The organism is Amphibacillus sp. MSJ-3 (assembly GCF_018919165.1).
In the GTDB taxonomy this organism is placed as follows: Bacteria; Bacillota; Bacilli; order Bacillales; family Amphibacillaceae; genus Amphibacillus.
The window spans coordinates 1-57,671 of record NZ_JAHLQM010000015.1 but is presented as its reverse complement, the minus strand read 5'-3'; the positions used below and the strand labels follow the sequence as shown (position 1 = coordinate 57,671).

Sequence of the window (57,671 nt, the reverse complement as noted above, 5' to 3'; positions counted from 1 at the left end):
TGTAATATATAAATACGCAAAGAAATGTAGTACATTCAGTTGTATCATTTTACCTGAATTGTGTAATTATGATTCCCTTGTATGGGCTCTGTTCCTCTTTTTTTAATGCTATCTTAATTTTTGCTCATCCTTTCCTGATCTGTGACCACACAGTAAATTCGCCCTATATTTAGCCATTCCACCATCTAATAAGCTCGAAGCATGTAACAAAGAAGTATATCCGTATTTACTTCTTATGTGTTCAATTGTTTTGTCTAATTCTTCAGTCTTGATTATTTCTTTCATTGGTTCAAAGAAACTTAATTGTAACGACTGTTTTGGTTGAAGTTTGCCAAAGGTAACATTTACTACTCTCACCGGTAAATGTTCATAATAATTGTTAAATATAAATAGCATGTAGTTTTTGAGTTTCTTTGAAGAGTCCGTCCCTTCGATTGTCATTTGATGATTAAATCCACTTTGCGCAACATCTTTTGAATAACCAATCGATAGCTTTATCAGACTTGTTATTAGTCAGTTTTTTCTTAATCTCGCTACATTTTCATTGCAATATCAAACGTACTACCAAAAAGCTTGTGCGATTTACTAACATTTAAATGTTACATCCCAAATAACTTAGTTCACATGTATATAAAGAAAATGTAGCTAAAATCAAAAGGAGGTCTACCCTATGAATAAAGTAAATAAACCAAATATTACTGCTGAAAAACTTATAACTGATTTTGATTCTTTTTTTGAACAAAGCGACCCTTATATAACAGACCTTGTCATTGAAAATTGTGTGATAGTAGCTAAAGATATTGAAGGTATTGAGTTTATCAATGTTGTTTTTCGTCAAGTTGTCTTTGAAGAGGTTGTCTTTGAAAAAATGTATTTACGAGATGTTCAGTTTGAACGTTGTAATCTATCCAATGCTCAGTTTGATGAAGTAACGATGCAAGGCGTAGAATTTAACCGATGTCAGCTAACAGGTATCATGATGGGGGATGGAAGATTTCAACATGTAAGCTTTAATCATTGTAATCTCCAATTGGCAGGAATGGGGTATTGTACACAGAAATTCGTCCACTACCGTGAATGTTTATTAAGACAAGTAGACTTCTACCATAACAAGTGGAATAAGGTCTACTTTGATATTTGTGAATTATCAGGTGCTAACTTTTCCAATACAGCTCTAAAAGATATTGATTTTAGCTCTTCGACATTTGATCAAATTACTGTTAGAATGCAAGATCTTAAGGGATGTATTGTGAATCAAACTCAAGCTCAACAGTTATCAACATTACTAGGTTTGATTGTTAAATAACTCCTAAGTGCCAAACTGTTTCAATTTAATTGTATTTGCAGGGGCGAAAATGATTCATCTGATTTTACTTTATCGCAGTGCAACTATTAGTAAGCCTCCCACTTCAAGCATTTGAAGGAAAGTAAGGATTGTAAGTAGGAGATCAACTGACAGTAACGTACCGATTGGTTCAAGGGTCTTTGGGTCATCCCCTTGTGGAAGTAACAAAATGTATTTGGTGGGACGAGTAACCGCAAATCTCTTCGGTGGAACGAGTAACCGCAGTCCCAGTCCCAGTCCCGATCAATGCGGGAAAGGGGAAGGCAGACTAAACTCATCAGATTCTGTAGTCCCAAGCCCCCACGGATTGAAGTTTCACTTTATGACTATCATTGAAGGTGCGACCCTCTATCAAGGGTAATCGTGATGGATTAACATCAAGTGATTATAAATAAACCATTGAATTAACAGAAATGTAAGCGCTAAATTTTTTAAATAAAACTTAGTTAATCTGATAGACTAACTAAGTTGTTCGTGATAAAATACAGGTATTAGGTTAATAAAAAAATTTTTTGGAGGCTTTTAAAGATGGCATATTTTGATGGAATTACGAAAGTAAAATATGAAGGACGTCATTCAGATAATCCATATGCATTTAAGTTTTATAACCCGGAGGAGAAAATCGGTGGCAAGACAATGGAAGAAATCCTTCGTTTTGGTATTGCATATTGGCATACCTTTGTTGCTGATGGAAGTGATCCGTTTGGTGCAGGGACGGCAATTCGCCCTTGGGATCATTTGAAAGGAATGGATTTAGCGAAGGCTCGTGTAGATGCAGCATTTGAATTCTTTGAAAAAATTGATGCACCCTTCTTCTGTTTTCATGATGTAGATATAGCACCTGAAGGCGCTACATTGCGGGAGTCAAATAAAAATGTTGATGAAATCGTTGCAATGATGAAAGACTACATGAAGGATAGTAAAACAAAGCTACTGTGGAACACGGCAAATATGTTTACTAACCCACGCTGGACACATGGAGCGGGAACAACATCACATGCAGATGTGTATGCCTATGCTGCCGCCAAGATTAAAAAGGGCTTAGAAGTGGGTAAAGAGTTAGGGGCTGAAAATTATGTCTTCTGGGGTGGCCGTGAAGGATATGAATCACTCCTAAACACAAACTTGAAACTAGAACAAGAAAATCTAGCGAAATTATTCCATATGTCAATAGACTATGCTAAAGAAATAGGCTTTGATGCACAATTCCTAATTGAGCCAAAACCGAAAGAGCCAACTACACATCAATATGATTATGATGTAGCAACTGCAACCGCCTTCTTATATCAGTATGATCTACAAGATCATTTTAAATTTAACATTGAAGCCAATCATGCAACACTAGCTGGTCATACTTTTGAGCATGAATTACGCGTCGCACGTGAAAGTGGGATGTTAGGTTCTGTCGATGCAAACCAAGGGGATCCATTACTTGGTTGGGATACAGACGAATTCCCAACAGATCTATATGCAACAACACTAGCTATGTATGAGATTCTTAAAAATGGTGGCCTAGGTCGTGGTGGTTTGAACTTTGATGCTAAAGTACGTCGTGGTTCATTTGAAACAGAAGATCTATTCCATGCCCATATTGCTGGAATGGACGCTTTTGCAATTGGCTTACGAGTTGCCCAAAAAATGATTGATGACCGCTTCTTTGAAAATATCGTTGATGAGCGCTATAAAACATTTAACTCGGAAATTGGTAAGAAGATTACCTCAGGTCAAACAAATCTAAAAGAGCTTGAAGCTCATGCAATTGATATAGAAAATATTGAGATTCGCTCTGGTCAAGTTGAGAAAATTAAAGCAAGAATTAATCAATATCTATTAAATATCTAATAAAGTGAATCATGCGAATTGTGCTCGGCACTATTCGCATGATTTATATTGAAGGAGGTTCATAAATGAATTATGTTGTGGGGGTTGACCTTGGAACAAGTGCAGTAAAAGTATTACTCGTATCAAAAACAGGTCAAGTTGTAGATGAGGTATCAAAGGATTATCCACTTTATCACGATAAACCAGGTTATAGTGAACAGGATCCAGAAGATTGGGTTAAACAGACAAAGTGTGCATTAAAAGAATTAACTGACCGAATGGATGATCCATCATTAATTGAAGGATTGAGTTTATCTGGGCAAATGCATGGTCTAGTTTTATTAGATGAAAATGATCAACCACTTAGACGGGCGATTTTGTGGAATGATACCCGAACAACTGCTGAGTGCCGTGAGATTGAACAAAATGTTGGGCTAGAGCGCTTATATGAATTAACAAAAAACCCTGCATTAGAAGGCTTTACTTTACCAAAGTTACTTTGGGTGAAAAAACATGAACCGGAGATTTTTAAAAAAGCAAAGGTTTTTTTATTACCCAAAGATTATGTACGCTATGCTTTAGCTGGTGATATTAGTATGGATTTTTCGGATGCGGCAGGCACTCTACTTCTGAATGTTGCTGAAAAGACATGGAGTGAAGAGATGTGTGAGAAAAATGGTATTCCCCGTTCACTGTGCCCAACATTAGTTGGTTCGGATCAACAAACAGGAACGATTCTAGCAGATGTAGCAAATGAAACAGGCTTATCTACTTCTTGCAAAGTCTTTGCGGGTGGTGCTGATAATGCTTGTGGCGCAATTGGGGCAGGTATTTTAGAGGATGGCTTAACATTGAGTAGTACAGGAACTTCTGGTGTTGTTTTATCTTATGAAGCAACTGGCGATAAGGATTTCCAGGGACAGGTTCATTACTTTAATCATGGTGACCCATCTGCTTTTTATACGATGGGGGTAACATTAGCAGCAGGCTATAGCTTAAGTTGGTTTAAAGATACGTTTGCTAAAGATATTTCATTTGAGGAATTGATTACTGAAGCAAAAGCATCAACAGTAGGTGCAAAAGGATTGCTTTTTTCGCCTTATATTGTGGGCGAAAGGACACCGTATCCAGATAGTGCAATTCGTGCTAGTTTTATTGGTATGCAGGCAAATCATACGCGAGGGGACTTTGCTCGTGCGGTTATTGAAGGAATTACGTTTAGTTTAAATGAATCGGTTGAAATTTTCCGTCGTAAAGGTAAGCATATTTCAAAAGTTGTTGCAATTGGTGGTGGAGCGAAAAGTGATCTATGGTTACAAATGCAAGCTGACATCTTTAATGCAGATGTAGTGACATTAGCAAATGAACAAGGACCAGGTATGGGAGCAGCTATTATAGCAGCAGTAGGATCAGGTTGGTACCCGACATTGGCAGATTGTGCAAAAGATTTTGTTGCCTATACCAAAACCTATCATCCTATCCAGGAAAATGTGGAGAAATATCAAAGGATTTTTGAACTTTACCAACAAATCTATCCATCAACAAAACAACTTAATCATGATTTAGCGGCATTTCGCTAACAAGGTAAAAAACGGTCAAAATTAATAGATTAAAGCATCATTTGGGCTCGGGTTTTCAACTGAAATAGTTGTGAATACCTTATGATAGAAACTTGAAGCTAAGGTTACATCTGTAATTGATAGAGATCTTCAATATGTTGATAATCCCTTTCTGATTTCAAACAAATAATCCGAACCTTTTGATAAAGTGAAACTGCAATCAGTGGGGTTTAGTCTGCCTTCACCTATTCCCCACTGTGATTGCTCATCCCAAAGAAAACATGTGTTACTACCACAAGGGTATGACCTAAAAGCCCTTGGACCAATCGGGATGCTACTGATAGTTACACTGCGATAAATGAGTTCTGATTATTCTGTTTTTAATTATGATTTATCTATGATAAGCACCGTGATTGACGGATCCAACAAAATCATTTAATTTTAAACCATCTTTAATGGCAGCATGAACGAAGTCTTTAGCTACAATTACCGCTTCCTTAACTGATTTTCCTTGTGCAAGATTTGCAGTAATAGCGGCTGCAAATGTACAACCCGCCCCATGGTTATATGGAACTGCAATTTTCTCCTTTTCTAGGATTGAAAACTCTGAACCATCGTAGAAAAGATCGATAGCTTGTTCGTGGTCAAGTGCATTTCCACCTTTTATGACAACATTTTTTGCACCGAGGTCTATAATTTTTACTGCCGCTTCTTTCATACCATCTATATCATGGATTGGGCCTGTTTTTGCAAGCTGGCCAGCTTCAAATAGGTTAGGTGTTGTAATGGTTGCAAGTGGTAAAAGGAGTTCACGCATGGCATCAGTATTCTCAGGTTGCAGAACCTCATCTTCTCCTTTACATACCATTACGGGATCAATCACGACATTATTCAGCTGGTTTGTTTTTATTTTGTTAGCACCTAATTCAATGATCTCAACAGAACCAAGCATGCCTGTTTTCATTGCGTCAATTCCGATTGATAGAATCGTTTCAAGCTGTTTCTCTACAACATTGACATCAATTGGTGTCACATTATGATTCCAAGTCGCTGGCTCCATTGAAACAATCGATGTTAGAGCTGTCATTCCGTATACCCCAAGTTCTTGAAATGTTTTTAGGTCCGCTTGAATACCAGCGCCACCACTTGAATCAGATCCTGCTAATGTTAACGTTTTCTTCATGAGTTTGTCCCCCTCAAAATTATCATGCTATTTATTATAACACTATTTTCCTTGTGCGAAAATACACTAAATCTTTTTTAAAATAGGTTGTTCTGTGGAATATTGCTTTATCGCAGTGCAATTGTCAGTAAGACTCCCACTTCAGGAATTCGAAGGATGGTAACCATTGTAGGCAGGAGGTCAACTGACAGTAGCGGCCCGATTGGTTCAAGGAATCTTAGGTCATCCCTTTGTGGTAGTAACAAATGTTTCCGGTGGAACGAGTAACCGCAAATGTCCTCGATGGCCAGTCCCAGTCCCATTAAGCGGGAATGGGGGAAGGCAGACTAGATCTACCAGGTTCTGTGGCAAGACCTGTATGACCTAGGTCCTGTAGGTCTGTCCCCACTGAATGAAGTTTCACTTTATTCAGGCACGCTCCTCTGTTTTGTATTAAAACGAATGTATAAAGAAGAGATTCCCCTTCTGTATCTTGCTCATAACCTAGAGTACTGTCACTTTACATAATGCCAGGGTGAATATATTTTGCCCACAAACATCATACTCTGCCAATGCCGCGATTATATTTAGAAAATAAGTCATTCTTTTCCTATTAAATCCGGTTGATTATCCATTTACATTGATAAAGGTACTTAAGTAAAATATAATAGAGAGAAATAGTTATGAATACTAGTATGGTTATAATTATAAAAAAGAATAACAGCTAGCCAATCGGCTTAATTTAAAGAGAGGTTTAACTTATATGGTTAAAGCAACAAGAAAAAGCGCAGTTGGAGAAGCGCATAGTAAATTAATATTGATGGGAGAGCATGCGGTTGTTTATGATCACCCAGCTATTGCAATTCCTTTTGATACGTTGACAGTTGAGACGAGAGTCAGGCCAACGATTGGGAAGGTTCGATTTGCCAGTAACTTTTACACCGGTGAACTTGAGGATATGCCTGAAAAAATGTATGGTTTAGCAAAGTGTATTTATGCGGTATGTGCCAAACTTAATCAGCCACTTGAGCATTTTTATATTGAGTTGAATTCATTGATTCCAATTGGGCGAGGACTTGGATCAAGCGCCGCAATTGCGGTTTCTTTGGTACGTGGTTTGTATAATTTCTTTGGTGCGGACCTTAATCATGAAGTGTTGATGGAGTTAGTTGACTTGGCAGAAAAGTATGCCCATGGGACACCAAGTGGGATTGATCGGGAAGCGACAAGCCAAGATTACCCGATTTTTTTTCGGAGAAATGAATTAACAGAACAGGTCAAGATTGCACGCCCATTGCATATAGTTGTTGCGGATACCGGGAGAATCGGTGATACACATGCTTCCGTATCGAGTGTTAAGGATCGGTACGAAACAAACTATAGCGAAACGAAGGCGCGGCTTGCTCGAATTGGTTCATTGACTGTTCAGGCTCGTCAAGCTATGGAAACAGGTGAGCTTATTGAGTTGGGGGAACAACTCGATCAAGCTCATGTTGAACTAAAAGCACTAGGAGTCAGTGATCCAGGGCTTGATCATTATGTAGAAGCGAGTAAGGCAGCTGGTGCTCTAGGGGCAAAACTAACGGGCGGTGGACGAGGTGGCTGTATGTTCGCTTTGTCTGATTCATTTGAGCAAGCACGTCTAATTGAAAACGCCCTTAAAGATGCTGGTGCATCACAAACCTGGTACTGTCAAATTGTTGACGAGGTGATGAGTTATGAAGGCTAAAGCACGTGCGTATACAAATATTGCTTTAATTAAATATTGGGGTAAACGTGATGAACTCCTCTTCTTACCAACAAATAATAGTTTGTCGATAACATTAGACAAGTTTTACACGGACACGTCTGTTGAATTTGATGCTTCACTTAAGCAAGATCAGTTTATCCTAGACGGGCAGCATGTTGACTCAAAGGAGTTAAAAAAAATCAGTGCATTTTTAGATAAAGTACGGACATCTACTGGAGAAGTTCGATTTGCGCGAGTGGATTCGGTTAATCACGTACCGATTGCGGCTGGATTCGCCTCATCAGCTTCTGGTTATGCTGCTCTTGCAGCAGCGGCTATGAAGGCAACAGGTAGTAACATTAGCAAACGTGAATTATCTCAGATGGCTCGTCAAGGCTCCGGATCGGCGAGTCGTTCTATTTATGGTGGTTTTGTTGAATGGCAGATGGGTGTACAACCTGATGGTTCAGATTGTTATGCTGTTCCCCTTTTGCCCCAAGATGCTTGGGATCTGCGTGTTTTATCAATAGAAGTCACCCATGAAGTGAAAAAGGTACTAAGTCGAGAAGGGATGAAAAGAACGGTCGAGACCTCACCTTTTTTTACGGGGTGGTTAGAGGCTGTGGCTGCTGATTTAATTGAAGCTAAGCAGGCCATTTCTACTCGGGACTTTACTTTATTAGGGGAAACGCTAGAGAGAAACGCCTTAAGGATGCATGCAACAACCTTAGGAGCAGAGCCACCATTTATGTATTGGCAGAGTTCTACAGTAAAAGTAATGGAATCTGTCCAAGCCTTACGACAAGAAGGTTTAGAAGCTTACTTTACGATTGATGCTGGTCCAAATGTTAAAGTTGTTTGTCAACCACATGATGAACAAGGCTTGCTAAATGAGTTGAGTAAATTGGATGTTGTTAAACATATTTATCCTTGCCGAATAGGACCAGGTATTACATATTTAGATCTATGATTGGAGAGAGTAATATGAATGATGCGCGCTATACAGTACATGCACCAGGAAAGTTATTTATTGCAGGAGAATATGCTGTAACGGAGCCGAATCATGATAGTTTAATTGTTGCAGTCGATCGATATTTATCTGTTGATATTCAATCAAATCGAACCAATCGACTAGATTTACCTCAATTAAAATTAACGGATGTCAGTTGGGAGCTAAAAGAAGGCAAGGTGTTTTTTTCTAAGAAAGATCACCGGCTAAATTTTATTAAACATATTATCGAAACGTTTATTGCTTATGCGGGAGAACACCCACCTGTTCATATTTTTGTAACAAGTGAGCTTGATGAACAATCTGGGAAGAAGTACGGACTTGGTTCAAGTGCGGCTCTTTCTGTTGCTTTCATGACGGCTTTATTGAAGTTTTCCAAAAAGGATCAAACACTTAATAATCCCTTAAGCATCTTTAAACTTGCCTCGATTGCTCATTTTAGAGCACAAGGTAATGGTTCTTGCGCAGATATTGCTGCTTCTACCTTTGGTGGATGGCTAAATTATCGCTCTTTTGATGGTGAATGGTTGATGGATCAATTAAATCAAGGACAATCAGTCGAAGCATTGGTACAATCAAATTGGCCAGCATTGAAAATAGAATCTCTTCAGAAACCAGATGAACTTTATTTCTTGGTCGGTTGGACTCAGGAGTCTGCTCAGACTGGTCCCATGGTCACGAAAGTTCGGGAATTGCGAGATGGTCAATCAGACTGTTATCAATCTTTTTTGCAAAAGAGTCAACAAGCAGTTGCAAAAGTAATTACAGGATTTGAACAAGCGAATGTTAAAGATATCTTTTCTGGGATAAAAGCAAATCGAGAGGTACTCCGACTTATTGGTATCGAGGCAGATGTTCCCATTGAAACACCAACTTTAACAAAGCTAATTGAAATAGCCTCCCCCCATGGTGCTGCTAAAACATCAGGAGCGGGTGGCGGTGATTGTGGCATTGCTTTTGTTAATAAAACAGCAGAAATTGAACAAATTTACCAATCATGGATAGAATCTGGAATTGAACCTTTAACTTTGGATGTATCCGTAACTGGTGTCGTGATTGATTAAGCTAGTGGGCGTATATGGATGATCATATACGCTTATTTTATTGTTTCTGGCTTGTCTTAATCATTTTTATTTAGCTTCTTGGTGGGCTTGAGGCACAAGCTTCCTGTTAGAAGATTAACTATCTAATCACTAAATTTCTAACAAAATTTGAAGTGGGAATTCTCCGTCAGAGATCGGGGAAATTTACAATCTACCCTTTTTCTTCCCAATGTTATGACTAATCTATAATTATTACTTTCATTATAACAGGTGTGGAAGGTATGACCTATTGTGGAGATGGTATGTCGGTAAGCCCTTGGATCAAAGTATTGAGTCTAGTTTGCCAGTCATAACAAATAACTCTATTATGGTATGATAAGCATATAGCCTGATTAAAAAGGAAGTGATTATCCGTGGTATTTCGTTCGAAGATAGATGCGTTTTATGTAAAGTTCGTTATTATTTCTTTGTTAATTGTTAATGCGGTTATGCTAATGCCATTATTTTTAGTAACAGATATTAATCAAACGCTTATTGTTAGGATGCTGCTCCTTACATTCTTTATTTCCTTATTTTTGATTTGGTCGTGCTTTTCGATTAAATATGTTTTTCATCAAAATTATTTGTTAGTAAAGGGAGGATTACTTCGAAGTAAGATTCCCTACCATACAATGACAAAGATTGCGCCAACTAACGAGATTTTTTCCGGTTATAAATTGTTATCGGCTAAGGATGCGATCGAACTTTTCTATCAACAAGCTGTTTTTGGTAGTGTGAAAGTTTCCCCACGTGAAAAGACCCGTTTTATCACTGAACTTAAGAAACGCTGTCCCCATATAATCGATTTAACCGAATGACCTCAATTTTGAGGTCCTTTGGTTGTACAATATTTGATGTTGGTGATAAAAAATCCCTTCTCTGATTTAGGTACTAATCAATTAACGATTCGAAAAAATAATTAACTCATGCGTATTAGCCATAAGACTTAACAAACAAAATTTATTTTTATGCTAAAATAATAGTAAATGAGGATTAAAGGGTTGTGCCTTATGCTAATATTTTGGTTTCATTTACTTTATTTATTAACGGTTTGGACTATAGCAGCATATACAAAGAGCGATATGACAGATCTTGATCCGATGACGATTATCTTAAGTGCAATCTTTTTTACGTGCTATTTTTGTTTAACATTAACAAAAAAGCATCCAAGACTATTCCAAATCTTATTATTATTACTAGCCATGCTTGTTTTTTTCACCTTCAGCTCACAAACCTTTAATGGTTTAGTTCTCTTAATCCTTTTGGTGATTGCTATACAAGCAATTGATCATTTACAAGGTTGGCGTTTGTATATACAGCTTTTTGTTCAATATATTATTGTCATCTTTCCTTATTTACGCACTTTCGATCTATTTATGATCAGTTATCTTAGTTTACTGCTTCTATTTATCGGCTTCTTGCTCTATATTTGGCGACGGACGAACCAAACTTACGTAGAGTTAAATGATACATACATACAACTTGAAACAGAATATCGCCAGTTAAAACGACATACATTGATCCATGAAAAAATGGTTCGCCAAGAAGAACGTAACCAAGTTGCTCGTGATATTCATGATTCAGTCGGTCATCGATTAACGGCATTACTGATGCAACTTGAAGTAGCCCGAATTCAAGCATCAGATATCACTTTCCAAGAAAAATTTGATCAATTAAAGGTGCTCGCACAAACAAGTTTAGATGAGACGAGAGAAGCTGTTAAAGCATTGAGAAGTGAAGAGACAACAGGATTAACAGCTGTCATTCAGCTGATTCGTAAATTAGAAGCAGAAAGTCATTTGCGTGTGTCGTTTCATGTGCAATCTGGTGCGCTATCAATACCACTGTCAAATGACCAGTCAGTTGCTCTTTACCGATCTGTTCAAGAAGGGTTAACAAATATGATGCGTCATAGTGACGAAAGGCAGGCAAGCATTGAATTCAATTTTATTGGGGGACGATTTTTCCGTTTCCAAATTAGTCATCCCTTAAAAAAGAAGGTGGAGGTTGAAGAGGGCTTTGGCCTTCAATCAATGAGAGAGCGGTTAGAACAATTAAACGGCTCGTTAAAAATTAATCAAGTTGAAGGTGAATTCCGGCTAATCGGGACATTTCCAATCGATAAAGGAGAATAAAAGTGGTATCAATTTTATTAGCAGAAGATCAAGCGCTCGTTCGGCAAGGCTTAAAAATGATGATTGAAACGGCCCCAGAACTAAAGGTGAAGGGAGAAGCGAATAATGGCAAAGAGGCAGTTGAACTTTGCCAGAAAGTCCAATTTGATCTAGCTATTTTGGATATTCGTATGCCTGAAATGACAGGACTTGAAGCGATGCGTGAAATAAGGAGAAATTGGCCAAAGATTAAAATTTTAATTTTAACTACTTTTAATGATGAAGCATATGCCTTAGAAGCACTTAAAAATGGAGCTAATGGGTATATGTTAAAAAATGCGGATGTGGAAGAGTTAATCCGTTCGATCCGGAGTTGTTTACAAGGTGGGTTATCGATCGAGGATCAGGTAGCAGCAAAAGTTGTTCCGGCTATAATGGAAAATGAGCACAAAAAAGTGATCGATCCGAAGTTAACAAAACGCGAACTTGATATCATCATTGGTGTCGGTCAAGGATTAAGTAACAAAGAAATATCAGAGCAACTCTTTTTATCGGTTGGAACGGTAAAAAACCATATCTCTGTTATTCTAGATAAATTGGAGCTGCGCGATCGAACTCAACTGGCGATTTATGCTATTCGTCATCATATTGTTTAAAGAATGACTGGGGTCATGGTCAACTAAATAACTAATGACTGGAGGTAGTGGTGACACTATCTTTTTTTATGTAGACTAAATTTAAAGAAAAAGGAAAGTGGGTGCCTTCATGCTACAAGTCAATGATTTACACAAAAAGTTTAAAGGAACAACTGCAGTTAATGGTGTAAATTTATACCTTGGTCAGGGAGAGTCAATCGGTTTGCTTGGTCCTAATGGTGCTGGTAAATCAACAACGATTTCAATGATTTCGACTTTATTAACACCAACGAGTGGAGATATTCGTTTTAAAGGAACGGATGTTTTTAAGCAACCTGATGTGATTCGACCTGTTTTGGGTGTCGTTCCTCAGGAAATTGCATTATATGAGGAATTAACCGCCTATGAAAATATGAAGTTTTTTGGACAGACATATGGTTTATCAGGTAAAAAGTTAACAATAAAGATTGATGAAATATTAGAGTTAGTGGGGTTAACAGATCGTAAAAAAGAACGGATTAAGAATTACTCAGGTGGGATGAAGCGGAGAATTAATATGGCTGTTTCACTCATGCATGAGCCAGAGTTATTGATTATGGATGAGCCAACAGTTGGTATTGATCCACAATCAAGAAGTCATATTTTAGAGGTGGTACGCGAATTAAATCGTAGAAAAGGCATGAGCATTTTGTACACAAGTCATTACATGGAGGAAGTTGAGAAACTTTGTGATCGCGTTTATATTATGGATCACGGCCAAATCATTGCTTCCGGAACTAAAGAGGAACTAAAAAGTATTCTATCAAGTGAGGATACAATTTTAATCGAGGCCCATCAAAAGTCCGATCAGTTTATTGACCAATTAAATGAAAACGGAAGAATTCAACAAGTTGTTAAGGTTGATCAAGGCTATAAAGTGATTGTTTCAAAAGGTGAAGATTTATTTGCTGATATATTTGAACTTGCGAATGTATGTCAAGTGAAGGTTAAGGGCGTTCATGTTCAGACACCGACATTAGAGGATGTATTCCTCCATTTGACTGGAAGAAAATTAAGAGATTAGGAGGCTGGGCGGATGTGGAATTTAATTAAAAAAGACTTTTTAACGATTTCTCGTGACCGTTCGGAATTTCTAATTTTGCTTGTCATGCCAATGGTTTTAATTACAATCTTGGGTTTTGCTTTAGGGAGTATTATGTTTGGTACTGTAGACATGGACCCCATTCCTGTAGCACTTATCATTGAAAATGATCTTGAACAGGATCTCGAGCAATTTCGAAAGGATCTAACTGCTGAAGGAATACCTGAACAAGCGATTGAGCAAATGATTATCAATGCTGAAGAGATTGATCCAGTAGCTAGCTTAGAAACTGTTCTTCGTTCTCCGGAACTGAGTGACATGATCGATTTAAAAGAAAACTATGATCAGGAGCAGGCGGAAGAAGCTTTAACTACGGATGAAGTTTTAGCGGTGATTACGATTCCAGAACAATTTTCTTATCACACATTATTCGCTTTTTATTTTGAGGAAGAAACAGAGGCAGATATTGGACTCTTTGTTCAGGATCATGAACAAATTCAAGCAACAATTGTTGAAGGGATTTTAACTAGTTTTTCAGATCAATATAATTTAGAGTTGTCGATCGCCTTTGCAACAGAGGGAGAGACAGTAGAGACAACGATCTCAGAAGAAAACTTTGGTACGATCACTCATTTTTCAACAGGAAAACCTGTTTCCGCCTTTCAATACTATACGATTGGGATGGCTGTAATGTTTGCTCTCTATGTAGCATCAACAGTATCAAGTAATGCGTTTAAGGAAAAAAAGAATCATATGTTTGCTAGATTAATGATGACAGGCGAGCGTCCGTTGAACTACTTATTAAGTAAAGTTATTTCAGCAGTTATTTTAACACTAGTCCAATTAACAATTCTATTCATTGCATCAACACTGTTATTCCAGACTTTCACAGGAACGAGTGTGGAGTTTTGGGTAAGCTTAGCAATCATTTCATTTGTTTTCTCGCTTGTTATCGGTGGCTTAGCGGCATTTATGACTGCAATTGCGATTCAATTTAATAACGATGCGATTTCAGGGTTTTTCTCAGGCGGTGCCGTTGTCATCTTTGCTTTTCTTGGAGGAAGTTTATCACCTATTGAACAATTCTCACCGTTAATGCGGGAACTTGGAAATTTGACACCTAATGGCGCGATGATGACTGCCTATCTTCAATTAATACAGGGGTTTAATATAAATGACTTTTTACCGATGATTTATCGCGTTCTTCTGATGGCCGTTCTGTTTATTAGTTTAGCGGTAGCAATCTTTCCGAAGAGGAGGTTAATCTAATGTGGTCTGTCTTTAATTTACAATGGTTACGATTAAAAAGAGAACCAATCCTTGTCTTATCTTTTATTACGATGACCATTTTATTCGTCTTTTTTATCGGTGGAACACAGGGTGAGCAAACGATCACAGTCCAAACGTTTAGTGATCAATTAACCGAATCTGAGCTAGATGAGTGGATCGATGATCTAAATGATGGAAATCACTTTGAGTTTGAAGCAAGTGATCGAGCAACAATTGAGAACCAACTGCAAATGAGTCAGATTACTTATGCACTTGAATTAAATCACGATCATTATCAGTATTTAGTTGGTCAGGACTCCTTTTTCATCAATGCTGTTAACCAACATGTTGAACAGGTTTATCGGACGAAGTTAAGAATAAGAGAAATGGCTCAACAGTTCCCTGATCGATCAATCGAACTGAAAAACTATTTAACGATTGAATCAGAAAGTTTAGCAAATTCTGTTTCAAATAGTAATGAAGAAGGAGCGCATATCGTTTCCGGTATGACATTATATTTTGCTCTTTATACTGTTTTATTCGGCATGATGAATATCGCGGTAGAAAAAAGAACAGGAACCTGGGATCGATTAATCATTACACCACTAAAGAAAAGCAGTATTTATGTTGGTCAACTACTGCATTATTTTTCGCTAGGTGTACTTCAAATAGGCATTTGCTTTGTTATTTTTGATCAGCTACTTAACTATCATTTTGGCGATCAATACCTATCTATTTTAGTAACAGTGATGGCATTTATCTTTGCTTCAGTCGCTCTAGGTATGTTGATTATTGCATTAATAAATTCCCCGCAGCAATTACAGGCTGTGATTCCGATTGTATCAACAGCGTTTGCAATGCTCGGAGGTGCATTTTGGCCACTTGAATTGGTGACGAACAATTTCCTAATCGCATTGGCAAAAATAACACCAATTTATTATGGAATAAAAGCATTAAAAGATGCGATGTTATATAACGCAAGAGTAATTGATATTCTTCAGCCGATTTCAATGTTATTATTAATGGGTGTTCTATTTATGGGAATTGGTCTTAATTTAATGGAGCGGACAAAATAAAAAATTACAGAAAGGTTCACTTGCTTAGCTAGGCAAGTGAACCTTTTATCTGATTTTTCTTGGCTAATCCCTTGTTGGTGTTATAGCTTAAGCACCTTCAAGCATGTCTCGGTTCTTATAGCCAAAATAACCGAACACCATCATGCCGATACTCAGAGCAGTGATTACAATAAATGTCATCAGTTCAAATGATTCAACCGGCATTTGTGGAATCCAACTTTGTATCGCTGTTTTTAAAAACCAATTTGGTAAATCTAAAATACCAGAAAAGTAAGTTAAGATAAAAGAATAACCAAGATAGGCGTATATAAATTTCCCTAATTTAGGTGCCCAACCAAGAGCTAAGGCAGCTAGAGCAGTAAAAAATAAGACAACTGGAAAGAAGTTAAAACCTGCTACAAGGAAATCAGTCAGGCTCATCGTTGTCTGATTTCCCATAACGGCAAGTGCGGTACCACCAAGACCGCCTACAGCTAATAAAATTCCTACGATACCTGTGACAATTGCTAAACCAATATTGGTCCAATATAATTGGCCACGAGTCACTTTTGTCGCATGAAGTTGACTTAAATAGAGTCGATGTTCTACTGAGAACAGTTTGTTGATGATCGCAATGGGTAAAATAACAACTAATCCTATCATCACCATCATAATCGTAGCTGTAAACGATGCTTCAATTGAGAAACCAGATTGAGTAAACATCTGCTGTAATAATGCATTACTTTCAAGGAATGATTGCATATCACCATAAATCGAACCATAGGCAGCTCCTAAAATAAGAAATGAGATGAGCCAACTTATGATGACACCTTTATTTATTTTGATAAATAGACCGTGAACAGAAAGCAAGGATTTCTTTGCTGATACACGTCCTTCTTTTTCAGGAAGATAACCAGCTCCCATGTCACGTCGCCCTTCTAAGGCAAAGGCAATGATCACCATTATAATAGAAAAACCCAAGGCTAGAAAGATTGGTAACCAATTGTTTTTAGTAAAGGGGTAGGTTAAATATAACCAGCCTAGCGGGTTATACATAGAGAGAGTAATATTCGAAATATCTGTTGTTGCACGTGTAATATAAAGAAGTCCGATAATTCCGAGCGTTGAACCTATGGCACCAGCTGAATTTGGCATAATTTGTGCCATTACAAGTGCAATTGCCGCCCCAATTAGCCCAGCGATTGCTACAGATATTCCAAATAAAAATGAACCTTGAACAGAAATTGTATCCGTACCAAAGCTTGCTAACATCCCACCAATTAAAAAAGCGAGTAAGGTATTAATTAAAAGAACTTCTATAATCGTTGCAAATGAATTTGCTTGCCGTCCAATTTGAAATGAGCGAATAAGCTCTGTTAAACCAAGATCCTCTTCCTTTCGGGTGTGCTCAACCACATGTAGTGCGGCGATAATCATCGCAAACAATCCACAAAACAGTAACATTTCATGTGCATACATCGCACCAATTGTATAATCAGAAGCTGTTTCAATTGGAGTCGGTCCAACAATTGAGACCATGGCCGGATTTTGCAATGTTTCAAACATACCGATTAACCCTTGCCCTTTTGCGATTTCTTCAAAGACAGGAACAAAGCCTGCTGAAAATAGGCCAACACCTAAAATCCAAATGATTATTTTTTTCCAATCCCGTTTTATATGTTGTAAAAATAGCGTATACCAACGTGCAAATTTCTCTTGCATTATATCTCCACCTCCGTATCAATACTTATCCTTCATAATGGCGCATGAACAGATCTTCTAAAGTTGGCGGAACAGCTTCAAACTTTTGAATACCTAATGTCGTTGCTTGCTTGAGAATGTCATTAATGTAACGATTGTCTGCAGAGAATGTCGCTTGATTATCCTTTTGAATAAAGTCGTGGACACCGATAAGAGAGGCCATTTGTGAAATATCATCTTTTGTAGTTAAGGTTACTGTTGAACGAGTTAAGTGGCGTAATTCGTCAAGAGTACCTGTTTCAACAATTTTCCCTTGTCTAATGATGACAACTTTATCTGCTAACCGCTCCACTTCACTTAAAATATGTGAAGAAAGCAAGATTGCCTTCCCTTTCTGTTTAATTTTTTCTACTTCATCTTGAAACACAGATTCCATTAAAGGATCAAGCCCTGAAGTTGGCTCATCAAAAATATAAAAATCAGAATCAACAGATAATGCAGCGATCAAACCAACCTTTTGACGATTACCTTTCGAGTATCCCTTAGCTTTTTTCTTAGGATCTAACTCAAAGCGTTTGATTAGCTCATCTCGTTTTTGTTTGTCACCACCACCGTGTAATTTAAGGAATAAATCGATAATCTCGCCACCTGTTAAATTTCCCCAAAGAGAAACATCACCAGGAACATATGAAACTCGTTTATGAATTTCGAGACTATCCCGCCAAACGTCTTTTCCAAAAATCTTTGCTTCACCTGCATCCCGTTTAATAATACCTAATAAAATCCGAATCGTAGTTGATTTACCTGCTCCATTCGGACCAATAAAACCAACAACTTCACCAGGGTTTACGGTAAAGGTTACATCACTTAAAGCTTGAAATTTCCCGAAGTTCTTCTGTAAACCTTTTAAAATAGCAATTTCAGACATCATCTTGACACTCCCTCATTTTAAGTTTTAATTTTATCTAATTGTGAATTCACTTATTCAACAAGTTTTATACTATATTACAACTATTAGTTCAATACTATCATTACTATTCAATGTAATCAACAATATAAATACTTTTTTATATTTGATAGTTCATATCTAACTGTATATAATATAGTCAGAAATGGAAGTTAGATTATCCTAAAGCGAATGAGGTATAGAAAGCGGGTCATGTAAGTGAATGGGTTTGAGAAACGAACAGAAGAAAAAAAGCAGAGTGTTTTGCAGTCGGCCTTTGAATTGATGAATAAGGAAGAGGATATAAGACATGTAACGATGGATGAGATCGCTCAACACGCTGACGTTGCGAAGGCAACAATTTTCAAGTACTTTACCAACAAAGATAATTTAATTCATGAAGTATTTGAATTCTTTATGGCACAAATGATAGCAAGTGCGGAGCGAATTATTAATGAGAATAAACCGTTTGAAGAAACGTTGATTAGATTGGCTCAAAGTAAGATTCACTTTTTAAATACAATTAACAAACAATTTTATTCTACAATGATGGCCTATCTAACTGAGAAAAATGAGAGTGGATTATCGATAATGATGCAACAATATATTGATGAAAATTATCGGATGATGTTAGATTTATTTCATCGTGGACGCAAAGAAGGAAAGGTAGATTTAAAATATTCTGATGAATTTTTATTGCTTTATTTTCAAGCAACGGTTGAGGGAATCTCAAATCCACAAATATACGAAAGGGTTGTCCCGTATACAGAAGAGTGGACAGAGATACTAATAAAAGGGATTGCACCAAAAGGGAAATAGTAACTCGATTTTATCAATGATTAGTACTATTAAAAAATTTAGCTTAACGATATAATAGGGAAAAGAACATAATGAAATGAGGTTTGTTAAGATGTACCTCGGTTTTGATATAGGTGGGACATTTGTTAAATATGCGTGGATGGAACGTTCAGGTAGACAGGTTGAGCAAGGTAAATTCCCGACGCCTTATGATAGTGCTGAATACTTAGTCGAAAAAATGGTAGAAGTTTATCACCAAACACCAGAAGAGATTAAAGGAATAGCGATAAGCTGCCCAGGCACAATTGATATTGATACTGGAATGGTTTATTATGGTGGCGCTTTGACATACCTTCATGAAAAAAATATTGCTCAGATGTTAAGTGAAAGTTGTGGCCTTCCTGTCTCCATTGAGAATGATGGGAAATGTGCAGCCCTTGCTGAAAGATGGCAAGGCAGTGTAAAGGACTATCGCCATAGTATCGTACTTACATTTGGTACAGGAGTTGGTGGTGGAATTATTATTGACGGTAAACTCCATCGAGGTGCTAATCTAGAAGCAGGTGAACAAAGCTATGTGATGGAAACTTTCAATCATGAGACTAATCATGCGGAATTTGTTGGCCCAGCTTGTTCAGCTTCTGATATGGTTAATGAGATCGCAAAACTAAAAGGTTTAGATGAAAATGATGGTATCGGAGCTTTTGAATATATTAATGCGAAAGATCCGGAAGCTCTTGAAGTTTTTAATCATTTTTGTAAAAATGTTGCTATTCAAATTCTTAATTTACAATATATTATTGATCCAGATGTTTTTGCAATTGGTGGTGGCATCAGTATTCAACCCGCTTTTTTACAAGGAATTAATGAAGCGATTGAACTGATTAAACGAGAGAATCCACATCATATGGCTAGACCAAAAATAGTGACTTGTCACTTTAATAGTTCGGCTAATTTATATGGAGCCTTATATCATTACTTGCTACAACATGAATCAATTGAATAAATATAACTAAAAAAAGCTAGGCAATCAAAGCTAGCTTTTTTTGTTGAAAGGCGATAGCTGATAATGTTGTTAAACATAGAGTAGTCAGCGCCAACATGTTATAATAATAACTATAGTATCATTTGAAAAGGGAGCTTTTTTATGGATAGTTCAATAATAATTTTAGTTGTTTTAGTCGTCTTCTTAGGCTCTCTAACACGATCTACATTTGGATTTGGAGATTCAGTTGTTTCGATGCCTTTATTAGCTTTACTTCCGTTACCGATTAATACAGCTATTTCTTTAATTGGCTTAACTGGTTTCTCTGTCGGTCTAATGGCAATATTTTCGGCATGGAAATATATTAATAAACGGATTCTCTTCCTTCTTTTAATTAGTATGTATGCTGGTATTCCGATTGGTCTTTATTTAGTGATTAATGTACCTCAAGAAAAGGTGACACAAGTTTTAGGCCTCTTTTTGCTCGTTTATGGTGTCTACTCACTGGTCAAACAAAGGCTTGATTTAGAATTACCAGATCGATGGAAGGAAAGCAACCTACTTGCGCTTCCTTTTGGATTTTTATCGGGTGCATTAGGAAGTGCTTATAATATGAATGGGATTCCGATTGTTATTTATGGAACCTTTACCGATTTAGAGATGAAAACTTTCCATAGTACTTTGCAAAGTCATTTTATTATTTCAAGTATTTCCATTGTTCTTGGGCAAGCATTGGGAGGTTTATGGACGGGTGAGTTATTTGTCTATTATCTTGCTTCATTACCGGCCATTTATCTTGCATATCGAGTGGGTAAGTCCATTCGACAGCGCTTACCAATTCATCGATTTCAAATGCTGTTGTTTATTTTTATTCTGTTTTTAGGGTTTATTCTCTTATTAAGTGGGGCTTAAATTTAAAAAAATACTAAATAGAGAGACTGTAAAATTAGGAGTGACATCATGTCTTTTACAAACTTAGACGAAATCATTGATTTGGCGGAAAGACAGCAGAAGAAATTGGCTGTTTTAATGATTGAAAAAGAAGTTAAACAAACGGGGATGGCAAAAGAAGCAATTATTAAAAAAATGCTAGATCAATTTGATATTATGGAAGAATCAGTGCGGAAGGGAACCCAAAATCCTATTCAGTCTCGTACTGGATTATCAGGGGGAGATGGATACCGCTTATTTAAGTATGCGCAAAGTGAGAATTCTTTTGTAGAACCCACAACTTTACATACAGCTGCTAATGCTTTAGCCGTGTCAGAAGTGAATGCTGCGATGGGGCGAATTGTTGCGACACCGACGGCTGGTTCAGCTGGTATTTTACCAGCCGTTCTTGTTCAAGCATTGGATAGTGGCCGATTTACGCGTGATCAGATTATTGAATCCATGTTTACTGCATCGGCCTTGGGATTAGTGATTGCTAACAAAGCATCGATTTCGGGTGCTGCCGGTGGCTGTCAAGCTGAAATTGGCTCGGCTACAGCTATGGCTGCAGGTGCTCTCGTTGAATTAGCAGGAGGTACACCAACTCAAGTTGGTCACGCGGTAGGGATCGCTTTGAAAAATTCACTTGGCCTAGTATGTGACCCTGTTGCTGGTTTAGTTGAAATTCCTTGCATTTATCGAAATGGATTACATGCAATTACAGCCCAAGCAGCAGCAGATATGGCGTTAGCGGGTGTGAAAAGTATTATTCCGCCAGATGAAGTTATCCAAGTCATGCATGAGGTTGGTCAAGAGATGCCAGAATCCTTAAGGGAAACTGGAATTGGTGGACTAGCCGGAACACCGACAGGTCAAAAATTGAAGAATCAAATATTTAAAGCGGAATCACATGATTGTGGCCCTGCAAAGTATAATAGTGCTTATGATATTGTCGGTCCAATCATGGTTGGGCCATCAAGTTCTCACACAGCAGGTGCTGTCCGGATTGGTAATATTGCCTACCAACTGCTAAATGAAAAGCCGCAATCTGTTACTTTTACCTTAATGGGCTCGTTTGCTAAAACATATCAAGGACATGGGACGGATCTAGCCTTGTTAGCAGGAGTGCTTGGATTAACAACGATGGACGATCGAATCTCAAACGCGAAAGAAGTCGCTATTGAACAGGGTTTATCGTATTCGTTTACGACACGTGTATTAGGAAGCTACCATCCAAATACAGTTTTAATTGACTTGGCTGGTGAATCAAGAAAGATCAAGTTACTAGCAAGTTCATTGGGCGGAGGAAAAGTTGAAGTCCAAGAGCTCGATAATTATCCACTCAAATTTAGTGGCGAGCAACCAACGCTTGTATTGAGACACAGAGATAGTCGTGGAGTTATCGCTGACCTATCAAGATTTCTTTACGAAAAAGGCTTTAATATTGCTAGAATGTTGAATGAACGCTCAAAAATAGGTGGCTCAGCAATTACAATTTGTGAAGTAGATCATCACGTAGATCGGCAGTTATTACAACAAGTGAAAAATGATCTTCCTATCATTGATGAGCTTTTGTTAATTCAAATCGATTAAAAGTCCTTGTTTTATTAACATGGTGGTAAAGATGGTTATGACTTGTTATTTAGTGTCATGCTATAATCAATCATACCTTTTTCGATGTAACATAAGCTATTTAGTAAGAGTTTTTGATAGAGAACGGGGTTAATATTAGGTAGACTAGATTAATAATATAAGAAATACACAAATAACTGTGGATAACAATGAAGTAATCTGTTGATACTGTGGATAAAAGTAATAATCCTGGCTGAATTTAGGATTGAATTGTGGATAAACTTGTGGATTACCTTTCCTTTCTTAATTGTCGTATTTATTCTCAGTTAGGTCATTATGAAATTAACTTATCTAGATAACAAATAAGTGGACTAGACAAATTGATTGCCTAGCCCACTTAATAAACATTAATCTATTTTATCATTAAATATTAATCCATCTTCACCTAAATGAATAATTTTTAAGCGGTTTTTATTTTTAATAAAGATTGATTTATATTCCTTATTTGATTGATCTGATTTAAAAAGCATGACCCTTTTATTTTGATTATCTGTTAGTAATTCGTATTGATAGACAGATAAGTCAATGTATTGTTCAACAACTTCCATTTCCTCAAAGCTATCTACATCTGTATCATTGTCTTCTGACTCGGCTTCTTCTTGGTCGTCATCCTCAGTAACCTCATCAGGTTCATCAACCTCATTAGGCTCATCAACCTCATCCATTTCATTATTCTCGACTTGTTCTGATTCGGTATTTTGATTATTGCCTGTATCTGGGCTTTCGTTCATATCCGCCTGACAAGCAGTTAAGAATAGAAGTAAGACAACTCCTGAAATAATATATTTGATCTGTTTCATAACTTTCATCCCTTCTTTATAGTCTAGTAAATGTTACTGCTTATTTATCTATTTCTTTAGTATAATTAAGGTTGTTTTACTCTGCATATCCTTCAAACAATGAGCAAATCTTTACAATTGTCTCAACGGCTTTTTCCATATGATCAACGGAAACGTATTCGAATTTTCCATGGAAATTCTCACCGCCTGTGAATAAGTTAGGTGTTGGCAAGCCCATGTAGGAGAGTTGAGAACCATCTGTTCCACCACGAATCGGTTCAATGATCGGATCAATCCCAAGATCCTCCATTGCCTCGGATGCAATATCGATAATATGATGGACGGGTTCTATTTTTTCGCGCATATTATAATATTGATCTGTCATCTCTATTGAAATGACTTGCTCACCATATTTTTGTTTAAATTCTTGAACGAGCTTAAGAATGAAGTCTTTTTTCTGCTCAAAAGATTTGCGGTCATGATCACGAATAATATAGTAAAGTTTACTTGTTTCGGTATCACCTGTAAAGGAAAGCAGATGATAGAATCCTTCATATCCCTCCGTAAATTCAGGTGCCTGTTCAGCTGGTAAACGGTCATTGAAGGCAATCGCCATTTTAATAGAATTAAGCATTTTATTTTTTGCTGTTCCTGGATGAACATTATTACCAAAAAGGGAAATCTTCGCAGCAGCAGCATTAAAGCTTTCATATTGTAATTCACCTAAAGGCCCACCGTCAACTGTATAAGCATAATCTGCATCAAATGCATCAACATTAAATTTATGTGGACCCCGGCCAATTTCTTCATCTGGAGTAAAAGCAACACGAATTTTACCGTGCTTGATTTCCGGATGTTGAATGAGGTAGTCCATTGCTGTTATGATTTCAGCTATACCTGCTTTATTATCAGCACCAAGTAATGTTGTCCCATCTGTTGTAATTAATGTTTGCCCTTGATAGTTTTTCAAAGCAGGATAGTCATCTGTTCTTAAGACGATGTTCTTTTCTTCGTTTAAGACAATATCTTCACCATTATATTTTTCGACGACTTGTGGTTTGACATTTTTCCCTGTTAGATCTGTTGCGGTATCAAGATGTGCTAGGAAGCCAATTGTTTCAACCTCTTTATCTGTATTAGCAGGCAATGTTGCCATGACATAACAATGCTCATCTATTGTGACATTTTCCATTCCAATTGTCTTTAATTCTTCAAAAAGCTGTTTTGCCAATGTCCATTGTCCTTCTGTTGATGGACATGTTTCGTTGTCCTCATTGGATTGAGTATCGATTTTAACATAAGAGGTAAATCGTTTAATTAAGTCTTGTTTCATTCGTTGTCATCTCCATTTATTTTCGATAATTATATTTTAACATAATTAATTATCGATGAATAATTAGTACGGAAAACTGTTAATAGATTTAGTAGTTATGTTAAAGTAGAAGGTAACACAGACGGTGAGCTGTTTGCAAGGATTTTTAACTGAATTTTATAGTAGAGGGGTTAGATCATGTCGGAGCAAATAAATAAGCGTAAGGCTGAGCACATTACATTGTGTTTAACAGATCAAGTAATGGGTGAAGGGATTACATCGGGAATGGAATCGGTACGATTAATTCACAATGCCTTACCTGAAATTGATTTTAATAAGATTTCATTATCAACAACTTTCTTCGGTCAAGAAATGGCTACTCCATTTTTAATCAGTTCAATGACGGGTGGTTCAGAGGAAGCAACTAAAATCAATCGAAATTTAGCTATTGCTGCTCAAGAGCGAGGTTGGGTATTTGCTTTGGGATCAACCCGGGCCTTACTTGAAAATGATGCTTATAATGATTCATTTCAAGTCCGGAAATATGCGCCAACGACCCCGATTATTGCTAACCTCGGGGCAGTTCAACTAAATTACGGTTTTTCGATTGAACAATGTCAAAAGATAATTGATTTAACAGAAGCTAGTGCACTTGTTCTTCATTTAAATACAATTCAAGAAGTGATTCAGACAAATGGGGATACAAACTTTGAAAAGCTATTACCTAAGATTGAACAACTGGCTAAAACGCTAGATGTCCCACTTGGCATAAAAGAAGTGGGTTGGGGAATAGACGGTAAGTCGGCCCAACGATTAGCTAATGTAGGTATTCAATTTATCGATGTTGCAGGTGCTGGTGGAACATCCTGGAGTCAAGTAGAGAAGCTCCGGTCCAATGATCCTATCCGAAAGCAAGCAGCTGAGGCGTTTGTCGATTGGGGTATCTCTACTGTTGAAAGCTTGGTAACAGTGAGAAAAATAGTAGATGATACAGCGGTTTTTGCTAGTGGTGGGATGAAAACAGGAGTGGATGCGGCTAAGGCAATAGCACTAGGCGCGGACTTTGTTGGTTTTGCTCGCTCTCTCTTACAAGATGCAATCGAATCGGCTGATGCTGTGATCGAGGTGTTAGCGACGCGTGAATTAGAGTTACAAATGGCTATGTTTGGTTTAGGAATAGCAACCATCGAAGATTTAAAACAAACAGATCGAGTAAAATTAAGCTAATGATTAAATAACCTTGTATGGTCTTTGCGAAAAGGACAGTGCAAGGTTATTCTTTTCATGATCCGATAAAGGGATTAAGGAATCTTTTTCTAACGATGCTAGTTGATTCTATTCGAGTAAGGGCAATCCGTTTGTCTTCTGTGAAAAAAATATTTTAATATTGTGTTAAAAAGTTAGAAACATTCTTAATAAAAGCATACAGTAGTATAACAAAGTGTGGTATAATAATTCACATTAAATTCAGAAAATTAAAAATAGAAAAACAATGAGGAGAGCAGACAAGTGAAGAAAAATAGGTGGTTTATGTTAGGGGTTAGTTTAATTGTAATGATGGGATTAGGTGCTTGTGCGCCAGATAAGCAAAGTGGTTCAACAACAAATGAAGCATCCAATCAAAACGATGGGGATAAGGTTTATCAAATTGGTGTTTCGCAATTTGTTGAACATCCTTCTTTAGATGCGGCTTATGAGGGTTTTCAAGATGCAATTGAAGAGGCTGGTTTAAATGTTGAATATGATTATAGAAATGCACAAGGCGATCAGAGTAATACATCGACGATTGCTCAGAACTTTGTTGCTGATCAGGTAGATTTAATTTTTGCTAATGCGACACCGAGTGCTCAGGCGGCACTACAAGCTACTCGTGAGACTCCGATTGTGTTCACTTCTGTAACTGATGCCGTTGAGGCTGGGTTGGTAGCTGAATTAGATCAAACGGATGGTAATATTACGGGTGTACTGGACATGCACCCAGATGCGATTGTAGAAACAATCAACTTTATTGAGCAGTATTTTCCTGACTCAACGATTGGTGTTGTTTATAATGCTGGTGAACAAAACTCAGTTATTCAAATTGAGCACGTTAACGATGCCGTTCAAGATACGAGCTTAACTGTAGTTGAGCGGACAGTTGCGACGTCTGCTGAAGTTCAACAAGCAACGACTTCATTAGTTGGAGAAGTCGATTTACTTTATATTGTGACAGACAATACAGTCGTATCTGCTCTAGAAACGGTTGTTGCAGTTGCTAATGAACAGAAACTTCCACTTATCGTAGGCGAACCCGACTCATTAGAAAGAGGTGGTTTTGCTACATTCGGGATTGATTATTATACGATCGGTTATCGAACAGGTGAAATGGCGGTAGATATTTTAACTGGTTCGAAGGATCTAGCGGATATTAGTGTAGAGTATCCCCCTGAAATTCAGTTATTCATTAATGAATCAGCAGCTGAAAAACAAGGTATTGAGTGGAATGCAGATTGGGATGATGCTGCTCAATGATAATGATATATTTAGAGAGAATTTCATATAGATTATCATTGATTATTTGTAGAGTATTTTAAAGTAGAAGGTTTGTTTGACAAAGAAGGGGAGAAATTGTTGTGTTTATTTCAATATTTAATGCATTTGAATCGGGTGTTATCTATGCAATCATGGCACTCGGTGTTTACCTATCATTTCGGATACTTGATTTTCCGGACCTAACAGTTGATGGGAGTTTTGTGACAGGAGCAGCGGTTGTAGCAATTGCTATATTAAATGATTATTCAACATTGTTGGCAACTTTACTTGCTTTAATTGCTGGGTTTTTAGCGGGGAGTTTGACAGGGTTATTAAATACAAAAGGTAAAATTAACCCCTTGCTTTCAGGAATTTTAATGATGACTGCACTTTATTCAATCAATTTACGGATTATGGGTCAATCAAATATTCCGTTATTGAATCAGCCAACCATTTTCACAAAATTAACTGAGATATGGTCAACGCTTGGAATTGATGAGAGTATCAACTATTTACTTGGTTTACTCGGCTTAGAACATGTCCCGAATACTTGGGGTATTTTAATCAGTATGCTCATTTTGACTTTTATGATTAAATTAATACTTGACTACTTTTTGAAAACAGAAATTGGTATCGCGCTCAGAGCAACAGGTGATAATGAGACAATGATTCGTAGTTTTTCTGCCAATACAGACTATTTAAAAATTATTGGTTTAGGATTATCAAATGGCCTAGTTGCTGTATCTGGTGCCCTTTATGCTCAATATGCTGGATTTGCTGATTTAAATATGGGGATTGGTATGATTGTGATTGGACTTGCTTCAGTAATTATTGGTGAATCTGTCATTGGGACAAAAACAATTATGCGAACAACATTAGCTGTTATTGTAGGTGCTATTATCTATCGAATCGTGATGACATTAGCTTTACGTTCGCAGTTTCTAGATACGGGAGATATGAAATTAATTACATCTGTCTTAGTCATTATTGCCCTGGTTGTTCCAAGGTTAATCACTAACCATAAAGAGCTAAAACGGAAACGAAATAAAAGATTAACCCTTGAACAGCAATTGAAGGAGGGGGCTTAGTATGTTAGAGCTTAACCATATTTCATTAACCTTTAATGAGGATACATCAGATGAAAAGAAGGTACTGAAGGATATCAATTTAAGATTGGAAAAAGGTGATTTTGTTACAGTGATCGGTAGTAATGGTGCTGGGAAGTCAACATTAATGAATGTTATTTCTGGGGCCCTCTATCCAGACCTTGGCCAAGTAAAAATTAATCATAAGCAAGTGACTGGGCTTCCAGAATATAAACGATCACAATATATTGGCCGTGTTTTCCAAGACCCTATGGCCGGGACTTCCCCAACAATGACGATCGAGGAGAATCTAGCTATTGCTTATTCAAGAGCCAAGAAGCGAAGCCTTAAACTCGGTGTTAACAAAAAACGACGGGAGTTATTTGAACAAGCGCTTGAAACATTAAACCTTGGCCTGGAAAAGCGGTTAAATGTAAAAGTAGGCTTACTATCAGGTGGAGAGCGCCAAGCCTTATCTTTATTAATGGCAACATTCACTGATCCTGATATTTTACTTTTAGATGAACATACAGCTGCTTTAGACCCTGCAAGAGCAGAATTGATTACACAGTTAACGAGAGATGTTGTCCAAAGCACAGATCTGACAACCCTGATGGTTACCCATAATATGCAGCAAGCACTAGATTTAGGTAATCGCCTAATTATGATGGATAAAGGGCAGATTATTCTAGATATTTCAGGTACTGAAAAGAAAGCCTTGACCATTGATAAATTGCTCTATGAATTTCAACGGATTCGAGGAGAGAAATTGGATAGTGACAGAGCAGTTTTGGGGTAAAATAAGACCCTTCAATCAAAAGATGATCCTCTTACTGATTGAAGGGTTTTTATCATGGATTGACGGGTGGTGAGATCCTTCTACTAAGTGAAGACTCACTTTATTTATCAAAGTCAAAGAGTTTTTTAAAAAATGACCGCTTTTGCTTTTCTTGCTTTTTCTGTTTAGGTTGCTCTTCTTTTAAAGAGATTTCTTCTATATCAACAGCGTGATCATAGCAAAGCACGAGACCATAGGCGGTTTTGTTTTCTTTCGCATCGATAATCGTATAAGAATTATCATGTTTGATCGCAACTTGGCGATAAGGATTGAGTTTTTCAAATGGAATAAGCCCATTAAGTAAAAGTTGGGTATCGGGATGTTCAGTTAGCTTTTTATCGAGTTGATCAATTCCAAGTTGTTGTATGATTTGTTCTTTCGTTAAAATGAAAACCGTGCGTTCTCGTAAACTGCCTAAAAATTTGCGTCGTTCATCTGGATTTGTTTGTCTTGGTCCGTGGATTCCTTCACTTAAGTAATCATCAATATTATTCGACATGACTGTTTCACCTCTTATCTATAGATTTGATGCTTTTCCGTATGATATTAAATAAATAACTTACCCTAGTATATCAAATCTTAGCAAAAAAAATAGCGATTGTCTTATATCTTAGACAATCAGCTATTTATCATTGATTAACAGGAAGATAGGATCTCCACTTCAATCATCCAAGGAAAATGATCGACCATAAGTGGGGGCAGTAGTCAGAAAAGGTTAAATTTATTTATCTAAAACTTAGTAGGAGTAAAGCATCTACTGAAAGAAGGTATGCCTTGCCCTAAACTTATTCTTGTGGAATTAGTCATTTGTATTGTCTCTCGTGTATTTTTCACCTAGGGAATAAACTTTATGATTAAACAGCCAACATTCTATTCATGGTCATCAATAGGATAGACCCCATTTTCATCGTGAATTTCTAGTCCAGATAGCGGTGGATTAAAAACACAAATCATTCGCATATCTGTTTTAGCTCGAAGGAGATGTTCATCATGTTGATCAAGTGCATATAATTGATTGGCTTTGATGGTCCAGATTTTATGATCACTTAAAGTGATGACTTCACCTTCCCCTTCGATACAATAAACGGACTCAAGATGGTTTTGGTACCATATATGTGTTTCTGTCCCTGCTTTAATGATCGTGTCATTAATTGAATATCCCATCTTATCTTTTTTCATGATAAGGCGACGACTGATCCAATTGCCACCGTCAACCTCGTGCTCTGTTCCTAATACATCATCTAAAGATACAACCTTCATGTAATGATCCCCCTATACAAATTGTGTTTCTTTCTTTAATACATGCTCAATGCTTTTTTCTATAATGGCTAATCCAGCCTCCAAAGTTTCGTCATCAATTGTTAAGGCAGGAAATAATTTAAATACTTCATCTTCTGGGCCGGCTGTTTCCATGATTAAACCATAATCAAAAGCTTGAGCAGCAATCCTGCTTGCTAATCCTTTAACTGCACATGATACACCAACCATTAAGCCGCGTCCACGTACTTCACCTTGTAACTTCGAGTGTTTCTCAACTAAATTATGAAGAAAAGCATGTGTTTTTGCTGACTTTGCTTTAATGTTCTGTTCAAGTTGATTATCCTTCCAATAATCAAGTGCTACAGTTGCCGTTATAAAAGCGTGATTATTGCCGCGGAATGTGCCATTATGCTCTCCGGGTGCAAACTTATCAATATCTGGATGGATTAATGTAACAGCAAAAGGTAGACCATAACCACTTAAGGACTTGGAAAGACAAACGATATCCGGCTTGATACCAGCAGGTTCAAAGCTAAAGAAAGTACCTGTTCGGCCAACACCAGCCTGTACTTCATCAACAATAAGGATAATCCCCCAACGTTTACACAAGGTATCAATTTTTTTCATCCATTCAAAGCTTGCGGCATTAATTCCCCCCTCACCTTGTACCGTTTCAAAAATCATTGCAGCTGGAATATCCACACCACTTCCACTGTCCTCTAAAAACCGTTCAATATAATCAATGGAATTTTGCTCATTGATATAGTTGTCAAAAGGCATTGTAACAACATTTTGTAGTGGGATCCCTGCTCCTTTACGTTTCATTGAATTTCCTGTAACAGAAAGTGACCCAATTGTCATCCCATGAAAGCCATTGGTAAAACTGATGACATCTGTACGTCCAGTTACTTTCCGGGCTAGTTTTAAAGCACTCTCAACAGTGTTTGTCCCAGTTGGTCCAGGGAACATCACTTTATAATCAAGATTTCGCGGTTTAAGAATGACTTCATTAAAAGTTGTTAAAAACTTAGCTTTAGCATCTGATGCCATATCAAGTGAATGGGCGATTCCATCATTCGTAATGTAATCAATCAAAGCAAGCTTCATTTTTTCATTGTTATGACCATAATTTAAGGCACCAGCACCCGAGAAAAAGTCAATATACTCACGACCATTTTTGTCCCACATTTTAGATCCTTTTGTTTTGGTGAAAATTGTTGGGAAGTTTCTAACATAACTTCTTACTTCTGATTCTAAATTTTCGAAAACTTTCATATCTTCTGACAATTTATAATCCCCCTATACATATATTTTTTTGCTCTCAGCCTATTGGGCCGATTTTGATTTTTAATTCCTCTTCATACGAATCATGATCTGGGAATAAGTCTTTTGTAAAAAAAGTTTGAATGTTGCAATTTGTTTTATGATGATTAGCAAACTTTTTGAATAGGGCCTGAGAGGCTTGATTTGATGGTGTAATCGTAGCTTCTAGATATTTAATCCCTTTAGTTTTGACTTGATTAAAAAGTTCCTCTAACAAGCATGAACCGATTCCTTTACCATGATGATTTTGTGAAACGCCAATTTGCCAGACAAAAACAGTATCAGGTTGCTTTGGTGGAATAAAAGCTGTAATAAACCCAACAAGCTCCTGATTATACTTAGCTACAACACACGTATCAACAAAATAATGCGTCATCATAATGTATTTATAAACTGAATTGTTATCAAGTGTGGTTTGTTTAGCAAGTTGCCACATCCTCTCACCATCTGTCTGATCTGGACGAGAAAGGTGAATGGTATCATCGATTGAGATCAACTCCTTTCTTATTCAAGATTATATAAAACGACCATGTTTATAATCATAGGATGAAATATAAATAAGCTCAAATGGGGTAGAAGTGAATAAAGAAGGGTATACTTGGATAAAACTAGCTGATTAGTCTCAGCAATCCCCATTGTTAAAATAGCAACGAAATCTTTATAAATCCTCCATTTTCCAAAAGATTTGCTTGAATTTTTGTTAGAGTAACGAAATCCTCGAATTTTCTTAACAGTTGAGTAATAATAGATATAAGGCAAATCTGGAGGGGATCACATGATTATAGATTTAAAAGAGGTTGGTTTAATTCGTAAAGGAAAATGGATTTTAGATCAAATAAATTGGCAAGTCGAGGCGGGAGAACATTGGGTATTGCTTGGCTTAAATGGTGCTGGGAAAACAGCTTTATTACATATGTTAAGTGCTTATCACTTTCCTGCTAAAGGGTCTATAGAGGTATTGGGACGTCGCTTTGGTAAAGATCCACTTGGTGAAGAGCTTCGTCAAGATATTGGCCTTGTATCACAAACCATTCAGACCAGATTTTATGATTCGGATAGTGCTTATCAAATTGTTTTGAGTGGTGGTTTTGCAACAATTGGATTATATGAAACACCAACTGACGAAATGAGAACACGTGCCCAGGAACTTTTAAAGGAACTTGGTTGTTTTCACTATGCTAATCGACCTTACTATACTTTATCACAAGGTGAAAAACAACGAGTGACGATTGCTAGAGCTCTAATGGGCGAACCTAAGCTCCTCATATTGGATGAACCGACAAATGGGTTAGACTTTCTAGCAAAGGAACAATTACTTGATGCGGTTGAACGGATTGAATCTCTGCCGAATGCACCTACGATTTTGTATGTTACTCACCATGTCGACGAAATATTACCCTTGTTTGATAAAATTTTAATGCTGAAAGAAGGAAAAGTTTATCGATCTGGAGAGGCAAAAGACCTTTTAACCGAGGACATATTAGCCGATTTCTTTGGAATTGATATTCATTTATCTTGGACAAATGACCGTCCACAAATTTGGCGTAAGTAGTTCGCTTATTATAAATAATAAAAAACCTTCATCGAGTTGGATGAAGGTTTTTTTGGTATATAAATAGTTAAATAGGAGAATGATGATTAACCTTTATAAGCTTTGCGTAAAACGTCAGCAAGTTCAGTTACAAGTGGTAGCTTAGGATTTGCTGTTGTACATTGATCTTCAAAAGCTCGGTCAGCTAGATAATCAACTTTAGTTTCGAATTCTTTTTTATCGATACCGTTTTCTGCAAGACTCATTGGCACGTCTAATTGTTTTGCTAGTTCATAGATTGCGTTGATTAAGCTTTCAACACCTTCTTCAGTTGTTCTAGCTGGTAAATCAATAGCTTTTGCAATTTCTGCATAACGCTGATCAGCAATAAAATGTTCATATTTAGGGAATGAAACAAATTTTGTTGGCTTTTGAGCGTTATAACGAATAACATGTGGCAATAAGACGGCATTAGCGCGTCCATGTGCAATATGGAATTCTCCACCTAGTTTATGCGCTAAACTGTGGTTAATACCTAAAAATGCGTTTGAAAAGGCCATTCCAGCAATCGTTGATGCATTATGGACTTTTTCACGAGCTAATTCGTTACTACCATCTTTATAAGCTACAGGTAAATATTTAAAGATTAATTGAATGGCTTTGATGGCCAATCCATCTGTATAATCGTTCGCCATGTTAGATACATATGCTTCAATAGCGTGTGTTAAAACATCCAGTCCCGTATCAGCTGTAACTGTCTTCGGCACACTCATGACAAATTGTGGGTCAATAATAGCTACATCTGGTGTTAACTCATAATCTGCTAATGGATATTTGATGTTAAGTTCTTTATCAGTAATAACTGAGAAAGAAGTAACTTCAGAACCTGTACCAGAAGTCGTTGGAATTGCAACAAATTGTGCTTTATGACCTAGTTCTGGATATTTATAAACACGTTTACGAATATCTAAGAATTTTTGTTTTAAGCCATTAAAGTCGGTTTCTGGATGTTCGTGGAATAACCACATTCCTTTCGCAGCATCCATTGGTGATCCTCCACCAAGAGCAATAATAACATCTGGATCGAAAGCAGCCATTGCCTCAACACCGCGCATTACAGTCTCTTTAGATGGATCAGGTTCTACATCAGAGAATATTTCACAGTGAACATAGTCTGGACGTTTGCGTAATTGATAAAGCAATTTATCCACGTAACCGAGTTTAACCATCATTTGGTCAGTTACAATAAAGGCTTTTGATATATTCGGCATTTTAGATAAATATTGAACAGAATTTTTTTCAAAGTAAATTTTTGGTGGAACCTTAAACCATTGCATATTATTATTCCTTCTAGCCATTTTTTTAATATTAATTAAGTGAACTGCACCCACATTGGTTGATACAGAGTTACCGCCATATGAACCACAGCCTAATGTAAGTGAAGGCATATAAGCATTATAGATATCACCGATTGCACCTTGAGAAGAAGGGGAATTAACGATAATACGACCAGCTTTCATTCTTGAACCAAATTGATCGATGACTTCTTGATCATTAGAATGAATTACAGCTGAGTGTCCTAAACCGCCGAATTCAAGCATTTCTTCTGCACGTGTTAAACCTTCTTCAGTACTATTTACTTTATAAGCAGCCAATACTGGGCTTAATTTTTCACGTGAAAGTGGGTAATCAGGTCCTACTCCTGTTAATTCAGCAACTAAAATTTTTGTATCTTCAGGAACTTTAACGCCAGCCATTTCTGCAATTAAGGCAGGGCGCATACCAACAATTTTAGGGTTTACTGCACAAGTTTCTTCATTGATAACTAATTTTTCAACTTTTGCTTTCTCAGCTTCTGATAGGAAATAGCACTTGTTATCAATCATTTCTTGTTTAACCGCATTATAAATTTCTTTATCGACAATCATGGCTTGTTCTGATGCACAGATCATTCCATTGTCAAATGTTTTAGATAAGATCAAATCATTAACAGCACGTTTAATATCAACTGACTTTTCAATATAGCAAGGTACGTTACCTGCACCAACACCAAGAGCTGGTTTACCTGAACTATATGCAGATTTCACCATTCCAGGACCACCTGTTGCTAAGATTGTTGCAATTCCATCGTGCTTCATCAATGTTTGTGTTGCTTCTATTGAAGGCTTTTCAATCCACTGAATACAATGTTCTGGTGCGCCATGTTTAACAGCAGCTTCATAAACAATTCTAGCAGCTTCAGCACTTGATTGTTGTGCGGATGGGTGAAAAGCAAAGATAATTGGATTACCTGTTTTAATTGAAATTAATGATTTAAACATTGTTGTTGATGTTGGGTTTGTTACTGGTGTTACTCCTGCAACTACGCCAATTGGTTCTGCAATTTCTACCATGCCATCATGTGTATTTTCATTAATGACGCCAACTGTTTTATCATATTTAATATTGTGGTAAACATACTCTGTCGCAAAAATATTTTTAATAATTTTGTCTTCGTAAACCCCACGGCCAGTTTCTTCGACAGCAAATTTCGCTAAATACATATGCTTATCTAAACCAGCTAGCGCCATTTCCTTGACAATATTATTTATTTGTTCTTGATTTAACTTCTTCATTTCCTTTAAAGCACTGTGTGCATTTTTGACAAGGATATCAATATTCTTTTGTACGGATACTTCTTTTTTGTCTTTCTTCTTTTCTACTGCAGTTACCATAGTTATCCCTCCTGAATAAATTGTGAAGTTGTGAGCTTACTATTTTAAAAAAATTAAAGGCTTGAAGGATTGCGGGGATATTTTAAAAATGAAACATCACTTATCATCCGCGTGTTACTTTTTACAATGACCACATATCGATCTGTCCAAATATAGCTTGGAATCTCTTTACCTTCCTCTAGATAGAGTGCCTCAAAATTATCTTCTAGTTGTTTCTCAAAGAGACTTTGTGTGTAATATTCTGAGTCGGTACCAAAGTCTTTCCACTTTGTTAAGATCATTTTATCCCCCCTTGTTCCTTTGCTAAATTCATCATATCATCTGTACGCGCTTACATTTTAAGTTAATTGTGACAGGTTTGTGAAATGTTTCACATTAGGGGAAAAAGACTATTAAATTGGTCTTTTTAATCGAATGAACTGTTTTTGTGAGGGGAGTAGAAGTTTTATTTAAATAGGTAATGTTTTTTTGCTTAATGATAAGTGGGTATTTATATCATTTTTGTCATCAAATAAATGAAATGACCAACTAGCTATTATTTTATATATTTAAGATAAAGTGAAAATTCAACCAGTGTTGTTGGGCCTGCGGGACCTGGTGGATTGAGTCGGTGTACTCCTATCCCTCCGACTGGGGCCACTCGTCCCAGAGAAAACATTTCTTACTAGCGCAAGGGTATGACCCAAAGGCCCTTGACCAATCGTGCGTTATCATCAGTTTCAATGCTTAGTTTCTTTCAAATGCTTGAAGTGGAAGTCTTATTGATCGTTGTATTGCGGTAAAAGTACAAGTTAAAAATGAAAGCTTAAGTGTTAAGACTTGTCCAAGGGAATCCAAGAAAGAGAGTAGAAATGGTTTACATGGTCATTGAGACTCCTTATTTAAATTTAATATGTGGTAGGAGAAACTTCATTAAATGTAGATTCTTTCATCGGTTATTATGGATCGGTTGTTTAGGTTCATTGAATTTGTTTTAAAATAAGATTTCCTGAGTTATTACTTGTGTTAACTGTTATAATTTTATTCATGCTATTGAATATAACAGCATAATACAGATAGTCTGTTTCGAAATAGCAGAGTTTGTGTACTAACTAACGAACTCAATATAAACATTAATATATCAACGTTTATTTATTCATAATATTTCCTATAACAATTAAATATTGAAAAAAACTAAATTTGAACAAACTATGAACAATTACTATAACAGTTTAAAAATGTGCTCGTTTTCACTTTAAATCTTAGTATCGGTAGTATATACTTAAATTAAGTTAATAATTATTTAATTATAATTTAGGAGGTAGCGGAAATGAAAGTAGCAGATGACGTTACAAAAAACAATCCATGGAATGGTTTCCGTGATGGTAATTGGCAAGAAGAAATTGATGTTCGTGATTTTATTCTAAAAAACTTTACATTATATGAAGGAAATGAAGATTTCTTAGCAGGCCCTACTGAAGCAACGAAAGAACTTTGGGAACAAGTGATGGAGTTGTCAAAGGAAGAACGTGAGCGTGGTGGCGTTTATGACCTAGATACGAAGATTGTTTCAACGATTACTTCACATGATGCAGGTTATTTGAATAAAGATAAGGAAAAAGTTGTTGGTGTTCAAACAGACGTTCCATTCAAACGTTCATTACAACCTTTTGGTGGAATCCGAATGGCTTCGACTGCAGCTGAATCATATGGATATAAATTAGATGATGAAGTTGAGAAAATTTTTACAGATTACCGTAAAACACACAATCAAGGTGTATTCGATGTTTACACACCAGAAATTCGTGCGGCTCGTCGTTCAGGAGTTGTAACTGGTCTACCTGACGCTTATGGTCGTGGTCGTATTATCGGTGACTATCGTCGAGTAGCTCTTTATGGTACAGATAAATTAATCGAAGCTAAAAAGGCTGATTTTAATTTAATTGGTGGAAATGGTGTGATGTCAGATGACATCATTCGTGACCGCGAAGAACACTCAGAACAAATCCGTGCGCTTCAAGAGCTAAAACAATTAGGTGACACTTATGGTTTTGATATTTCTAAACCTGCAACAAACGCTCAAGAAGCATTCCAATGGTTATATTTTGGTTATTTAGCAGCAATTAAAGAACAAAATGGTGCGGCAATGAGTCTTGGTCGTACATCAACTTTCTTAGATATTTATATTGAACGTGACCTTAAAAATGGTGTCTTGACTGAAGAAGAAGCACAGGAATTAGTTGACCACTTTGTTATGAAGTTACGTTTAGTTAAATTTGCTAGAACACCTGAGTACAATGAATTATTCAGTGGTGACCCAACATGGGTAACAGAATCATTAGCAGGTGTTGCCGAAGATGGTCGTCCACTCGTAACGAAAAACTCATATCGCTTCTTGCATACACTAGATAACTTAGGACCAGCTCCAGAACCAAACTTAACAGTTCTATGGTCAACTAAGTTACCAGACAATTACAAGAAGTATTGTGCATCAATGTCAATTAAAACAAGTTCAATTCAATATGAAAATGATGATATTATGCGCGAACATTATGGTGATGATTACGGAATTGCATGCTGTGTGTCAGCTATGCGAATCGGTAAGCAAATGCAGTTCTTTGGTGCACGCGCTAACTTAGCTAAAGCTTTATTATACGCTATTAATGGTGGTGTTGATGAGAAATCAAAAGCACAAGTAGGCCCAGCCTATACTCCAATTACTTCAGAGTATTTAGATTATGATGAAGTTATGGAAAAATACGACGCTATGTTAGACTGGTTAGCAAGCGTTTATGTAAATGCATTAAACATCATCCACTATATGCATGATAAATATAGCTATGAAAGAATTGAAATGGCATTACATGATCGTGAAGTATTCCGTACAATGGCATGTGGTATCGCTGGACTTTCAGTTGTTGCTGACTCTTTAAGTGCCATTAAATATGCGAAAGTACGTACAATCCGTGATGAAGATGGTCTTGCAATTGATTATGAAATCGAAGGCGATTACCCTAAATATGGTAATGATGATGACCGTGTTGATTCAATTGCGGCTAACTTAGTTAAAACATTTATGAACAAAGTTAAACAACACAAAACTTACCGTAATTCTGTTCATACACAATCAATTTTGACAATTACATCAAATGTTGTATATGGTAAGAAAACAGGTAATACACCAGATGGACGTAAAGCTGGTCAACCATTTGCTCCAGGTGCTAACCCACTTCATGGACGAGATAAAAATGGTTCATTAGCATCATTAAACTCTGTTGCAAAAATGCCATATGACTATTCATTGGATGGTATTTCAAATACATTCTCAATTGTACCAAGAGCACTTGGTAAAGACTTTGAAACTCAAAAGGCTAACCTTGCAGCAATGTTAGATGGTTATGCTAAGAAAAAAGGTCACCACTTAAATGTTAACGTATTTGACCGTGAAACACTTTTAGATGCTATGGAACACCCTGAGGAATACCCTCAGTTAACTATTCGAGTATCTGGTTATGCTGTTAACTTTATCAAGTTAACAAGAGAACAACAAATCGATGTCATTAATCGTACGTTCCACGAAAGTCTATAAGTTTCAATGATATAGGAGAAGATTAATCTTCTCCTATATTTCTACGAATAATAGGTAAATTGAGAATTTTTCTATGGACTTTAGTGATAAAATGCGGTTTTCTAATTATATGGGGAGGGGAACAACATGAAAGGACGCATACATTCAATTGAAACATTAGGAACTGTAGATGGCCCGGGTCTACGTTATATTATCTTCACACAAGGCTGTTTATTACGTTGCCAATTTTGCCACAATCCTGATACGTGGAAAATGTCAGGTGGGAAGGAAATGAGCGTAGAAGAAATTGTTGAAGATATCAAAAAGTACCAACCATACTTCGAGTCATCGAATGGTGGAGTTACTGTAAGTGGGGGAGAACCACTTCTTCAAGCAGAATTTTTACTTGAGCTATTTACTGAACTTAAACGAATAGGTGTGCATACTTGTATCGATACATCTGGTGGATGTTTCAGTCGTTCCCCGCGATTCATGGAGACCCTAGATAAATTAATGGAAGTCACAGATTTGATTTTATTTGATCTTAAACAAATTGATGACGCCATGCACAAAGAGTTAACAGGAGTATCAAATAGCCACATTCTTGATATGGCACGTTATTTGGATGAGAAGCATATACCGATCTGGGTGCGTCATGTGCTTGTACCTGGTGGTAGTGATAATGATCAATTATTGCAACGTCTATCCGATTTTATTGCAACACTATCAAATGTTGAAAGAATTGATGTGTTACCTTATCACAAACTTGGCGTTTATAAATGGGAGAATTTAGGATTGGATTACCCACTAGAAGGTGTAGAGCCACCAACAGCAGATCGAGTTAAAAATGCAGAAGCGATTCTTAATCGTGAAAAAACGATTGTGTTAAAATGATTTGAGGCTATGAAAGCTGTCATATTATGAGATTAAAAGAGTTCTACATTAGATTTTAGATATGTGGAATTCTTTTAAATTTTGTTGAATTTGACAAGGAAGTACTTAGTTTTCATTTGTTACTTAGCAAAATTCCTCAAATTACAAATGTTTAATTTGACCCTGAAACAGGAATACTAAAGTTAAGTGTCAAATAATTTGATAAGGAGAGGATAAGTAGTGAGTGAAGTTTTATTTACTTCAACGGCAACGGCAGTAGGTGGACGTGAAGGACATGTTAAATCAAATGATGGCTTAATTGATTTAAAATTAGTCAATCCAGCTAGTAACCGTGATGACCAAGGATCAAATCCCGAGCAGCTATTTGCAGCCGGTTATGCTGCTTGCTTTGATGGTGCGCTAAACTTAATGGCATCAAAGCAAAAACAGCAGATTGAATCTAGAATAACTGCTGAGGTTAGCTTATTAAAAGATAGTGAGGATAATGGCTTTAAAATAGCTGTTGTGCTACATGCTGAGATTAAAGGTGTATCACAAGAGGTGGCTGAGGAATTAGTGGATTTAGCCCATGGTTTTTGTCCATATTCCAAAGCAACCAGAGGTAACATTGATGTTGAGTTGAAGGTAAAGGCTATATAATAGATGGTAAATAATTCGGTGGAGTGTTAGCTTCACCGGATTTTTTTAACGAATAAAAACTTGAGCTCTTGACACTGAAAATCATTATCAATTAATATAGATTCAAGAGGTGATTTTATGGAGGTTGCATTAATTTATGCAAGCATGACTGGGAATACGGAGGAGATTGCTAAAATAATTAGTGATCAGGTTGAAAAGTTAGCTCTGGATGTTAAAACATTTCATATCGAATTTGATGATATTATGGCACTAGATCTAAAAGATTATGATGCTATTTTATTTGGAACATATACTTGGGGTGATGGTGATCTACCCTTTGAAGTAGAGGACTTTTATGATGATCTAGCAGATGAAGATTTAACAGGAAAGGTTGTTGGCTTGTTTGGATCCTGCGATTCATACTACCCATCATATGGGGCGGCAATTGAAACAATGGCGCAACAGTTTAAAGCGGTTGGTGCTGATGTCGTTGAACCGTTGCTTAAGATAGAATTAGCACCAGGGCCCGAAGACACTGAAAGAATCCAACAATTTACTCAAATATTTGTAACAAAGGTGAAGAAATAAAGCGCAATGAAGAAGAACATTGCGCTTTTAAAATTAACCTATCGAAGGGATCGCTTTTAGTAAATAAATCAATTATTGACGCATTAAGGACATGGTAGAGGATTAGTTAAATCCATTTTTTAAAATTGAAATGAAACGATAATAGCTTTTAACTTAAAAAAGGCATATAATAGAAATTAAGTGAAACTTCAATCAGTGAGAGTCTACTGAAAGTTGCACTGCGATAAAACAATAGAAAAAGAGGATGGCATAGATGCTCAAGGAATTAATTTCATGGCTTAAAGCGTTAGTAATTGCTTTAATTATCGTATTCGTTGTTAGAAAATTTATAATTACTCCTTCTATTGTCAAAGGGGATTCAATGCAGCCGAACTTATATGATGGTGATCGGATTATTATTAGCAAAGTAAGTTCAATTGACCGATTCGATGAGATCGCATTCGTCGCCCCAAATGGTCACGATAATTATGTTAAACGAGTGATAGGTATGCCTGGCGATCGAATAGAGATTAATAATGACGTATTATATATTAATGGTGAAGTTTATGAGGAATTTTATTTGACCAATTTGCAGGAAGGAGAGGTAGTGATAGATTATTTTGACCTAGAGAAGTGGCACGGTTATGAGGAGGTTCCAGAGGGGACTTATTTTGTTTTAGGTGATAATCGTAGATATAGTTATGATAGTCGTGATTTTGGCGTTATTACAGAAGAGTCTGTTATTGGGGAAGTTGTCCTTAGAATCTGGCCGTTGGATTCAATCGGTGTGATTAAGCATTGATCGTTATATTTGACAGACAAAGAACATTTGTGTTTAGATGATTAGTCAGTTCAAATAATTTAATAAAATTTTTTCCACTAGGGGCGCTTTTTGCTGAGATAAAGGATATTCCTTTGGTCCCTTTGAACCTGATTTGGTTAATACCTACGTAGGAAAGTGGAGCTATGCTTGAGTTATCATTGATTAAGCGAACCGCTCCTACCTTTGGGCGGTTTTTTTGTTGCACTTTTTAGTCTGTAAAAAATCTAACTGAAGGCCCAATCTAAAAGAAAGCCACTTTTTGTAGATTAACTAACTATAAGATTTCCATATCAATGATACTGAAAAACCGATCAGGATTATAAATAGGGGATCAATAATCAGTAATAGTCTGATGCGTTCATCTAACATTCATTTGGGATAAGGAGATAAGGATTAATTTAATTAAAACGGGAGGAAATATGATGACTAAAGTAAAAAAAGCACTGACAATTGCAGGAACAGATCCAACTGGTGGTGCAGGGATCCAAGCTGATTTAAAGACCTTTCAAGAGCGAGAGGTGTATGGGATGAGTGTATTAACATCTGTTGTAGCCCAAAATACAATGGGTGTTCAAGCAGTACAGAATATGTCGACCTCATTTATTGAGCAACAACTCAAATCTGTGTTTTCTGATATTGAACCGGATGCAATCAAAACAGGTATGATTGCTAGAATTGATATGATGGAACTCATTGCAAGCTATATTAAAAGGCACCACCATATTCCTTATTGCTTAGATCCGGTGATGGTTGCTACAAGTGGTGATGTGTTGATGGAAGAAGCTTCACAAGCAGTGATCAAACAAATATTAGTCCCATTAGCAACAATTGTGACACCAAATTTACCAGAAGCAGAAATTTTAGTTGATCAACAGATTAAAAGTTTGTCAGATATGGAGAATGCGGCTGATTATATTGTTCATAAGCTTGGTGCAAAAACAGTTGTAGTCAAAGGCGGTCATCTTGAAGGAAAAGCGATTGATGTATTTTATGATGGTCAACAATTTCATTATCTAACATCACAACGATATGATACAAAACACACCCATGGAACGGGTTGTACTTTCTCAGCTGTTATTACTGCTGAATTGGCTAAGGGCAAATCTACCCTAGAAGCGGTGAAAATAGGTAAAGCATTTATTTCTGCAGCAATTCGGCATTCCTTAGAACTTGGCAAAGGAAATGGTCCAACTAATCATTGGGGTTACCGTTTGGCTGGTTTACCTAATCAAGGAGGCAAAAGAAATGAAGCGGGCGATTTATGATAGCATTGTAAAAGTAAAACAAAAGCAGCCTTTAATTCACAACATAACAAATCAAGTAGTCATGAATTTTACAGCTAATGGTTTATATGCACTTGGTGCTTTACCAATCATGGCATCTGATCGGCAAGAGGTAGCGGAAATGGTTTGCAATTCAGATGCACTTGTGTTAAATATTGGGACATTAACAGAAGAATTACTTGAGTCGATGCTTATTGCGGGAGAAGCGGCCAATAAACATGGGATTCCTGTCGTTTTAGATCCAGTTGCAGTTGGCGCAACTCAATTTAGAAGTAAAAGTGCTAACAGAATTTTGTCAGAAGTAGAGGTTTCTTTAATTCGCGGAAATGCGGCTGAAATTAGTCATTTAGCTGGTTTGAAAACGGTTATGCGTGGTGTGGATTCGACTGAGAAGTTAGATCATTTAAATATCATTAGACGATCAATTGATAAATTAAGTGCCCCACTACTAATGACTGGTGAAATAGATTATGTAGCTGATGGTGAACGGATAATTTGTGTAAAAAATGGTACGGATTTACTAACGAAAGTAACTGGAACAGGTTGTTTACTATCGGCTGTATCAGCTGCATTTTTAGCGGTTAATGAATCTGCGATTAATGCTGTTACTGCGGCGGTTAGTTATTATACTGTTGCAGCTGAAAAAGCTGCAGAAATAACCAATCTCCCAGGTCAATTTCAAATTGCTTTTCTTGATGCACTAGATGAAACGAGTATAAGTGATGTTTCACAGCGGCTTAATTTAGTCGAGCTGGGAGAAGGCTTATGATGAAATTTGATCGAGATCATTTAAAGGTTTACTTTATCCTAGGCAGTCAAAATGTACGGCAGGCTGATCCCCTAATGGTATTAGAACAAGCACTACAAGGTGGGATAACATGTTTTCAATTTCGGGAAAAAGGAGACGGGGCAAAAACAGGTTTAGCAAAGATTAGGTTAGCGCAGGAAATGCAAGAACTTTGTCGGGCATACCAAGTTCCTTTTTTCATTAATGATGATGTAGATTTAGCAATTCAGATCGATGCGGATGGTATTCATGTAGGTCAAGAAGATCAAGCGATTGAAGTGATTAGAAAAAAGGTATCATCTAAAATGAAGATTGGCCTTTCTGTGACATCGGTTTCTGAGGCTCTTGAAGCGGAGCGACTTGACGTTGATTATATTGGTGTTGGACCTATTCGTATGACAACGACTAAAGAGGATGCTAAGCAGCCAATTGGTCTAGCAGGTCTAACAGAGATTCGGAAAGCTGTACCTCAACTCCCCATTGTAGCGATTGGTGGAATTGACATTGAGCATGTATCAGCTATTAAGACTGCTGGTGCAGATGGTATTGCGGTTATATCAGCTATTAGTTCAGCAGACAACCCTATGCTGGCAACAAATGCCCTAGTTAAATCACTTGAAAATGTTTAAATATTTTACTTTCTGGTTAATGTACTTGTAACGACTGTTATAGGAGGCTAATTGTGCGATTAAGAGATAAGAAGGTATTGACAGTTGTAGATGATACTTTTGAAGACTTAGAATTAATGTATCCTATTTTACGTTTAAAAGAAGAAGGTGCGACAGTTGTTGTTGCTGGAAAGGAATCTAAGCGAACTTATCATGGGAAGTATGGAATTCCTGTTCAATCAGATCAGAGCTTTGCTGAGGTAAAGGTGGACGAATATGATGCTTTACTGATTCCTGGAGGCTTTGCCCCTGATAAGTTAAGACGCTATGATGAAGTATTGGCGTTTGTTCGTCATTTTAATCAACAGCAAAAAATAATTGGTCATATTTGCCACGCTGGTTGGGTATTAGTTTCGGCGGATGTACTGGAAGGTGTTAGGGTAACAAGTACACCAGCAATTAAAGATGATCTTGTGAATGCGGGTGCGGAATGGGTAGATCAGGAGGTTGTAATTGATGGACATATTATCTCCAGTCGTAAACCCGCCGACTTACCTACCTATGTTAAAGCAATCGCTGATCACTTAGTTCAATAGATTGAAAAACGAAAAAATTTAATTTTATGAATAGGAAAGATAAGGCCGGTGTGAATCAGGTGATATAGAGGGATTCACATCGGCCTATCTATGTTTAGAAACAATGCTGGTCAAAAAATTTATGTATGAATTTCTTTTAGCTGACATAGGATTAGAGAATGAAGATAACTGAGTATTTACCTTCCCCTATCTATCTGTATGCTCCCTAAGCTAGACACCTAACTAATTAAAGGAACCTAGGATCAGTTAAGACTAGATTGCTTATGAAAAGTCTAAGTTAGGCTTACTTCCTTGTTCTTGATATTGAATAACTAGAGCTCTTAAAATTGTCTCATTCAGGGAATCGATCTACAAGCAAATGAAGATTTACTAAATTCCCTACATAGTTCAAAAAAACAAGAAAATAACTTGCTGATTTCCCGGGAAATAAGTTGAAATATTGTTTATTATGCTAATACTTCTGGATAATTGCATTATTTTTGCCACAGCGTAACTGTCAGTAAGACTCCCACTTTAAGCATTTGAAGGAAAGTAAGGATTGTAAGTGCGAGATCAAATGACAGTAAGGTCCCGATTGGTTCAGGGGCCTTTAGGTCATCCTCTGATGGTAGTAACAAATGTTTTCGATGGGACGAATTACTTCAATGGGACGAATAACCGCAAGTCACTTCGATGGGACGAGTAAACGCAGTCCCAGTCCCAGTCCTAGCCAGTGGGACTAGGGGGGAAGAAGACTAAACGTACTAGGTCCTGTAGATCCAACCCCACTGATTGAAATTTCACTTTATGGATAGATTTTGATATCTGTTCACCATTTACATAGGCAGTCAATAACTCCTTATGTTAGAATATTAACTAGATAAGAAAGGAAGGGGCATAAAGCTTAATGATCAGTAGAAAGATAGAAGTTGCTCTCATTATTATTGGCGCTGTTATATTTGTACTCTTTGGTGTATCAGGTGCTAGTATGATAGCAGCTCGAAATGATGACCAGTTAACAACGACATTATATCAACAACTATTAGAGGAATTGCCCGATGGTGAAGCGGCGACATATCCTGAATTTATTGAGAACTTCCAATCATTTGGAATAATGGTTGTTATTCTAGCGGTAATATCTATAGTCGCAGGTATATTAGCGATCTTTATGTTAAAAGGAAATAAGCGACCAAAACCAGCCGGTATATTATTATTAATCGTTGGTATATTGATTGGTTTTCTTCAATTTGGGATTGCTTTATTTGGTAGCTTGTTTTATGTTATTGTGGGAATGATGGCATTATTGAGAAAGCCCAAGTATGAACCGGGTTCGTAAGGTGAAGGAGATGGATTAGGATGGAGAGAAAGAGAGTTGGGATTATATTTGGTGGTAAATCAGCAGAGCATGAGGTATCTTTACAATCTGCCAAGAATATAGTTGATGCCATTGATCGGGACAAATATGAAATTATATTACTCGGAGTAGATAAAAAAGGGCGTTGGCAGATTAATCAAGAAGGGTCTTTCCTATTAAATGAAAATGATCCTAAGCAAATCAAATTGAGACAAACGGATGAAGAAATTATTGTTTTACCGGGTAAAGATCAAGCTCAAATTATGAATCGCTCAACACAGAAGCCATTACCGCAAATCGATGTTATTTTCCCGGTTATTCATGGTACATTAGGAGAGGATGGCAGTTTGCAAGGACTCTTACGTGCCTTGAATTTACCGTTTGTTGGTGTTGATTTATTAGGCTCAGCTGTAAGCATGGATAAAGATTTTGCTAAACGTATTTTACGAGATGCTGGTATTCCTGTAGCGAAAGGCCTTGTTTACAAGGCTCATCAAAAATCAGAGATTGATTTTAAAAAGGTTACAGACAAACTAGGGCTTCCTATTTTTATTAAACCAGTTAATCAAGGATCATCAGTTGGTGTGAATAAAGCTAGAACTGAAATAGAATTTAATCAAGCTATAGAAGAGGCTTTTCTATATGATGATAAAGTTCTAATTGAAGAGGCGATCGTTGGGCGCGAAATTGAGTGTGCTGTACTAGGTAATGATCATCCTGTTGCCTCTTTACCAGGCGAAATTTTACCTCAGACGGATTTTTATTCATATGAGTCAAAATATATTAATGAATCTGGTGCCATATTATCTGCTCCAGCCGATCTAACAGAGCAACAAACACAAAGTATTAGAGATGAGGCATTACGAGTATTTAAGGCACTTGATTGTGAGGGAATGGCACGGGTTGACTTCTTTATGAAAGCTGATGGAACATTAATCGTTAATGAAGTCAATACGATTCCGGGCTTCACAAAAATTAGTATGTATCCAAGACTTTGGTCAATAAGTGGATTATCATATTCTGAATTAATTGATCGTTTGATTGAATTAGCTTTTGAGCGACATGAACGAAAGCAACAGTTGAAAAGTGCTGTATTTGATTAAATAAGTAAGCCTTCAATAATTTAGTGAACTAAAGAAATGCTCTTTTTTGGTTAACTAATTACTGAAGGTTTTTTTATTATGTCTTTTAGCTCAGATGAACTACCTGTAAACCACGCATTTCAATAGGAAGATAGGTATGCCGTTAACAGTGAGTAAAGGTTGACTTCTTCAACAAACACTCAGTGGGGAATGAGGGGAAACACCCACTGAGTGAAGTTTCATTTTAGCTGATTTCCCGTCACGTTCTTTTATGCTTCCGCTTGCGATATATCCGATAAAATAACCAACCGACTATACATACAAGAATTAAAATGGGGATATTGCCAACGACAATAACAAATAAATTACTTAGTCCAATCAACAGATGATTATAATTATTTAACCATTGTTCTTTTACTCTTGCCCAGACGTTTAAATTTTTATTATGGGCAAGTTCCGCTTCTTGCTCGATAAGATGAAGTTCTACAGTAGCAAGATCTGAGCGATTCTCAATATAATTCATTTGACCTTTTATTTGCTCAATTTCATATTGAACATCTGCTAAATCATTCGATATACTTAAAAGGTCTTTTGTCGTTTTAGCTTCTTCCATAAAACTCAAAAGACGTTCTTCTAATTGTTCACGAGCTTTCAAACGTGTCTCCAAATCAATATATTGATCGGTCACATCTTCACCGGTGAGATTGCGCTGGTTGATTGAAATTTGATCATGGTTTTCTAAAAAGTTGAAGAATGAGTCGAGCGTTTCTTGTGGAATTCGTAGTACAAGATTTCCTTGGTGTAATTGATTTTCTAAGCGACTTGTCTGATTTGAAACAAGATAACCATCCATATCAGTTACTGTTTCTTCAATATTTTGAATAACATTTGGATATTGCTTCACTTCCAAATCGAGATAGGCCTGATAAATAATCTTTCGATTTGCCTTATCGAGTTGATCCGCATCTGGAGCACTTTGTTCAGCTTGTTCGGTCGATGGATCAACAATAGCCTCATCAGCCATTTCAACTTCAAAATGTGCCTCTTCACTAGCCGTATCGTAGCTAGACCTGTCACTATTAGAATCCTGGCCGCTGCATCCAAATAATAATCCCAAAGTCAATAAGATTAAAATGGATAACCTTTTCTTCAAGATAGTCCCCCCCTTTATAAGCATCATTACTAAATCAGACGTTCTTCGAGAAGAAAGGTTACAATGTATATTTATAAAAAGGGTACTAAGCTAATTAATGATAAATAATTATTGAAATAAAAGAAAAAATAAATAGTTATTGCATTTATATTCTATATGTTGCATAATAATACACAATAATACTGAATTTGAATTAAAATTCCGAACAGTTTTCAGAGTTGACTAGATTTTAAAAAAAGAAGAGGTGTTAATATGGACAAAAATATAAGTGAAGAACTGAAGGGGAAGGATTTTTTAACGCTACTTGATTATTCAACAGATCAAATAACCTATTTGTTACAATTAGCTAAAGAGTTGAAGGCAAAACAGAAATCCGGCAAGCTTTATCATCCTTTAAAAGGGAAAATACTTGGCTTAATTTTTGAGAAATCTTCAACGAGAACAAGGGTATCATTTGAAACAGGTATTTATCAACTAGGTGGAACAGGGTTGTTTTTGAGTACAAATGATTTACAACTTGGTCGTGGTGAGCCTATCTCAGACACAGCTAAAGTTTTATCTAGTTATTTAGATGGCATTATGATTCGGACTTTTCATCAATCAGATGTTGAAGCATTAGCTGAGAATGCCGCAATCCCTGTTATTAATGGATTGACTGACGACTTTCACCCATGTCAAGTGTTAGCAGATTTGCAGACAATTGAAGAAGTGAAAGGAAAACTGTCTGGACTCAAACTGGCCTTTATCGGTGATGGTAATAATATGGCGAATTCTTTAATGATTGGGGCAGCGAAAATGGGTATTCATTTCAGTCTTGCTTCCCCGGAGTCTTATTTACCACAGACCACTATTATTGAGAAGGCGAAAGAAATTGCAACGGAAACTGGTTCAGTGATTGAAATAACGACGGACCCGATTCAAGCAGTTCATGAGGCAGATGTGGTTTATACAGATGTCTGGGCAAGTATGGGGCAAGAAAGTGAACAGAAGAAGCGCTTAAAAGAGTTTTCGGCTTATCAGGTGAATCAAAAGTTACTCGAGCATGCAAAATCAGATTATACATTTATGCACTGTTTGCCAGCACATCGTGGAGAAGAGGTTTCAACTGATATTATTGATGGTCATCATTCTGTTGTTTTTCAAGAAGCTGAAAACCGCCTTCATGCACAAAAAGCCTTGATGGTTGCCTTGATGACAGATTAACTTTCTCTCTTATTAAATTATAATTTATTTGTAAAAGTATATTTTTTCAAAGTAAAACTTTAATCAGTAGGGGGTGGGCCTACAGGACCTAGTACGTTTAGTCTTCCTTCCCCCCTATCCCCCACTGACTAAGACTGGGACTGCGTTTACTCGTCCCATCGAAAACATTTGTTAGTAACACAAGGGGATGACCTAACTGCCCTTGTACCAATCAGGACCTCACCGTCAGTTAATCTCCCATTTATACTTCTTAGTTTCCCTCAAATGCTTGAATTGGAAATCTTACTGATAGTTGCACTGCGATAAATCGATTGGTATTTGCTCTTTTAACAGCGATCTAAATTTCTTCTTGAGTCACTTTCCTCAAAATAAGTTATATACCTATAATCATAAACAGTTTAATTTCATTCGAATCAAATGTGTAACTGTTATCTTTCTTAAATCTGGGAAAGGCGACTTTATAAAGCAAGTGTTTAAAGTCACTGAACGCCATCAGAAACTGTTTTTCCTAAGTGTCCAATTGAAAGACTAATTATTCTAAGATTGATTTTTTTTAGCATAATGGCACCAAAGTATCACAGTAATTAAGCATAAAAGATTACCTATCTATTTGGTATTTGCCAAATCTATGTACCGAATCACAGGCAAATAAGGACAGTTACAAGGCAAGTTACGTTATTAAAATATATAAAGCAAAAGCTTATACTTTAATGTAGATAACGTTTTCAAACAGGAGGTGTCTATATGCAAAAGTGTCACCTAGCAGTTGATATTGGGGCATCAAGTGGAAGAGTGATGGCAGGATATATTCAAAAAGATAGACTGAATTTAGTGGAAATATATCGTTTTGACAATCAAATGATTGAAAAGAATGGCCATTTATGTTGGGATATTGATTATTTGTTTCAATCGATTAAGCGAGGAATTAAAACAGCGATTAAGCATGAATATCAACCGACAAGTTTAGCGATTGATACATGGGCTGTTGATTTTGTTCTGTTAGATGAGCATGATCGATTATTGACAGATGCTGTTGCTTATCGTGATGATCGGACAGATGGAGTGATGGAAGAAGTATTTCAAATCGTTAATAAAGAAGAGATTTATGAGCGAACAGGGATCCAATTCCAGCCTTTTAATACGATATACCAGTTGAAAGCACTACAAAATGAGCAACCGGAAGTTTTAGCTCAAGCAAAGACATTTCTAATGATTCCAGACTATTTAAATTTTTTATTGACGGGTAAAAAGGTGAATGAGTATACGAATGCAACATCAACTCAATTGATTCATTTAGAAACAAATAATTGGGATCATGCATTGATTGAAAAATTAGGCTTTCCTAAAGAAATTTTTCAAACGATTCAACTCCCAAAACATTCGTTAGGTCCGGTTAAAAGTAGCTTAGTTGAAGAGTTTGGTGTAGCATTCGATGTCATCTTATCTGCAACACATGATACGGCATCCGCCGTTATTGCAGTACCCGAACAAAAAGAAACGATTTATTTGAGTTCAGGTACATGGTCACTGATGGGGATAGAAAATAAACAAGCAATCGCTACAGAACAGGCACTTGCTTATAATTTTACTAATGAAGGTGGAGTTGATTATCGCTATCGTTTTTTAAAAAACATTATGGGTTTATGGATGATTCAAGAAGTTAAGCGGCTTTATCAAAATCAGTATGGTTTCTCTGATTTTGTTAAGTTAGCCAGGGAGGCTGAATCCTTTCATAGCATAATTGATGTTAATGATTCGCGTTTTTTAAAGCCTAACCATATGATCGAAGCGATAAAAGATTATTGTCGGGAAAAAAGCCAGCCTGTTCCAGAAACTCCGGGCGAAATTGCCCAAACCATCTTTATCAGTTTAGCGAAGAGTTACCAACAAACAGTTGTCGAAATAGAAGATTTAACAGGAAAAGAATATAACCATATCAACATTATTGGTGGTGGTTGTCAAAATGAACGATTAAATCAATTGTTAGCAGATTATAGTGGTAAAATCGTCCAAGCAGGTCCCGTTGAGGCAACAGCGCTAGGGAATATTGTCATTCAGTTGTTGGAAAGTAACCAACTTACTCATTTAGCTGAGGCAAGGCAATTAATTAGAGACTCATTTCCAATTAAAACGTTTTATCCAAGGAGGAATTAGGCAATGTCAATTGAACAAAATTATTTAATTGCAAAAAAACAGTATGAAAAATGGGGAATTGATGTAGAAGCGGCTTTGGAAAAATTAAAAAGAGTCCCTATCTCAATTCATTGCTGGCAAGGTGATGATATCGGTGGATTTGAAGTAGAACAACAAGCCTTATCTGGTGGCATTGATGTAACAGGGAATTATCCTGGTAAGGCGACAACACCGGAACAGTTAAGAAGCGATCTCGAAAAAGCATTAACATTAATCCCTGGAAAACATCGTATTAATCTACATGCGATTTACGCAGAGACAGAGGGTGAAAAGGTTGACCGTGATCAATTAGAACCGAAGCATTTTCAAAAATGGATTGATTGGGCGAAAAGTCATGATCTGGGCCTTGATTTTAATCCAACCTTCTTTTCACATCCAAAAGCTGAGGATGGTTTAACCTTATCGCATCCAGATAAAGATATTCGTGATTTTTGGATCAGACATGGGAAGGCAAGTCGTCGAATTGCGGAATATATTGGTAAGGAATTAGGCTCGCCAACTTTAACGAATATTTGGGTTCCGGATGGTTATAAGGATATCCCATCTGACCGACTAACACCAAGACGTCGCTTGAAAGAATCATTAGATGAAATTTATGCTGACGAAATCGATGAACGTTACAATCTGGATGCTGTTGAAAGTAAGTTGTTTGGGATTGGCTCGGAATCATATGTCGTTGGTTCACATGAATTCTACCTCAGTTATGCACTGAAAAATAATAAACTTTGTTTACTTGATTCAGGACATTATCACCCAACCGAAGTCGTATCAAATAAGCTTTCTTCGCTCTTATTATTTAGTGATAAGGTAGCTCTTCATGTATCAAGACCTGTGCGCTGGGATAGCGATCATGTGATTACGCTTGATGATGAGTTAAAAGAAATTGGTCTTGAAATTGTCCGAAATGATGCTTTAGATAAAGTGATGATTGGACTGGACTTCTTTGATGCCAGTATAAATCGAATCGCAGCCTGGACGATTGGAACCCGCAATATGATCAAATCACTGCTTTATGCATTATTAATGCCAAATGAACAATTAAAGACTTATCAAGAGCAAGGTAATTTTACCGATCGTTTAGCTGTTTTAGAGGAATTTAAAACCTATCCATTTGGCTACATCTGGGATTATTACTGTCAGGAAATGAATGTTCCAGTAGGAATGGATTGGTTGGATGAGGTCCGTGAATACGAACAAGTAGAGTTATTGAAACGATAAGTATCGATGTTAAAAAGCCTGTTATCCAAGTGATGGCAGGCTTGTTCTAATCTAATTTTTAATGAAAGGCTAATTTGACAAAAACAGTGCTGAATTGCTATTGGCGAATTAATACTATCCCTGCTATAATTGAGATTGTGCAAATATGAATTTGCAATAATAGGTTAAAGGATATGATAGAAGTGACCCGAAGTCATTCTTTTAAAGAAGCCATACTAGATATTGTTGGTGCAGGAAATCTCTTAATAGATGAACAGATTAAAAATCATACGTATACCAAACTAGGTGGAGTCGCTGACTTTTTTGTCACACCAGAGTCAGTTGAACAGATCCAAGCGCTTGTTCATTTAGCTAAGGAAGAGGATATCCCTTTTACGTTATTAGGAAATGGTTCAAATTTAATCGTTCGTGATGGTGGAATTCGTGGTATTGTTCTGAATTTGGAAAAACTACAAACCATTTGCCATCAAGGTGAAATGGTTATTGCTCAAGGTGGAGCAAGTATTATCGATACCTCATATTATGCTTTGGAACAATCGCTTTCTGGATTAGAATTTGCTTGTGGTATACCAGGAACTGTTGGCGGTGCTCTCTATATGAATGCTGGTGCCTATGGGGGAGAAATTAAGGATTGTTTAGCCCGTGCAGTTGTCATTGATCGGTCGGGTAATTTACTTACATTAACTGTTGAGCAACTTGACTTAGCTTATCGAACGAGTAATATTGCAAAAAATGATTACATAGTCATTGAAGCTCATTTTAATTTAAAGAAAGCTGATCAAGCAAAGATAAAACAACAGATGGATATTTTAACAGAACAACGTGAATCAAAACAACCGCTAGAATATCCCTCATGTGGAAGTGTCTTTAAACGGCCACCTGGATATTTCGCTGGCAAACTGATTCAAGATAGCGGTCTACAAGGAAAGGGAATCGGTGGAGCGGAAGTGTCAACAAAGCATGCTGGTTTTATTGTTAATAAAAATCATGCAACAGCCGCAGAATATATTGCCGTGATCGAAATGGTTCAAGCAAAGGTAAAAGAAAAGTATGGTGTTGAGCTTGAACGAGAAGTACGAATTATTGGGGAAGATAATTAAAAAAGCTAGGACATAGCTCATCTTACTAAGAAAAAAATGCTGTTATTTACAGTTCCGTCGTAAATAGCAGCATTTTTATTTAAATGAATCTATTTAAATGATCTCAAAAGGAATCCAGTATCTTGAACTGCTCCTGTCAAGTAGACAGGGGGCTTATCATCTACTGAATTCTCTTTTTATTTTAGCAAGGTTTTCTACCAGCCTCTTTTTCTCCCATTTGCATTATTTGTTTTTTCTGCAAAGAGGTTAGATAGGGTTGCATTTGTTATAAGTTGCTCATTTAATATTAAATGGTTTCCTTTTCCTCTTCTGCAGCAATAGCTTTCAGGCGGTTTTCTACCTCTTCTGGTGTTAATTGATGTTCTTCAATATAGCGATTATTTGGATGTGTTCGACACTCATCTGTACAGCCGCCTAAATATTTAGCTTCATTCTCTTCAGAACAAATAATTTGTTTGTTGCAAAATGGATTCGCGCAGTTAATATATCGTTCACATGGCTTGCCATCAAAGTAATCCCTTCCAACAACGACATGTTCTACTTGATTAATAGGTACACTTATCCGTTCATCGAAAACATACATTTTCCCATCCCAAAGTTGACCGCGTACTTTTGGATCCTTGGCATAGGTAGCAATCCCACCATGGAGCTGGTGAACATCCTCGAAGCCTTTTTCTAATAACCAACCTGAGAATTTTTCACAGCGAATCCCACCAGTACAATAAGTTAAAATCCTTTTATTAGAAAACTGTTCTTTGTTTTCTTCAACCCAGTCTGGTAGTTCGCGAAATGTTTTAATGTCCGGTCGAATGGCTCCACGAAAATGGCCGAGGTCATATTCATAATCATTACGAGCATCGATGACGACAGTGTTTTCCTCTTGCATCGCTTGATAAAATTCATCTGGTTCTAGATAGTTTCCAGTGATTTCGAGAGGGTTAATATCCTCTTCACCCAATCTTAATGTGACTAACTCTTTACGAGGTTTAACCTTTAACTTTTTAAAGGCATGTTGCTCAGCTTGATCAATCTTGAAAGGCATATTGCTGAAGCGTGGATCTGCATGCATTGCGTCCATATAAGATTGAGTTGCTTCAATCGTTCCTGATACTGTCCCGTTGATTCCTTCTTCAGCAATTAAAATGCGCCCTTTCAAGCCTAGCTCTTCACAAAATGCTTTGTGTTCTTTTGCATAAGCTTCAGGATCTGTCATTTTGACATAGTTGTAGTACAACAACACTTGATATTGTTTCATTTGGTAACCACCCATTTTTTCGTATTTGCAAGATACGGATTTAGGTGTAATCATGAGTCTCTTGCATTTAATTATTATAAAACTTGCAAAGTTGTTTTTCAACCATTTGGTTTATTAAGTAATAACCATTTTATCGCAGTGCAACTGTCAGTAAATCTCTCACTTTTGGAATTATACAGAAATTGGGAATTTTAAGTGTGAGATCAACTGACAGTAGCGGCCCGATTGGTTCAATTACCAATCAGTGGGGATAGGGGAAGGCAGACTAAACCCACCACGTCCTGTGGTAACGTCTGCATGACCTACGTCCTGTAGGACCCCCACCGATTGGAGTTTCACTTTATAACAACACTTGCAATCTTATTTAGGAATCGTTATATTTTAACGGAAGGAAGTGATTATCTATGGATCAAAAAGAACGTGAACAATTTTTGATTGAACAATATCAGGCTGGAGAGGACCAAATGATTTTATTGTTTACACAGTGGTGTTTTAATCATGATCTCGATGCGATTGCTCTCTACCAAGAGGCTTATCCCAATCAGCTTGTTTCAACCAAATTACTAGAGATCAATAATAAATATCCTGAGTTAAAGGAGACAGCACAAATCGATACTTCATTGTTATTGGAAGTGTTACAGTTATATGAGAATTATGATCTTGCTTTTGTTGTGTCAAATTACGCAGATCAACTTAAAAGAAAATAGTTATTATGAATAGAAGGAAGGACGATATGAGGTGAGAATTAAGGCATTTTAACGGATTTCCGAAAGAAGTCTCCCATCCTCAAGGAATGAGAAGGGCGATAGCCCAATGAGTAGATGGGAGATGAATTTCGGTTGGCTTTAGCCAAAGCTTGTGATACAATCAGTATTATCTGGATAAAGGACTGATATACCAATGAAATTAGATAACAATAATCATTCAGTGTTCTCATTGCACTATCATCTTGTGCTGGTTGTAAAATATCGCAGACAAGTATTTGATAATAAAATATCTGATTTTGCAAAAGATATGTTCGCTGAGATTGGAAGTAAATACAATATTTCTTTAGTGGAATGGAATCACGATAAAGATCATATCCATATCTTATTCAAAGCACATCCTAACTCTGAATTATCAAAGTTCATTAACGCTTATAAGAGTGCAAGTTCTCGATTGATAAAGAGAGACTTTCCGCATATTAGAAAAAAACTATGGAAAGA

At 36.8% G+C, this 57,671-nt stretch carries 52 protein-coding genes and 1 riboswitch; of the genes, 38 read left to right on the top strand and 14 right to left on the bottom strand.

Annotation, left to right across the window (positions count from 1 at the left end; genetic code table 11):
* Nucleotides 1-108: 108 nt before the first annotated feature.
* Nucleotides 109-498 (bottom strand): DinB/UmuC family translesion DNA polymerase, encoded by a 390-nt coding sequence (locus tag KQI76_RS11955; RefSeq protein WP_371817659.1) that lies wholly within the window; start codon nt 496-498, stop codon nt 109-111.
* Nucleotides 499-670: 172 nt separating this feature from the next.
* Between KQI76_RS11955 and KQI76_RS06240 the strand changes: the two genes are divergently transcribed.
* The 3 genes from KQI76_RS06240 (at nt 671) to xylB (ending at nt 4,746) form a co-directional block, all read left to right on the top strand.
* A complete protein-coding gene (locus tag KQI76_RS06240) occupies nt 671-1,306 on the top strand; it encodes a pentapeptide repeat-containing protein (RefSeq protein WP_216399460.1) in 636 nt (211 codons plus the stop codon).
* 567 nt (nt 1,307-1,873) lie between these two features.
* Nucleotides 1,874-3,187 carry a xylose isomerase gene (gene xylA / locus KQI76_RS06235; RefSeq protein WP_216399459.1) on the top strand — a complete coding sequence of 438 codons (1,314 nt, stop codon included), beginning with the start codon at nt 1,874-1,876 and terminating at the stop codon, nt 3,185-3,187.
* A gap of 65 nt (nt 3,188-3,252) precedes the next feature.
* Nucleotides 3,253-4,746 carry a xylulokinase gene (gene xylB, locus KQI76_RS06230; RefSeq protein ID WP_216399458.1) on the top strand — a complete coding sequence of 498 codons (1,494 nt, stop codon included), beginning with the start codon at nt 3,253-3,255 and terminating at the stop codon, nt 4,744-4,746.
* Between the two features lie 370 nt (nt 4,747-5,116).
* Here the strand turns inward: xylB and pdxK are convergent, their stop codons facing one another.
* Nucleotides 5,117-5,908: a pyridoxine/pyridoxal/pyridoxamine kinase gene (pdxK, locus tag KQI76_RS06225; RefSeq protein WP_216399457.1), complete on the bottom strand. Its 792-nt coding sequence runs from the start codon at nt 5,906-5,908 to the stop codon at nt 5,117-5,119.
* 742 nt (nt 5,909-6,650) lie between these two features.
* Between pdxK and mvk the strand changes: the two genes are divergently transcribed.
* From mvk to KQI76_RS06180, 9 genes are all read left to right on the top strand, one after another.
* Nucleotides 6,651-7,616, top strand: coding sequence for a mevalonate kinase (gene mvk, locus KQI76_RS06220; RefSeq protein ID WP_216399456.1), 966 nt, complete (start codon nt 6,651-6,653; stop codon nt 7,614-7,616).
* Nucleotides 7,606-8,586, top strand: a complete 981-nt coding sequence (mvaD, locus tag KQI76_RS06215; protein WP_216399455.1) for a diphosphomevalonate decarboxylase — start codon at nt 7,606-7,608, stop codon at nt 8,584-8,586. Before mvk ends, mvaD begins: the two co-directional genes overlap by 11 nt.
* Before the next feature lie 14 nt (nt 8,587-8,600).
* Nucleotides 8,601-9,689, top strand: coding sequence for a phosphomevalonate kinase (locus tag KQI76_RS06210; protein WP_216399454.1), 1,089 nt, complete (start codon nt 8,601-8,603; stop codon nt 9,687-9,689).
* A gap of 392 nt (nt 9,690-10,081) precedes the next feature.
* Nucleotides 10,082-10,525, top strand: a complete 444-nt coding sequence (locus tag KQI76_RS06205) for a PH domain-containing protein (RefSeq protein ID WP_216399453.1) — start codon at nt 10,082-10,084, stop codon at nt 10,523-10,525.
* 192 nt (nt 10,526-10,717) lie between these two features.
* Nucleotides 10,718-11,842 carry a sensor histidine kinase gene (locus KQI76_RS06200; protein WP_216399452.1) on the top strand — a complete coding sequence of 375 codons (1,125 nt, stop codon included), beginning with the start codon at nt 10,718-10,720 and terminating at the stop codon, nt 11,840-11,842.
* Between the two features lie 2 nt (nt 11,843-11,844).
* Nucleotides 11,845-12,477: a response regulator gene (locus tag KQI76_RS06195; RefSeq protein WP_216399451.1), complete on the top strand. Its 633-nt coding sequence runs from the start codon at nt 11,845-11,847 to the stop codon at nt 12,475-12,477.
* A gap of 109 nt (nt 12,478-12,586) precedes the next feature.
* A complete protein-coding gene (locus KQI76_RS06190; RefSeq protein ID WP_216399450.1) occupies nt 12,587-13,519 on the top strand; it encodes an ABC transporter ATP-binding protein in 933 nt (310 codons plus the stop codon).
* 12 nt (nt 13,520-13,531) lie between these two features.
* Nucleotides 13,532-14,806 carry an ABC transporter permease gene (locus KQI76_RS06185; protein WP_216399449.1) on the top strand — a complete coding sequence of 425 codons (1,275 nt, stop codon included), beginning with the start codon at nt 13,532-13,534 and terminating at the stop codon, nt 14,804-14,806.
* Nucleotides 14,806-15,882, top strand: a complete 1,077-nt coding sequence (locus KQI76_RS06180; RefSeq protein ID WP_216399448.1) for an ABC transporter permease — start codon at nt 14,806-14,808, stop codon at nt 15,880-15,882. Before KQI76_RS06185 ends, KQI76_RS06180 begins: the two co-directional genes overlap by 1 nt.
* 87 nt (nt 15,883-15,969) lie before the next feature.
* Here the strand turns inward: KQI76_RS06180 and KQI76_RS06175 are convergent, their stop codons facing one another.
* The gene (locus KQI76_RS06175; protein WP_216399447.1) at nt 15,970-17,583 is read right to left on the bottom strand and encodes an ABC transporter permease; all 1,614 of its coding nucleotides are present in this window, start codon (nt 17,581-17,583) and stop codon (nt 15,970-15,972) included.
* A 25-nt stretch (nt 17,584-17,608) separates the two neighbouring features.
* Complete coding sequence (locus KQI76_RS06170; RefSeq protein ID WP_216399446.1) at nt 17,609-18,490, bottom strand: ABC transporter ATP-binding protein; 882 nt, start codon at nt 18,488-18,490, stop codon at nt 17,609-17,611.
* A gap of 237 nt (nt 18,491-18,727) precedes the next feature.
* Here KQI76_RS06170 and KQI76_RS06165 point away from each other — a divergent pair, with 237 nt between their 5' ends.
* The 4 genes from KQI76_RS06165 (at nt 18,728) to sdaAA (ending at nt 22,814) form a co-directional block, all read left to right on the top strand.
* Nucleotides 18,728-19,327 (top strand): TetR/AcrR family transcriptional regulator, encoded by a 600-nt coding sequence (locus KQI76_RS06165; RefSeq protein WP_216399445.1) that lies wholly within the window; start codon nt 18,728-18,730, stop codon nt 19,325-19,327.
* Between the two features lie 91 nt (nt 19,328-19,418).
* Nucleotides 19,419-20,312 carry an ROK family protein gene (locus tag KQI76_RS06160; protein ID WP_216399444.1) on the top strand — a complete coding sequence of 298 codons (894 nt, stop codon included), beginning with the start codon at nt 19,419-19,421 and terminating at the stop codon, nt 20,310-20,312.
* Nucleotides 20,313-20,453: 141 nt separating this feature from the next.
* Complete coding sequence (locus KQI76_RS06155; RefSeq protein WP_216399443.1) at nt 20,454-21,203, top strand: sulfite exporter TauE/SafE family protein; 750 nt, start codon at nt 20,454-20,456, stop codon at nt 21,201-21,203.
* Between the two features lie 48 nt (nt 21,204-21,251).
* Entirely contained in the window at nt 21,252-22,814 is a 1,563-nt protein-coding gene (gene sdaAA, locus KQI76_RS12040; RefSeq protein WP_216399442.1) for an L-serine ammonia-lyase, iron-sulfur-dependent, subunit alpha, read from the top strand.
* Between the two features lie 386 nt (nt 22,815-23,200).
* On the opposite strand, the gene KQI76_RS06145 is transcribed toward sdaAA, so the two are convergent.
* Nucleotides 23,201-23,653 carry a hypothetical protein gene (locus KQI76_RS06145; RefSeq protein ID WP_216399441.1) on the bottom strand — a complete coding sequence of 151 codons (453 nt, stop codon included), beginning with the start codon at nt 23,651-23,653 and terminating at the stop codon, nt 23,201-23,203.
* Between the two features lie 76 nt (nt 23,654-23,729).
* Nucleotides 23,730-24,965, bottom strand: coding sequence for a peptidase T (pepT, locus tag KQI76_RS06140; RefSeq protein ID WP_216399440.1), 1,236 nt, complete (start codon nt 24,963-24,965; stop codon nt 23,730-23,732).
* Nucleotides 24,966-25,142: 177 nt separating this feature from the next.
* On the opposite strand from pepT, the gene fni reads away from it, so the two are divergent.
* From fni to KQI76_RS06120, 4 genes are all read left to right on the top strand, one after another.
* A complete protein-coding gene (fni, locus tag KQI76_RS06135; RefSeq protein ID WP_216399439.1) occupies nt 25,143-26,171 on the top strand; it encodes a type 2 isopentenyl-diphosphate Delta-isomerase in 1,029 nt (342 codons plus the stop codon).
* Nucleotides 26,172-26,453: 282 nt separating this feature from the next.
* Nucleotides 26,454-27,455: an ABC transporter substrate-binding protein gene (locus KQI76_RS06130; protein WP_371817657.1), complete on the top strand. Its 1,002-nt coding sequence runs from the start codon at nt 26,454-26,456 to the stop codon at nt 27,453-27,455.
* A 101-nt stretch (nt 27,456-27,556) separates the two neighbouring features.
* Nucleotides 27,557-28,543 (top strand): ABC transporter permease, encoded by a 987-nt coding sequence (locus tag KQI76_RS06125; protein WP_216399438.1) that lies wholly within the window; start codon nt 27,557-27,559, stop codon nt 28,541-28,543.
* 1 nt (nt 28,544) lies between these two features.
* Entirely contained in the window at nt 28,545-29,339 is a 795-nt protein-coding gene (locus KQI76_RS06120) for an ABC transporter ATP-binding protein (RefSeq protein ID WP_216399437.1), read from the top strand.
* Nucleotides 29,340-29,439: 100 nt separating this feature from the next.
* Here the strand turns inward: KQI76_RS06120 and KQI76_RS06115 are convergent, their stop codons facing one another.
* From KQI76_RS06115 to ectA, 4 genes are all read right to left on the bottom strand, one after another.
* The gene (locus KQI76_RS06115) at nt 29,440-29,877 is read right to left on the bottom strand and encodes a YueI family protein (protein ID WP_216399436.1); all 438 of its coding nucleotides are present in this window, start codon (nt 29,875-29,877) and stop codon (nt 29,440-29,442) included.
* A gap of 371 nt (nt 29,878-30,248) precedes the next feature.
* Nucleotides 30,249-30,638: an ectoine synthase gene (locus KQI76_RS06110; RefSeq protein WP_216399435.1), complete on the bottom strand. Its 390-nt coding sequence runs from the start codon at nt 30,636-30,638 to the stop codon at nt 30,249-30,251.
* Between the two features lie 12 nt (nt 30,639-30,650).
* Nucleotides 30,651-31,913: a diaminobutyrate--2-oxoglutarate transaminase gene (gene ectB, locus KQI76_RS06105; protein WP_371817658.1), complete on the bottom strand. Its 1,263-nt coding sequence runs from the start codon at nt 31,911-31,913 to the stop codon at nt 30,651-30,653.
* 46 nt (nt 31,914-31,959) lie between these two features.
* Nucleotides 31,960-32,457, bottom strand: a complete 498-nt coding sequence (ectA, locus tag KQI76_RS06100; RefSeq protein ID WP_256442949.1) for a diaminobutyrate acetyltransferase — start codon at nt 32,455-32,457, stop codon at nt 31,960-31,962.
* A 279-nt stretch (nt 32,458-32,736) separates the two neighbouring features.
* Between ectA and KQI76_RS06095 the strand changes: the two genes are divergently transcribed.
* A complete protein-coding gene (locus KQI76_RS06095; RefSeq protein ID WP_216399432.1) occupies nt 32,737-33,513 on the top strand; it encodes an ABC transporter ATP-binding protein in 777 nt (258 codons plus the stop codon).
* Nucleotides 33,514-33,599: 86 nt separating this feature from the next.
* Here KQI76_RS06095 and adhE read toward each other — a convergent pair whose 3' ends face one another.
* Together adhE and KQI76_RS06085 are read right to left on the bottom strand one after the other, a co-directional pair.
* Nucleotides 33,600-36,206, bottom strand: coding sequence for a bifunctional acetaldehyde-CoA/alcohol dehydrogenase (gene adhE, locus KQI76_RS06090; protein ID WP_216399431.1), 2,607 nt, complete (start codon nt 36,204-36,206; stop codon nt 33,600-33,602).
* Nucleotides 36,207-36,259: 53 nt separating this feature from the next.
* Nucleotides 36,260-36,487, bottom strand: a complete 228-nt coding sequence (locus tag KQI76_RS06085) for a hypothetical protein (protein ID WP_216399430.1) — start codon at nt 36,485-36,487, stop codon at nt 36,260-36,262.
* A gap of 1,028 nt (nt 36,488-37,515) precedes the next feature.
* On the opposite strand from KQI76_RS06085, the gene pflB reads away from it, so the two are divergent.
* From pflB to ddlA, 11 genes are all read left to right on the top strand, one after another.
* The gene (gene pflB / locus KQI76_RS06080) at nt 37,516-39,774 is read left to right on the top strand and encodes a formate C-acetyltransferase (RefSeq protein ID WP_216399429.1); all 2,259 of its coding nucleotides are present in this window, start codon (nt 37,516-37,518) and stop codon (nt 39,772-39,774) included.
* 126 nt (nt 39,775-39,900) lie between these two features.
* The gene (pflA, locus tag KQI76_RS06075; RefSeq protein ID WP_216399428.1) at nt 39,901-40,647 is read left to right on the top strand and encodes a pyruvate formate-lyase-activating protein; all 747 of its coding nucleotides are present in this window, start codon (nt 39,901-39,903) and stop codon (nt 40,645-40,647) included.
* A 219-nt stretch (nt 40,648-40,866) separates the two neighbouring features.
* The gene (locus KQI76_RS06070) at nt 40,867-41,286 is read left to right on the top strand and encodes an organic hydroperoxide resistance protein (RefSeq protein ID WP_216399427.1); all 420 of its coding nucleotides are present in this window, start codon (nt 40,867-40,869) and stop codon (nt 41,284-41,286) included.
* Between the two features lie 117 nt (nt 41,287-41,403).
* Nucleotides 41,404-41,853: a flavodoxin gene (locus tag KQI76_RS06065; protein ID WP_216399426.1), complete on the top strand. Its 450-nt coding sequence runs from the start codon at nt 41,404-41,406 to the stop codon at nt 41,851-41,853.
* A gap of 253 nt (nt 41,854-42,106) precedes the next feature.
* Nucleotides 42,107-42,634: a signal peptidase I gene (gene lepB, locus KQI76_RS06060; RefSeq protein ID WP_216399425.1), complete on the top strand. Its 528-nt coding sequence runs from the start codon at nt 42,107-42,109 to the stop codon at nt 42,632-42,634.
* Nucleotides 42,635-42,703: 69 nt separating this feature from the next.
* Nucleotides 42,704-42,806: riboswitch (TPP riboswitch) on the top strand.
* Between the two features lie 271 nt (nt 42,807-43,077).
* A complete protein-coding gene (thiD, locus tag KQI76_RS06055) occupies nt 43,078-43,920 on the top strand; it encodes a bifunctional hydroxymethylpyrimidine kinase/phosphomethylpyrimidine kinase (protein ID WP_216399424.1) in 843 nt (280 codons plus the stop codon).
* The gene (thiM, locus tag KQI76_RS06050) at nt 43,901-44,707 is read left to right on the top strand and encodes a hydroxyethylthiazole kinase (protein ID WP_216399423.1); all 807 of its coding nucleotides are present in this window, start codon (nt 43,901-43,903) and stop codon (nt 44,705-44,707) included. Before thiD ends, thiM begins: the two co-directional genes overlap by 20 nt.
* Entirely contained in the window at nt 44,707-45,354 is a 648-nt protein-coding gene (gene thiE, locus KQI76_RS06045) for a thiamine phosphate synthase (RefSeq protein ID WP_216399422.1), read from the top strand. The genes thiM and thiE overlap by 1 nt, the downstream gene beginning before the upstream one ends.
* Nucleotides 45,355-45,407: 53 nt before the next feature.
* On the top strand, nt 45,408-45,929 hold the full coding sequence (locus tag KQI76_RS06040; RefSeq protein ID WP_216399421.1) for a type 1 glutamine amidotransferase domain-containing protein: 522 nt from the start codon (nt 45,408-45,410) through the stop codon (nt 45,927-45,929).
* Between the two features lie 886 nt (nt 45,930-46,815).
* On the top strand, nt 46,816-47,244 hold the full coding sequence (locus KQI76_RS06035; protein WP_216399420.1) for a DUF4064 domain-containing protein: 429 nt from the start codon (nt 46,816-46,818) through the stop codon (nt 47,242-47,244).
* 20 nt (nt 47,245-47,264) lie between these two features.
* On the top strand, nt 47,265-48,365 hold the full coding sequence (ddlA, locus tag KQI76_RS06030; RefSeq protein WP_216399419.1) for a D-alanine--D-alanine ligase: 1,101 nt from the start codon (nt 47,265-47,267) through the stop codon (nt 48,363-48,365).
* A gap of 238 nt (nt 48,366-48,603) precedes the next feature.
* Here ddlA and KQI76_RS06025 read toward each other — a convergent pair whose 3' ends face one another.
* Nucleotides 48,604-49,497: a DUF4349 domain-containing protein gene (locus KQI76_RS06025; protein WP_216399418.1), complete on the bottom strand. Its 894-nt coding sequence runs from the start codon at nt 49,495-49,497 to the stop codon at nt 48,604-48,606.
* Between the two features lie 252 nt (nt 49,498-49,749).
* On the opposite strand from KQI76_RS06025, the gene argF reads away from it, so the two are divergent.
* From argF to murB, 4 genes are all read left to right on the top strand, one after another.
* Entirely contained in the window at nt 49,750-50,700 is a 951-nt protein-coding gene (argF, locus tag KQI76_RS06020) for an ornithine carbamoyltransferase (protein ID WP_216399417.1), read from the top strand.
* Nucleotides 50,701-51,444: 744 nt separating this feature from the next.
* Entirely contained in the window at nt 51,445-52,854 is a 1,410-nt protein-coding gene (gene rhaB / locus KQI76_RS06015; protein WP_216399416.1) for a rhamnulokinase, read from the top strand.
* 3 nt (nt 52,855-52,857) lie between these two features.
* On the top strand, nt 52,858-54,111 hold the full coding sequence (gene rhaA / locus KQI76_RS06010) for an L-rhamnose isomerase (RefSeq protein ID WP_216399415.1): 1,254 nt from the start codon (nt 52,858-52,860) through the stop codon (nt 54,109-54,111).
* A gap of 173 nt (nt 54,112-54,284) precedes the next feature.
* Nucleotides 54,285-55,211: a UDP-N-acetylmuramate dehydrogenase gene (gene murB, locus KQI76_RS06005; protein ID WP_216399414.1), complete on the top strand. Its 927-nt coding sequence runs from the start codon at nt 54,285-54,287 to the stop codon at nt 55,209-55,211.
* A gap of 286 nt (nt 55,212-55,497) precedes the next feature.
* On the opposite strand, the gene trhO is transcribed toward murB, so the two are convergent.
* On the bottom strand, nt 55,498-56,466 hold the full coding sequence (gene trhO / locus KQI76_RS06000) for an oxygen-dependent tRNA uridine(34) hydroxylase TrhO (protein WP_216399413.1): 969 nt from the start codon (nt 56,464-56,466) through the stop codon (nt 55,498-55,500).
* 404 nt (nt 56,467-56,870) lie between these two features.
* Between trhO and KQI76_RS05995 the strand changes: the two genes are divergently transcribed.
* Together KQI76_RS05995 and tnpA are read left to right on the top strand one after the other, a co-directional pair.
* The gene (locus KQI76_RS05995) at nt 56,871-57,173 is read left to right on the top strand and encodes a hypothetical protein (RefSeq protein WP_216399412.1); all 303 of its coding nucleotides are present in this window, start codon (nt 56,871-56,873) and stop codon (nt 57,171-57,173) included.
* A gap of 193 nt (nt 57,174-57,366) precedes the next feature.
* Nucleotides 57,367-57,671 (top strand): IS200/IS605 family transposase (gene tnpA / locus KQI76_RS05990; protein ID WP_216399411.1); only part of this gene is annotated, 305 nt, incomplete at its 3' end.

Excerpts from the sequence above, each read along its gene's own strand:
- sdaAA (WP_216399442.1), top strand. The coding sequence starts at position 21,252 with ATGTCTTTTACAAACTTAGACGAAATCATTGATTTGGCGGAAAGACAG.
- KQI76_RS06200 (WP_216399452.1), top strand. The coding sequence starts at position 10,718 with ATGCTAATATTTTGGTTTCATTTACTTTATTTATTAACGGTTTGGACT.
- KQI76_RS06035 (WP_216399420.1), top strand. The coding sequence starts at position 46,816 with ATGATCAGTAGAAAGATAGAAGTTGCTCTCATTATTATTGGCGCTGTT.
- KQI76_RS06240 (WP_216399460.1), top strand. The coding sequence starts at position 671 with ATGAATAAAGTAAATAAACCAAATATTACTGCTGAAAAACTTATAACT.
- murB (WP_216399414.1), top strand. The coding sequence starts at position 54,285 with ATGATAGAAGTGACCCGAAGTCATTCTTTTAAAGAAGCCATACTAGAT.
- KQI76_RS06175 (WP_216399447.1), bottom strand. The coding sequence starts at position 17,583 with ATGCAAGAGAAATTTGCACGTTGGTATACGCTATTTTTACAACATATA.
- KQI76_RS06160 (WP_216399444.1), top strand. The coding sequence starts at position 19,419 with ATGTACCTCGGTTTTGATATAGGTGGGACATTTGTTAAATATGCGTGG.
- KQI76_RS06115 (WP_216399436.1), bottom strand. The coding sequence starts at position 29,877 with ATGTCGAATAATATTGATGATTACTTAAGTGAAGGAATCCACGGACCA.
- KQI76_RS06190 (WP_216399450.1), top strand. The coding sequence starts at position 12,587 with ATGCTACAAGTCAATGATTTACACAAAAAGTTTAAAGGAACAACTGCA.
- trhO (WP_216399413.1), bottom strand. The coding sequence starts at position 56,466 with ATGAAACAATATCAAGTGTTGTTGTACTACAACTATGTCAAAATGACA.
- KQI76_RS06085 (WP_216399430.1), bottom strand. The coding sequence starts at position 36,487 with ATGATCTTAACAAAGTGGAAAGACTTTGGTACCGACTCAGAATATTAC.
- KQI76_RS05995 (WP_216399412.1), top strand. The coding sequence starts at position 56,871 with ATGGATCAAAAAGAACGTGAACAATTTTTGATTGAACAATATCAGGCT.
- pdxK (WP_216399457.1), bottom strand. The coding sequence starts at position 5,908 with ATGAAGAAAACGTTAACATTAGCAGGATCTGATTCAAGTGGTGGCGCT.
- pflA (WP_216399428.1), top strand. The coding sequence starts at position 39,901 with ATGAAAGGACGCATACATTCAATTGAAACATTAGGAACTGTAGATGGC.
- ectB (WP_371817658.1), bottom strand. The coding sequence starts at position 31,913 with ATGAAAGTTTTCGAAAATTTAGAATCAGAAGTAAGAAGTTATGTTAGA.
- pepT (WP_216399440.1), bottom strand. The coding sequence starts at position 24,965 with ATGAAACAAGACTTAATTAAACGATTTACCTCTTATGTTAAAATCGAT.
- fni (WP_216399439.1), top strand. The coding sequence starts at position 25,143 with ATGTCGGAGCAAATAAATAAGCGTAAGGCTGAGCACATTACATTGTGT.
- KQI76_RS06210 (WP_216399454.1), top strand. The coding sequence starts at position 8,601 with ATGAATGATGCGCGCTATACAGTACATGCACCAGGAAAGTTATTTATT.
- KQI76_RS06095 (WP_216399432.1), top strand. The coding sequence starts at position 32,737 with ATGATTATAGATTTAAAAGAGGTTGGTTTAATTCGTAAAGGAAAATGG.
- thiM (WP_216399423.1), top strand. The coding sequence starts at position 43,901 with ATGAAGCGGGCGATTTATGATAGCATTGTAAAAGTAAAACAAAAGCAG.
- lepB (WP_216399425.1), top strand. The coding sequence starts at position 42,107 with ATGCTCAAGGAATTAATTTCATGGCTTAAAGCGTTAGTAATTGCTTTA.
- rhaA (WP_216399415.1), top strand. The coding sequence starts at position 52,858 with ATGTCAATTGAACAAAATTATTTAATTGCAAAAAAACAGTATGAAAAA.
- KQI76_RS06065 (WP_216399426.1), top strand. The coding sequence starts at position 41,404 with ATGGAGGTTGCATTAATTTATGCAAGCATGACTGGGAATACGGAGGAG.
- KQI76_RS06180 (WP_216399448.1), top strand. The coding sequence starts at position 14,806 with ATGTGGTCTGTCTTTAATTTACAATGGTTACGATTAAAAAGAGAACCA.
- KQI76_RS06155 (WP_216399443.1), top strand. The coding sequence starts at position 20,454 with ATGGATAGTTCAATAATAATTTTAGTTGTTTTAGTCGTCTTCTTAGGC.
- thiE (WP_216399422.1), top strand. The coding sequence starts at position 44,707 with ATGAAATTTGATCGAGATCATTTAAAGGTTTACTTTATCCTAGGCAGT.
- KQI76_RS06110 (WP_216399435.1), bottom strand. The coding sequence starts at position 30,638 with ATGAAGGTTGTATCTTTAGATGATGTATTAGGAACAGAGCACGAGGTT.
- thiD (WP_216399424.1), top strand. The coding sequence starts at position 43,078 with ATGACTAAAGTAAAAAAAGCACTGACAATTGCAGGAACAGATCCAACT.
- KQI76_RS06145 (WP_216399441.1), bottom strand. The coding sequence starts at position 23,653 with ATGAAACAGATCAAATATATTATTTCAGGAGTTGTCTTACTTCTATTC.
- argF (WP_216399417.1), top strand. The coding sequence starts at position 49,750 with ATGGACAAAAATATAAGTGAAGAACTGAAGGGGAAGGATTTTTTAACG.
- KQI76_RS06120 (WP_216399437.1), top strand. The coding sequence starts at position 28,545 with ATGTTAGAGCTTAACCATATTTCATTAACCTTTAATGAGGATACATCA.
- adhE (WP_216399431.1), bottom strand. The coding sequence starts at position 36,206 with ATGGTAACTGCAGTAGAAAAGAAGAAAGACAAAAAAGAAGTATCCGTA.
- KQI76_RS06170 (WP_216399446.1), bottom strand. The coding sequence starts at position 18,490 with ATGTCTGAAATTGCTATTTTAAAAGGTTTACAGAAGAACTTCGGGAAA.
- mvk (WP_216399456.1), top strand. The coding sequence starts at position 6,651 with ATGGTTAAAGCAACAAGAAAAAGCGCAGTTGGAGAAGCGCATAGTAAA.
- mvaD (WP_216399455.1), top strand. The coding sequence starts at position 7,606 with ATGAAGGCTAAAGCACGTGCGTATACAAATATTGCTTTAATTAAATAT.
- ddlA (WP_216399419.1), top strand. The coding sequence starts at position 47,265 with ATGGAGAGAAAGAGAGTTGGGATTATATTTGGTGGTAAATCAGCAGAG.
- xylA (WP_216399459.1), top strand. The coding sequence starts at position 1,874 with ATGGCATATTTTGATGGAATTACGAAAGTAAAATATGAAGGACGTCAT.
- pflB (WP_216399429.1), top strand. The coding sequence starts at position 37,516 with ATGAAAGTAGCAGATGACGTTACAAAAAACAATCCATGGAATGGTTTC.
- rhaB (WP_216399416.1), top strand. The coding sequence starts at position 51,445 with ATGCAAAAGTGTCACCTAGCAGTTGATATTGGGGCATCAAGTGGAAGA.
- KQI76_RS06185 (WP_216399449.1), top strand. The coding sequence starts at position 13,532 with ATGTGGAATTTAATTAAAAAAGACTTTTTAACGATTTCTCGTGACCGT.
- xylB (WP_216399458.1), top strand. The coding sequence starts at position 3,253 with ATGAATTATGTTGTGGGGGTTGACCTTGGAACAAGTGCAGTAAAAGTA.